The sequence below is a fragment of the Pseudomonas sp. BN417 genome, assembly GCF_029871205.1.
In the GTDB taxonomy this organism is placed as follows: Bacteria; Pseudomonadota; Gammaproteobacteria; order Pseudomonadales; family Pseudomonadaceae; genus Metapseudomonas.
Genome location: NZ_SSOJ01000151.1, coordinates 1 through 57,671 on the forward strand (window position 1 = coordinate 1; position 57,671 = coordinate 57,671).

Consider the following 57,671-nt stretch of genomic DNA (forward strand, 5'->3'; position numbering starts at 1 on the left):
TTTCCACCCTTGTATCTCGACTATCGCTCTGTGATGGGGCGATAGTTCCCGACTGATCATCGGGGGAGGGTCAGGAAGCCGTTTCCACCCTAAGGCCTCGAGCCAGCAACGTAGATAGTGCTCCTGCCCTCCACACTCACTCGAATAGCTCGAACGGTATCCAGAGCCCACCTCAGGTGAGAGCTCGCATTCACAAGGTCGTGCCGAGTGCAGTGATGATCCTTCTGGAGAGATTGAGGAGTTCGCATGTCCGGCATCGTTGGCATTGACATTGCCAAGCACAGTTTCGATATCGCCACCCAGCAGGCCAACGGCAAGTACCGCACCAAAGCCAAGCTGGCCAATAGCGCGGCGGGTTTTCAGGTACTGCAGGAGTGGCTGCTCAAATACAGCGAACCAGGGGCCTGGATCGTGATGGAGGCCACGGGGACCTACCACGAGGCGCTGGCCGAATACTTCCATGGCTTGGGCTACCGGGTTTGCGTGACCAATCCGGCGCAGATTGCCCTCTATGCCCGCAGCCAACTGCAACGGGTGAAGACGGACCAGGTCGATGCCAAGCTGATTGCCGACTATGGCGCCCGGCACGTGGACGAGTTGCGTGCCTGGCGGCCCGAACCGCCGGCCATCCGCCGCCTGCGGGCCCTGGTACGGCGCCTGCAGGACCTCCAGGAGATTGCCCAGATGGAGCGCAATCGCTTGGACGTCGCCGATGTCAGTGTGCAGGACTCGATTCGTTCGGTGCTGCAACACATCGAACAGCAGATCGCCGAAACCTTGAAGGCGATTCAGGCGCACATTGACGACGATCCCGATTTACGGGGTAAGCGCGACTTGCTGACCAGTATCGACGGCGTCGCGGACAAGACTGCGGCCCTGCTTCTGGCCGAGCTGGGAGACCCGCTGCAATTCAAGAATGCCCGGGCCATCACGGCGTTTGCCGGGCTGAATCCGCAGCTGCGGGAGTCCGGCACCCAAAAGGCCTACGCCTGCATTTCCCGGATGGGCTCCAGCCGACTCCGCGCGGGTCTCTACATGCCGGCCATCGTTGCGCTGACCCACAACCCGGCGATCAAAGCGCTGGGACAACGCCTGCGAAGTCGAGGCAAGGCCGGGAAGCAGATCGTCTGCGCCGCGATGCGCAAGCTGCTGCACATCGCTTATGGCGTCCTGAAATCGGGCCAGCCTTTCGATGCAAAACTGGCCCTTGCGCACTAGGTTCCAAGACGGTATCTACGGCCCCGGCCTCTCTCAGGGTTTCACCTTCCTCCCCGCCATATGCCGCAGGTAGCCGATCAGCTGCCCCAACTGCTCATCGCTGATCACCTCCCTGGAAAAGCCCGGCATCTTGCCCTGGGGCCAGCGGCGCAGGCTTTGCGGGTCGCGGATGTAACGCGAGAGAAAGTCGCCGGCGAGGTATTCCGTGGGGTTGTGGGGGATATTCAGGTCCGGGCCGAACTGGGCGTCACCGGCGCCATTGAGACGGTGGCAGGCCAGGCAGTTTTTCTGGAACTGGGCGAAGCCGGCGCGCACCTCGGCGTTGGCGTCGGCGGCCGGGCGCAACGCAGGGAAGCGTTCGGCCACCGAGGGCAGGTAGCGGATGCGAGCCACTTGGAAGGGCCACTGTTCCGGACTTATGTCGGCGGCCTTGGGGTCGGTCCAGACCAGGTAGAAAGGCCCGGCGCTGGGCTTGCCTTCGGCCAGCGGCGGCCAGGGTCTGGCGGGATCTTCTATGGCTAGCCAGGCGCGGGCTCCGTCCCGCGCCAGCAGTGGCTCGGCGGCCAGTTCAGCGGCGAAGCCGTCCAGGGCCACGGCCTGCAGGTGCTGCGCCGGCGACACCCCGTCCAGCAGCGCGGCCAGGGGCACGGCGCGGTAGTGCATGGTCCGCTTGTAGGAGACATCGTCCGGGATGGCCACCTCCTGTGCCTGTGGATGGGCGAGGAGGGTGGCGCTGTCCAGGGTACGGGTGCCGCCGGGCAACTCCAGGGTCAGCTCGGCGGCGTGCAGCGGGGTGAAGCAGAAGAGCAGGGCGAGTAGCGCTTTGCGCATCGATCAGTCCTTGTCCAGGGCGGTTTTCAGGTCCAGGTAACCGCCACCGTTGATCACCTGGCTATAGCCCAACTCCCGCAGGCTGTCCTGGGCGATGCCGGAACGGCGGCCGCTACGGCAGTAGAGCACTATGGGGGTGCCCTTGTCCGGGGCGACTTCGGCAATGCGTTCGCCGATTTCTTCGTAGCCGATGTTGCTGGCTCCGGGGATGGCGCCTTCGGCCACTTCCTCCGGCGTGCGCACGTCGATCAGTACGGCGTTGGGCTGTTGCATGGCTTGCACGGCTGCGGCCTGGTCGGTATCGCCGGCGGCCGCCGGTAGGCTGAGTGAGAGGGCGAGAACAGCGAGCAGAGTACGCATGGTGGCGGCTCCTACAAGGTGTTTCCTGGCAACCTAGCACAATTGCCCGAAGGGGGCGCGGGCCGTTAGGATCGCGGCTTTCCGTCATAACCAAAGCGTTTCAGGCGCCCCGATTCGAGCACCCGCGCTTTTAAGGAGAGGCCATGCTGGCCGAATTGTTCGCCGTCATGGCGCCGGTGCTGATAGTCGCCGGCATCGGCTATGGCTGGGCCCGTTCGGGACAGCCTTATCCCACCGAGTTCATTGCGCGCCTGGTGCTGAATATCGGCACCCCGAGCCTGGTGCTGTCCACCCTGAGCCGTACCGAGATCGACCGCCATGCCTTCGGCCAGCTAGCCATCGCCTGCCTGCTGGTGATGTTGGTGATGGGGCTGATCGGCAGCCTGCTGAGCCGGGTTTTCAGGCAGGACTGGCGCATCCTGGTGCCGGCCTACCTGTTTCCCAACTCCGGCAACATGGGCCTGCCCATCACTCTCTATGCCTTCGGCGAGAAAGGCCTGGCGCTGGCGGTGGCCTTCTTCCTGGTGCTCTCGGTGGGGCATTTCAGCCTCGGCCTGCTGCTTTCCGGCAGCGAGCGGTCGCCGAAGCGGCTCCTGGCCAACCCCATCATCATCAGCCTGGCTCTGGCCTTGCCGTTGGTGATCTGGGACCTCGAGCTGCCGCGCTGGCTGGCCAACACCATAAGTCTGCTGGGGGGCATGACTATCCCGCTGATGCTGCTGACCCTGGGCGTATCCCTGGCCAGCATCCGCGTGCATCACCTGGGGAACGGGATGCTGCTGGGTGCCCTGCGAATTCTCTGTGGCGCCGTAACGGGCTGGCTGGTGGGTTTGTTGTTGGGGCTGCCGCCGCTGGCCCAGGGCGTGCTGGTGATGCAGTCGGCGATGCCGGTGGCAGTGTTCAACTACCTGTTCGCCGTGCGCGCGGGGCGCTCGCCGGAAGCGGTGGCGAGCCTGGTGTTGTGCTCGACGCTGCTGTCCTTCGTGCTGATTCCATTGCTGTTGGCGTGGTGGCTACCCGCGCTGCGTTGACCGCTTCGGGCGGTGCGCAGCACAGGACGACCACTGGGTTGGAAGATGAAGATTCAGCTGACCAGACGGGTCAGGTTGGGAAGGATGAGAACCACTGCTGTGGCAAAGACGATCAGGCTCGCTTGCCGCATTTTCGGCTGCTTGAACATGGCCAACTGCCTTTTTTGTTGTTGGAGGTGCGTCGGAACGGGCTCCCTACGGCCGGCCCGCAACCAAGCTTTCCTCCGTGGCTAGGGACAAAAAGCCGCTCCGGCAAAACCCGGCAGCGGCCACTTGCATTTCAAACTCTAGGGCCCGGATCACAGTCCGCTTAGATCGCTTGGGAACTAGCATGGCTCCTGTAGTAATTCCTGGCTATTGAGCCCGTCTAGGCGCCCCGGAGTAGCCTCGAGGCCAGACACATCCCTTTCACTTTGGCCAGCAACTGGCCACCAACCGACCGTTCGTCTGAGCGCAGCGGTCAATGGGGCTGAGCATTTCCGTCATTGAGACCATGGCCTATAGCGATAAGGTAGCGCCACCCCCTAACAACTACGGGCACCCAGTGCCGCCTAGCTGCCTCAAGAGGACGCCATGACCGAAGCATTCATTTTCGACGCGGTGCGCACGCCCCGCGGCAAGGGCAAGAAGGATGGCGCGTTGCACAGCGTCAAGCCGGTCAACCTGATCGCCGGGCTGCTGCGTTCCCTGGCCGAGCGCAATGACCTGGACACCAGCCAGGTGGACGACATCGTCCTCGGCTGCGTGACGCCGGTGGGCGACCAGGGCGCCGACATCGCCAAGACCGCCGCGTTGGTGGCCGACTGGGACGAGACCGTTTCCGGCCAGCAGATCAACCGCTTCTGCGCCTCGGGCCTGGAGGCGGTGAACCTGGCGGCGATGAAGGTACGCTCCGGCTTCGAGGACCTGGTAGTGGCGGGCGGTGTGGAATCCATGTCCCGCGTGCCCATGGGCTCGGACGGCGGCGCCTGGGCCATGGACCCGGAAACCAACCTGCACACCAGCTTCGTGCCCCAAGGTATAGGCGCCGACCTGATCGCCACCCTGGAGGGCTTCAGCCGCACGGATGTCGACGCCTTCGCCCTGCGCTCCCAGCAGAAGGCCGCCCGCGCCAGCGCCAATGGCGCATTCAAGAAATCCCTGGTGCCGGTCACCGATCAGAACGGCATCGTCCTGCTCGACCATGACGAGTTCATCCGTGGCGAATCCACCCTGGAAGGCCTTGGCGCACTCAAGCCGAGCTTCGAGATGATGGGACAGATGGGCTTCGACGCCACCGCACTGCGCAAGTACAGCCAGGTGGAGCGTATTCTCCACGTGCACACGCCGGGCAACAGCTCGGGCATCGTCGACGGCGCTGCCGCCATGCTCATCGGCTCCGCCGCCAAGGGCAAGGAGCTGGGGCTGAAACCCCGCGCGCGCATCGTCGCCACGGCGGTCACCAGCACCGACCCGACCATCATGCTCACCGGCCCCGCGCCGGCGACCCGCAAGGCCCTGGCCAAGGCCGGCCTGAGCGTGGCCGACATCGACCTGTTCGAGGTCAACGAAGCCTTCGCCTCGGTGGTGATGAAGTTCATGAAGGACATGGGCGTGCCGGAAGAGAAGGTCAACGTCAACGGCGGCTCCATCGCCATGGGGCACCCGCTCGGCGCCACTGGCTGCGCCATCCTCGGCACCCTGCTGGACGAGCTGGAAGCGCGCAACCTGCGCTATGGCCTGGCCACCCTCTGCGTGGGCGGCGGCATGGGTATCGCGACGATCATCGAACGAATTTAACAGGAGCTATCAGGGGCTGCTGCGCTCGGCCAGGCTGTGTTGGAAATCGTCAGGGAATGCTCATTTACAGTCGTAAACTCCGCTTCCCCGCCGATTTCCGTCTTGCCTGACCTTCGCTCGCGACGTCCCTGAAGCGCTCCCCCTACAGCGGGAAAAAATAATGACAGACGCCATTCGTTACGAGAAAGGCCAGGACAATATCGTCGTCCTGACCATGGATATGCCCGGCCAGAGCGCCAACACCATGAACGCCGTGTACCGCGAGGCCATGGGCAAGGCCGTCGAACGTCTCGAGGCCGAGAAGGACAGCATCGCCGGCGTGATCATCACCTCGGCCAAGAAGACCTTCTTCGCCGGCGGCGACCTCAATGAGCTGATCAGGGTCACCAAGGCCGAGGCCAACGCCTTCTACCAGATGGTGCTGGGCATCAAGGGTCAGCTGCGTCGCCTGGAAACCCTCGGCAAGCCGGTGGTGGCCGCCATCAACGGCGCGGCCCTGGGCGGCGGCTGGGAGATCTGCCTGGCCTGCCATCACCGCATCGCCCTGAGCGACAACGCCGTTCAGCTCGGCCTGCCGGAAGTGACCCTCGGCCTGCTGCCCGGTGGCGGCGGCGTGGTGCGCATGGTGCGCCTGCTGGGCATCGAGAAAGCGCTGCCGTATTTGGCCGAAGGCCGCAAGGTGCGCCCGGATCAGGCGCTCAAGGCAGGGTTGATCCACGACATCGCCGAGAGTGCGGAAGAGATGCTGGCCAAGGCTCGCGCCTGGATCGCCGCCAATCCCAAGTCCGTGCAACCCTGGGACACCGCCGGCTACAAGATTCCCGGCGGTACCCCGTCCAGCCCCAGCGTGGCGCAGATGCTGGCCATCGCCCCGTCCGTGCTGCGCGACAAGACCAAGGGCTGTTTCCCTGCGCCGGAGAAGATCATGTGCGCCGCGGTCGAAGGCGCCCAGGTGGACTTCGATACCGCGCAACTGATCGAGGCGCGTTATTTCACCGAGCTCACCACCGGCCAGGTGGCGAAGAACATGATCGGCACCTTCTGGTTCCAGCTGAACGAGATCAATGCCGGCAGCTCGCGGCCCAAGGGCCCGGCCCCCTACGTGACGAAGAAGGTCGGCGTGCTCGGCGCCGGCATGATGGGCGCGGGTATCGCCTATGTCTCGGCCATTGCCGGCATCGAGGTGGTCCTCAAGGACGTCTCGGTGGACGCGGCGGAGAAGGGCAAGGCCTACACCCAGGGGCTGCTCGACCAACTGGTGAGCCGTGGCCATATGGCCGTCGAGAAGCGTGACACCATCCTCGCCCGCATCAAGGCCACCGCCAGCGATGCCGACTTCGAGGGCTGCGACCTGATCATCGAGGCCGTGTTCGAGAACCGCGAACTGAAGGCCAAAGTCAGCTCCGCTGCCGAAGCCGCCGCTCTGCCGGATGCGGTGATCGCCTCCAATACCTCGACCCTGCCCATCACCGGGTTGGCCAAGGCGGTGAGCAAGCCCGAGAAGTTCATCGGCCTGCACTTCTTCAGCCCGGTGGACCGCATGCCGCTGGTGGAGATCATCCGTGGCGAGCAAACCTCGGATGAAACCCTGGCCCGTGGCTTCGACTACGTGTTGCAGATCAGGAAGACGCCCATCGTGGTCAACGATAGCCGCGGCTTCTTCACCTCCCGCGTGTTCGGCACCTTCACCAACGAAGGTATCGCCATGCTGGGCGAGGGTGTGTCCGCCGCGATGATCGAGAACGAGACCCGCAAGGCCGGCATGCCGGTGGGGCCCTTGGCGATTTCCGACGAAGTCTCCATGAGCCTGATGAGCCACATCCGCCACCAGACCGCCGAGGACCTCAAGGCCGAAGGCAAGGCGATGCAGCAGCATCCGGCCTTCGCCGTGATCGACCTGATGCTCAACGAGTACAAGCGCCCCGGCAAAGCGGCCGGTGGCGGCTTCTACGAGTACCCCGCGGGCGGCAAGAAGCACCTCTGGCCGGAGCTGAAGGCGCGCTTCGAGAAGTCCGACCGGCAGATACCCCAGGAGGACGTGCGCGACCGCATCCTGTTCATCCAGGCCATCGAGAGCGTGCGCTGCGTGGAAGAGGGCGTGCTGCATTCCGTAGCCGATGCCAACATCGGTTCGATCTTCGGCATCGGCTTCGCCGCCTGGACCGGTGGGGCGCTGCAGTTCATCAACCAGTACGGCCTGGACGACTTCATCGCCCGCGCCCGTTACCTGGCCGAGCAGTACGGCGAACGCTTCGAGCCGCCGGCACTGTTGCTGGACAAGGCGGCGAAGGGCGAGCGCTTCTAGCCTTCAGACCGGCATAAAAAAACCGGCTCCTGGTGAGCCGGTTTTTATTGGCGCTCGTGGCCTGGGTTCATGCCTTGGCGAAGCGGCTTTCCAGGTAGCGGATGATGTCGTTGGACTCATACATCCAGCGGCTTTCGCCATTTTCCTCGATGCGCAGGCAAGGCACCTTGACCTTGCCGCCGCCAGCCAGCAGAGCCGCGCGGTGGGCTTCGTCGTTCTTTGCGTCGTGCAGGGCGATCGGCAGGTTCAGCCGGTGCATGGCGCGGCGGGTCTTCACGCAGAACGGGCAGGCATTGAACTGGTAGAGCGCGAGGCTGGCGCTTTCTTCGGCGACCCGGGCCTGTGCCTCGGGGCTGCGGCGCTGCTTGCGCGGGCGGGTGATGAAGTCGAGGAAGATGATCAGTTGGCCCAGGCCGACTCGTAATGCCTTGATGAACACTGTTGCGCGCCCTTGAATTGAAAAACGGGGCGGCAGTCTACCCGAACTTGCCCGATGCGACCGTCTTTCACGCCAGGTGGTCGCTGCAGCACACCAGCGAACTCATGTCGAACACGGCCGGAAGCTGGTACTCGCGCTCGGCCGGCGGGTTGCCGGACAGGCTCTTCAGGGTCCGTTCCGTGAGGATCCCGCGGCCGATGTTGTGGTTGCTCTCGATGTTCTTGGCAACGGCGCCAACTGAGCCATGGCCGAAGCCCAGCAGCGAAAAACCATTGGTCATGATCGCCAGGGCGGTGAGAAGAAAGAGTCGGGTCCGTTGTTGTTTCATGATGGTGCGTGCCTGTCCTGGATTTCAGCCTTGTTGTCTGCCACTGGGTTTCTTCTGGCCCGCCAGCATCACCGGGATGCTCTGGCTGAGCTGCTGGTAGAAGGTCATGGAAGCGTCCACGGGGCTCGCCCCGATGCGGCCGCGCTCGTAACCGAAGCTGACGGCGAGGACCACCATCACCACGACGAAATACAGGCCAAGACTGGCGAGGGCGCCGTTGCGTGCGTACTTGACTGTGGGGTTGCTCATGGCTGGGATTCCGCGACGGGGGCTTGGATGGGACGTAGATTCGCGGAAAGCTTTTCGATGAAAAAGACAGGGATGGGCATGGTAACTATCGACGGAACCAATAGTTCCGTCGGCCGCCGTCAAATTTTCTTGACGTGTCTTGGAAAGCGGCGCGCTAGAGCGGAGCGGGCTGCAGGCGAAGATTGGGCTGGGGGCGCCATCGAAGTTGACTATGGCGGCAGTAGGATCCGGCTATGGCGGCGGGGACCGGCGGTATTTCAATCACCTCGGCTCTGTGTTAAATAAATCGCACATTTAGGCCCGAGCACCTTCTCACGTTTCAGGAACCACTAGTCCATGCCGCTTCGCATCTGCATTCTGGAAACCGATATCCTCCGCCCCGAACTGGTCGATCAGTACAAAGGCTACGGCCTGATGTTCGAGCAACTGTTCGCCAAGCAGCCCATCGCGGCAGAGTTCAGCGTGTTCAATGTGGTGCAAGGGCATTACCCGCCTGAGGCCGAGAAGTTCGACGCCTACCTGGTGACCGGTAGCAAGGCCGACTCCTTTGGCAGCGACCCCTGGATCCAGACGCTCAAGACCTTCCTGCTGGAACGCTACGAGGCTGGCGACAAGCTGCTAGGCGTCTGCTTCGGCCACCAGCTGCTGGCCCTGCTGCTGGGCGGCAAGACCGAGCGCGCCAACCAGGGGTGGGGCGTGGGCACCCACAGCTATCAGTTGAACCAGAAACCGGAGTGGATGACCCCTGAGCTGGATGAGCTGACCCTGCTGATCAGCCATCAGGACCAGGTCACCGAGCTGCCGAAAAACGCCACCCTGTTGGCTTCCAGCGACTTCTGCCCGAACGCCGCCTACGCTATCGAAGACCAGGTGTTGTGCTTCCAGGGCCATCCCGAGTTCGTCCACGATTACTCCCGCGCCCTCCTGGATATGCGCCATGACTTCCTGGGCGACCAGGTCTACACCCAGGGCATCAGCAGCCTGGATCGCGACCACCATGGCGCCGCCGTGGCCGAATGGATGATGCGCTTCGTCGCGCGCGACCGCGCCGCCTGATCCGAGTGCTGCAAATGAAAAGCCCGCCATTTCAGGCGGGCTTTTTTGTGGGCGAGGTTCAGAGCCAGTCGTAGTACTTGAAGCTGGCGTAGAGGGCTGTGCAGCCCGTCGCCACCAATCCCAACACACCGAAATAGCCGTAGTGCCAGGTCAGCTCCGGCATGTTCTCGAAGTTCATGCCGTAGATCCCGGCTATCGCCGTGGGAAAGGCGAGAATGGCCGCCCAGGCGGCGAACTTGCGCTGTACGACGCTCTGCCGCGAGGATTCCAGCAGCAGGCCGACCTCGATGGCGTGGTCGGCCATCTCGCGCAGGCCGGTGAGGTCTTCCAGCAGGCGATTGACGTGGATGGCGATGTCGCGGAAGTAGGGCCGCATGTGCTTGTCGATGAAGGGGAAGTCCAGGCGCTGCAGTTCTTCGCATATTTCACCCATGGGGCCGATGTAGCGGCGCAGGCGCAGCAGGTCGCGGCGCAGGCACTGGATTCGTTCGACATCCTCTTGCGTCAGCGGGCGCTTGAGCACGTTCTGCTCGATCTCTTCCAACTCGGAATGAAAGCTGTCCATCAGCGGCCGGTAGTTCTCCATCACGAAACTGAGCAGGGCATAGAGGACGAAATCTTCGCCGTGCTCGAGGAGCAGGGGACGCGCTTCGCAGCGCTGGCGGACGCGGGAGTAGGGCGCCGATTCGCCATAGCGCGCGCTGATGATGTAGCCCTTGCCGGCGAACAGCTGGGTTTCGATGAACTGCAGTTCGCCGTTTACCTCGATGGGTGAATAGACCACCAGGAACAATGCATCGCCGAAGGTTTCCAGCTTGGGGCGGGTGTGGCGGGTCAGCGCATCTTCGAGGGCCAGTTCGTGCAGATCGAACTGCCGTTGCAGGTTGCTCAGCTCCTCCGTGCCTGGATCATGCAGGCCGATCCAGACGAAGTGGCCGGGCTTGCAGGCCCACTGGAGTCCTTCATCGAGGGTTATGTCGGTGACTCTCTTGCCTTTGGCGTATACAGCGGCGGCAACGACTCGACCCATGGTTCAGCTGTCCCTTCATTTGTTGGAAATATGGGGCGGAGCTTATCGCGCCCGGTCATTTGAGTCTTGCTGATGGCCAGGGTTCTGCAATGGCGCGGCTAGAGCTTCTGCTCTAGATTGTTCACGCCCCCGATCACAACGAGGACAACATCGATGGCCGAGACTTTCAGTTTTGCTGGAGGCAAATTCCTCTGCTCCTATCGGGTCTATCCCTCGGCTGTGCCCGGGCCGGTGCTGATCCTGCTGCCGGCCCTTGGAGTGGCCGCGCGCAAGTACGAGGCATTCGCCCTGGGCCTGGTAGCCGCCGGCAACCAGGTGCTGGTGGCCGACTGGCCTGGCCAGGGCGAAAGCGGCCCGCGGCCGAACCGCAAGCTGGACTATGGCTACCGGGAACTGGTGCAGGAATTCGTGCCGAAACTCCTGGCCGCCGCCCGGCAGCATTTCCCCCAAGGCCGGCTGGTGCTGCTGGGGCACAGCCTGGGCGGACATATCGCCACTCTCTACGCCGCAGCCAATCCGAACGCCGGTGTGGCGGTGGTGGGTGTGGCCTGCGGCAATATCCACTATCGCAACTGGCGGGGCCGGCACAGGTTGCTGACGCCCACCGTGTCCCTGGCTTTCAATCTGCTGACCGCGATCTTCGGCTATCTACCGGGCAGGGCCATAGGCTTTGGCGGCCATGAAGCGCGGAGCCTGATGCGCGATTGGGGACGGGTGGCCTGGAGCGGCAATTTCGACCACCTTGGGTTGCCTCTGGTGTCGGCGCCCGGCAATCCCACGCCTTCGCTCTTTATCGGCATCGCCGGCGACCCTTTCGCGCCCGAGGCCTCGACCCGGGGCCTGGCGGCCCTGATCCAGGGAGCGCCCACCGTGCGCCTGCTGCCTTCACCACGGCCCGCTTCGGAGAATGCCCACAGTGCTTGGTTACGCTCGCCGGCAACGGTGGTGGAGGCCATTGCCGGATGGTTGGCGCTGGCCACTGGTCGCTCCACCATCGGTCAGGCGGTCTGAACGCAGGCCGGGCAGCGCCCATAGCGGCCGCGAGGCGCGGACCATGAGGTGGGCGAGGCCTACGGCGTCGGACATGGAGCGTACGATGGCGCCGATCATGATGTAGGTGAGGCCCATGGCGTTGACCAGGGTGCCGATGATGGTCCCGACCACGATGCCGGTGACGTTCACGGCGAGCATGCTGGTGCCGAACCTGGTGATGACGCCGGTGGCACCTTGTAGTCCCACCTCTCGATGAAATGCCCCGCGATGCGGGGCATTTTCATGTAGCTCAGACCAGGTGCTGCTTGTCGATCTCGATGGCCGCGTCCAGGGTTTCCAGCAGGGCCTTGCGCACCTTGAGCTTGGTGTTTCGGTGGGCGGTCATGTTGATCTTCTTCAGCTGCAGGGCGGCGGCGCGGGCCGCGTCCTGCAGTTGCTCGGCGGGCACCACCTTGTCGAGGAAGCCGGCATCCAGCGCGCCTTGCGGGTCGAACATCTCGCCATTGATCACCGAGCGGTGGAAGGCGGATTTGCGCAGGCGGTCACGGGCCAACTCGATGCCGACGTGGTGCATGGTCATGCCGATCTGCACTTCGTTCAGGCCGATATTGAAGGAGCCCTCGACGCCGATGCGGTAATCCGCCGACAACAGGATGAACGCACCCTTGGCCACGGCATGGCCCGGGCAGGCGACGATCACGGGGTAGGGGTGGGCCAGCATGCGGCGAGCCAGGGTGGAACCGGCGGCGACCAGGGCGACGGCGTTCTGCGGGCCTGAGGTCATGACCTTGAGGTCGTACCCGCCGGAGAGGATGCCCGGCTGGCCGGTGATGATCACCACGGCGCGGTCCTGCTCGGCGCGATCCAGTGCGGCATTGAAGGCAGCGATCACATCCGGGGAGATGGCATTCACCTTGCCGTTGGCAAGGGTCAGGGTGGCGATGCCGTCTTCGAGTTGGTAGGAGATCAGCTCACTCATGGCAGGTTCCTTGTTAAGAAGTGGGCTGACGTTACTCAGCGCTACCGTGGAGGTAAAGGACTGAGACTGACTGATGAGTCAGGCGCGATGGGCCTTAAGGCCTGTCCGATTGGTGTTCGGCGCGTTCCTTTTGTCCGGCAATTGCGCTTTCCAGAGCCGGTTTGACCCGTCTAAACCCCCTTGACAGGGCAAGGGGAAGTTGGCAGTAGCCAGGAGAATTCATAAACGCATGAAAATTATGAAAAAAGTGTTTGCATTCCGGAAAACACTCCACTAAATTAGCGCACCTCGACGGGGCCAACGCCTCGAAGAGATTCCGGTGAGGTGTCCGAGCGGTTGAAGGAGCACGCCTGGAAAGTGTGTATACGGGAAACCGTATCGAGGGTTCGAATCCCTCCCTCACCGCCACTTTCCGATTCAAGCAAACCCCTGATATTCCTAGCGAAGTCAGGGGTTTTTGCTTTCTGGGATTCGGGTCTGGGGCAAATTTGGGGCAAAAGCGGCGCTTTCCAAACCGCTAGGTACCGCTCTCGTCCGCCCGGAATCCCATCATCTGCGAAACGATCCCGGCCATGCTCTGAGTGTCCGAGGGAATCCAGCGTCCGTAGTGCTTCTTCACCATGGTTGTATCGGCATGCCCTAGTTGGCGTGCAACCCACTCAAGGGGCACGTAGCTCGACACTGCCTGGCTGGCGAAGGTGTGGCGACATTGGTTCGGTCCCCGGTGGCGGATCCCGGCGCGTTGCAAATGCCCAGTAAACCAACGGCCTACACTGGAGGCATGCCAGGGTTCGCCGCTGACGCCATTGCGAAAGACGAAACGGACGTCCTCCTGTTTTGTCGTGACGTTGTCACGTTGCACAACTTCCACGGTGCCGCAGCTCGTTGCGGTCTGGTGAAGAGGGGCCAGGTTGAGGGAGTCAACAAGAGTGGGAGCATCCTTATGCAGAGACTCAGTCTCGGCTGCCGTTTGCACCTTCTTTCTCGTCCGAGATACGACAATCTTAAAGTTTACGAAGTGTTCACTTTTATGCACCTCGGATGCTCCTCCTCGTGTCCATTTAGGTGCAAAAAAGTGCACTCCAGATGCACTCTCTGATCCCAGTTTGCTGGCTTCCCCACATATGAAATCCCCAATTTACCCCCCTTTTTTAGGGGCGTGCTGAGGCGGATTGGGTACGTCTTCAGGGCGGAGATGCCTCACTGGGCTGGGGCGGCGCTGTTACGGCTAAGAAAATGGCGATCAGTAAAACATCGAAACTCGTTTTCCATGTTTGACCCCCTTCCTCGCTAGCCCAGAAGGCATGGGGCATTCCAGGGTTTCCAATGTTTTCTAGCTGCTATAGCAGGAAATGGACATCGAAACCTTCCGTACCGTGCAGAACGCCTTCGAATCGAGGGGGCGGGCTACGTATGCTGGAATGCGCCCGTGGTTCCTGAGCGGACAGCGCCATGAAAAAGCAGGAGGTATTTTATTTGTGCTACTTAAGGTTTTGAAAATAAAAGGAAAAATGAGTTTTGATGGGCGCCAGCTAACTGGCCTGCAGGCCTTGAAAACCGCTTTTCCCGGTGTTTTCTAGTGCGGCCAAAACTACGCTCGCACCGATTGCGGCAGAGCATTCCCTGCTCAGGCCTTTGCTGAGGTCCTAACTCCGCATCAGTCCTGGGTTTGATCCGCCCACCCCTTAGTTTCGGTGTTACACAGCTGCTATAAGAAGGAATATCAGCGGGAGTGAAATCACAAATCGGACTGCTGAGCTCATGAACGCCCCAGATGGTCGTGCCAGTACTGATCGACCAAGGCCCGTTTCTAGGTCAGTTTGAAGGGAGCGAAGTGGTGCGTCTCGAAGCTTTCTTGGATCTACCTGAAATTCGTACGCGGTGCGGGCGATAGAAAAGAAGCCGCCACGGCGTGAGCACGTCGCCGTGGCGGAAGGGAAACTGCTTTAGCAAGGAAAAAGCCGCTTCGATCCAATAACGCCCGGTCAGTGAAGACCTCAGTGACTTTCACGTCCCTTAGGACAAATTGAGCTTAGGTTGTATGTATACGTGCACGTTTGTAGGTGACAGGCGGATGACAGAGAGGGCCGCCTTGGCTGGCTATGAGCGGCTGATTTTGTGGCTGTATCGCTCGTGTGCCAACTTGCGGCGCATAACCAGGGTCTTGGATCGTTGTTCTCTCCGACTTTTTGCAGGGAAATGAAAGCCAGCCCCTCCTCTTCAGGAGGAGAAGTGGCAAGTGCGGTTTACCCTGTGGACTCAGTCAGGCGGTGGAAGTGTCGGAAGTTCTTTCGTGGCAATCGCCTGAGCTTCTTTGGCGCCGATACCCAGCGCCCTCAGAATAAGTTCAGCGGCGTCCGAGCCGGCATCTCTCCAGGTCTTGTGCCCTTCTAGCACGAGCAGCATCCCGGTCAATGCGACGCCACCGATCATAGCGACGACCGACGCCAACTGCTCCTGGCGGAAATCATAGCGATGCAGGGCCAGGCCACTGAGTACGTCCGGTACGGGCGGGCCGCTCCACATATCCTGCAACGTGGCACTGGTGGCGGCGTAACGCACAATGAACCGGCCCCAATAGGGCTCTTCATGGGTGCGGCGCATGTAGGAGCGAATCCCGTTGGAAAGACGTTGAGCGGGGTCCATGTCCGGATGCACGCTCTTGGCGATCCGAAGGTTCATTTCGCTGCTTAATTGGGCGGCAACGTTGTCGAACAAGGATTCGATTGTACTGAGGTTGTTGTAGATGGTGCCGCGGGATAGCCCGGCGACCTTCGCCAGCTCGCTGATATTCACCTCCTCGATACTTTTCCCGGCGAACAGTCGCAGGGCCGCGTCATGGATGCGTTTCTGAACTGGGCTCATGGATCAGGCACAGCCTCTCATCAAGATTCACGGCCCCAATTGAACACGCGTGTTCAATTGGGGTCAATGGAGTTTTTCTGCTATCCGGCCTGCAAGCATGCCACTTTTGGTAGCGAATCATCGGCCTGGACCGAAATGGCCAGGAAATACCAGGCGAAGTCAGTTCATCCGGAGAGGAGCAGCGGTGCAGTGCCAGCGGCCTGCACTACTTGTAAACCGCACGCCACATAGTAGCGATCTGACCCGGGCAGAGCCGACCCGGTACGACGGGCGAAAAGGTATCCAGACGAGAAGGGGAAATGGTCGCTGCTGACGCTACTTGGGGGCTCAGCTGAGACTCAATCGACGGGACCTGAAAATCGAACGCACTTTCTCGAAACGCATGTCGTTGTGTGCGTTTCGATAACCTACCAACTACCGCGAAAATGTCCGCGGCAGTTGGTGCTGATTGATAGGCGAAACCTCCTCATCTACCCCGTTGGGATAGTTACCTATCGGTTAAAGGAGAGCTTTCAGGAAGGCTTGTGGAAATCGCCGCCTTAAAAGTGGCTGTAGTTTCGATTAATACCGATATGTAAACTGAACTGACAATCCGTTCGCACTATTGTCGAATTTGGCGCTGTATTCCGGTTGAAGACCGGAGTTGTTCGACTGCTTTACTGACGCTGTGGAATCCCAGAGATAACCATAAGCGAAGTCTACTGTCAGATCAGCGTTCGGCGAATAAGCGGCGCCCAAGGTCACGGCTTTGCGGTTACCAACCGGAATGCGCACGCTACGATCGGCATTTCCAACTGGCGCGGGATCATAGGCGTAACCTGCGCGTAGCAACCATTGCGGGGTCAGTTGATAGGATGCGCCAACTGAGGTGGCCCAGGTGTCGTGCCAGTTCAATTTCTCGCCCATACGCCCCATGCCGACACTCTGACCGATGGCGGAAACATTGCCATTGATTGCCTCGAACTTGTCGAGCCGACTCCAACGCGTCCAGGTTGTACCCAGGTATCCGGTCCAGCGGTTATTGAAATGATGGGTGATGGACGTGTCCACTGACTCAGGCATATCAAGATCTATCTTGGCGTCATAATTTCCGTCCTGCGAGAGAAAGCTCGGGGAGCCAGAAACCTCGGTATGTCCTTTGAGGTGATAGCTAACCTTCGAGTGATAGGTGATCCCCCAACTAGTTGCGTCATTGAAGTCAACCAAGACACCGACGTTGTAGCCAATAGCCGTGTCATCGCCTTTCATGGTAACCAGTGTGTCCTGGCCGTTGTTCAGGCTGCCGGTGGCTAGGTAATTCTGAAGATTTGCATCGAAACGGTTCAGGGTCGGACCGCCACCAATGGATAAATAATCATTGATTCGATAGGCGATGGTGGGCTGCAGGGTTATCTCCCGGGTCTCGCTATAGGAGCCATGGTAACGGCCCTGAAAAGTGCTCTCGTAGTCATTGATGAGACCACTTGGAACATAGAGGCCAAGACCAATCGAAAGACGTTCATCAAGTGGCGTCGACATATAGGCGAAGGGCATGAGCCCTATCGGTACCGAGTCTCCCTTATTCGTTCCTGCAACACTGCTCTGCGCATCACTGATGTCGTTGCTCACCGAGATGAGCGCGACCCCGCCGCTGATCTCACTGCGCTGCAGTTTGGTCAGGCCAGCAGGATTTCCATAGATGGTGCTGGCGTCCAGCGCGGATGACGACCGTCCCGCGTAGGCAGTTCCCGCACTGCTGGCACTTTGTTCGTTAAGAGCGATGCCGTTGGCACTTGTGGTTGTTGAAAGGCTGAATATTGCGGCGGCAAAGGTGAGCCTGGTCCATAGGGGGAGTTCTTGGGCGATGGAAGTGTATTGAGTTGCACGGCTATTGAGTTTCATCTTTCATCTTTCATCTCTTGCTGCTTTTTTGTCGCACACAGACCAAACTTTTTTGGGCAATGCTTCGCTTTTCCGAGCACTTTTCAGTGTCAGTTGGAGTGGGCCTAAGTTGCGTAATGGGCCTTGGTCGGACAACTCCACGGCGGGGTTTTCAGGTTTACGGAGTTGAGTTGCTACCTACTTGAACCAGTCAACCTGGAAGCTCTAACGACCAAGAACGATAAAAAAGGCCGCCAGTCGTGGTGGCGGCCTAGGTCTCGGGCTTGTGGCCTTCAACTAAGTAACGTTGTTTAACGGACCCCGGCGTTGCGCAAGGCGGCAGGGGTGTAGTCGGCGGCAAGGGCTTTGCCCCCGAACTCGACACCCTTACTTTCCTCGTTCTTCATGCCTGAAACGATGTAGCGACCGTTCAGCAGGTCATACACGGTTTCCACGGCCAACCAGGGCACCTGGACGTTGTAATAGGGTTGTAGATGGCCTTCGCCGACCCTCCAGAGCGTGCCGCGCGCGTCGTAGTGGTCGGCCAGGACGATTTGCCAGGAGTCCTCATCAATGAAGAACACCCGCTTGGCATAGACATGTCGCTCGCCGGGCTTCAGGGTGGCCTCCACTTCCCAGACCCGATGCAGCTCGTAACGGGTGAACTCCGGGTTAAGGTGCCCGGCCTTGACGATGTCATCGTATTTCAGCTTGGGCGAGTCCAGCTTGAAGCTGTTGTAGGGGATGTACAGTTCACGCTTGCCGACCAGCTTCCAGTCGTAGCGGTCCTGTGCGCCGTTGTACATGTCGAAGTTGTCGCCGACGCGCAGGCCCTCGGAAGCGGGATAGGGGCCGTCGTAGGCCACCTGGGGGGCACGTCGCACGCGGCGTTGGCCCGCGTTGTAGAGCCAGGCCAGGCGCGGTTCCTTCACCTGGTCGAGGGTTTCGTGAACCAGCAATACACTACCGGCCAGGCGCGCGGGGGATACGACTTCCTCCTTGTAGTAGAACAGCACATTGCCCGGATTGGCCGGTTCGAAGTCCTTTAGCTGGTCGCGGTAGGTGAACTCCATCTTGAATGTCACCGGCGTGAAGGCGCCGCTCTTTTCCGGGGTTGCCTGCACGCTGATGCGTTTCATGCTGCCGCCCCGGTAGCGAGTGAGATGGTTCCAGACGACTTCCTGGCCATTCTGCGGGATGGGGAAGGGGTAGGCGGTCTGGAAGTTGGTCAGGCCATTGCCACCTGCCACGAGTTGGGTGTTCTGCGCATTGGACCGTGCTGCGGCGTAGACGGAGTCCGGGAGTGCGACGCTGCGGTGGCTGGGGTAGACCGGCAGCCGATACGAGTCGGGATAGCGCTTGAGCATGGCCAACTGGCCGGGGCTCAGCTTGTCCTTATATTGCTCGGCGTTCTGTGCCGTGATGGTGAAGAGCGGTTGTTCACCGGCGAAGGGGTCGTCGAGAAAGCCTTGGGGGTTCTGCTTGCCACTGTTCTTGCCGAGGCCGCCGGTCCAGGCCGGAATGCTGCCGTCGGCATTGCCCGCTTGCTCCGCGCCGAGCGGGGTCAGGGTCTTGCCAAGCTGGGCGGCTTGTTCCGGGGTGACGGCGGCCAGCGCCGCGCCGGCCAGCAGGGAGAGGCTCAGGGTCGTGCTTTGCATCAAGAGTTTCATGGACTGCTCTCCTGCTCAGAAGGACAAGCCGACGCTGAACGCGATGAAATCGCGATCGACGCTGGTGTTGTAATCGCCGCCGAAGAAGTCGGTGTATGACAGGCTGGCGTTGTAGGTGTTGCGGTACTCGGCATCCACGCCCAGGCTGATGGCCTTGCTGCCTTCGTTGAAGCCGGGCTCAGGACCATAGCCGTCAACATCGTGGGACCAGGCCAGGTTCGGCTTGAGCGTCACCGCCGGAATCAGGTTGGTGTATTCCCAGATCGCGCGTGCGCGATAGCCCCAGGAGGTGGTGGTGAGGAAGCCATCGTCGTTGCAGTTCTGCGGCGTGGCGGAGCTGGTGAGGCACAGGTTGTTGTCCGGGAGCAGCTCGCCCTGGCCGAACACCGCATCGCGGCCATAGCGCAGGCCGCCTCGGCCTTCCAGATCGCCGACATGGACCATGCCGATTTCGCCGACCAGGGTCAGGCGGTCGGCGCCCATGACTTGATCGAAGAAGTGCACGGCCGTGATCTGCGCCTGAGTCACGGGTTTGCGTTGATAACCCTGCACCAGCGCATTGTTGGTCGCCTGATAAGCCCCCGAGGAGAGCAGCGGCGAGACGGCGGCGACGCCCGTGCCGGCGAGGACCTGATCGTTGCCGTTGAGTTGCAGCGGCAGGTTGGGCCGGTAGCTGATTTCCCCGGACAAGGCGGTGCCGGTCGGCAGGGTGGTGGCGAAGCTCAGGCCATAGAGGCGGATATCCTCCGGGTAAGTCACCTGATACTGCGAGGTGCCAAGGCGATAGGCGCCGATCAACTGCTGGCCAACGGCCGATCCGGCGACGCCGGCACAGACCGCAGGGTCGAGGATGCCGACGTTGGCGCAGAGCTGCGGGACGAAGGACAGGTCGGCGACGTTCGGACTGGAGATCGAACTGACGTAGGGCTGACGGCTGTGATAGTTGAGGAAGTAGGCGCCGAATTCGGTATCCAGGCTGGGCACGAACCAGCGAAGGGCGGCGCCCCATTGGCCGCCATCGCGCGCATCGTCATCGCCAGCGCGCGGCACCTCGATGCCTTCCGCGCCCAGGCTGATGCCGAAGGGGCTAAGGGCGGCCTGGGCCAGCGGGTTGGCACTGAGATTCGGGCCGACGGTGAGGGGCTGGCAGCCATCGGCGACGAAATCGCTTTGCGAGAAGAAGGTGCCGCAGTTGTCCACCACCGTCTGCTGCCAGTCCAATTGGTAGAAGGCTTCGGCCGTCAGGTTCTCGGTCAGGTTCTGCGACAGGTAGAACATATTGACCGGGATCAGGCCTTCCTTGATCTCGGCACCGGGGCGGCGGAAGGCGGACACGTCCACCGGGTTGATGACGTTGATTCCGCCCTGGATAAAGGTGCTCTCGCCCCAACTGACCACCTGCTTGCCCAAGCGCACGATGCCGGGCAGCTCACCGATCACATAGTTGTGATAGACGTAGGCATCCAGCAGCTCGGCGCCGGAAGACTTGGCGCCTTCCTTGCGGCCGCTGTCGTCGATGTCCTTGAACAGGCGGCTCTCGTCCTTCAACTCGAAGTCGTACCAGTACTTGCCTCGCACGAACACGCCGGTCTCGCCGTACTTCAATTCGAGGTCGTGGATGCCCTTAAATATCTTCGAGAAGGTCTCCCCCTTCTTGAAGTTCAGTCGGCCGTCGTCCGTGACGCTGGCATCGCCCTTGCCGCCGTTGGTGGCGCCGATCAGCTCGGGATCGGCGCCACGCAGTGCCCAGCTGGCGCCGACGCTGAGCGAGGAGTCGAATTGCCCTTCGATCTCACCCAGGTTGAAGTTCAGGCCGAACGCTGGCGTGGCCAGGCTGCCGGCCAGCGCAGTGGCCAGCGGTAGGCGGGCGCGCCGCCAGGTAAATCGCGTGTTGCTCATGTTCGCTACCTCTTGTTGTTGTTTTGCACGCTGACTGACAGGGATTTGCGGTACTGACTCCGGTGCTAAAGGAGGAGCTGACGGGTTTGCATAGGCGCTGCGTCGACTTTGGTATTGCTACTGAGTAGGGGAATGACCGAGCGTGGAGGTCGATGCGGTTGATGGCAGCCACTCGACTTGAAAGCTGTACCGCCCCAGACGAGAGGCCAAGGTTTCCTGGTTGGCGCAGCCTCGGATGCAGGCGACCAGTCCACGGCGACTGTCTTGAACGACCTCCACCGCAACGTCCGACAGCGCCAGGTGTTCGACTTCCTGAAGGACCACCCTGACGACTTCCTGCTGCTGCAAGGCAGGCTTGAAAATCTTGCCCACGGCAGTCAGTGGCAGGGCATCGAGTAATTCGATGCGTTTGGGAACGGCGGCCCGCTCGCTGATGTTGCGATTGGCGAACTCCTGCAGTTCTTCCACAGTGCAAGCCTGCCCCTGGTGCAGTTGGACATAGGCCACAGGAACCTCGCCTGAGTAGGCGTCCGGGCTGCCCACTGCCGCGGCCATGGCGACCGCGGGATGGGCCTGCAGGGCCTCCTCGATTTGCTTGGGATCGATGTTGTGGCCGCCGCGGATGATCAGTTCCTTCTTGCGCCCGGTCAGCCAGAAGTAGCCCTGCTCGTCCTGGCGCCCCAGATCACCCGTGTTCAGCCAGCGCCGACCGTTGATTTCGATCCAGACGCCGCGGTTATGGCTCTCCTCCAGATACCCGTCGAACAGGTTCGGACCGCTGATCGTTATCAGGCCGATCTCATCCGCGTTGGCGTCGCGCAGGTAGGCTCCGACATCATCCAGCACGACCGCACGCATATCCTGGTAGGCGATTCGTATCCCGATCGAGCCAACGTGGCGTTCGCCATGGGGAGGATTGACCGAGGAAGCACAGGCGCCTTCCGTAAGGCCGTAGCCTTCGAGGATCTTCACCCCGGTCCGCTGCTCGAACTCGCGGAAGAGCTCGACCGGCATCGGTGCGGCGCCACACAATGCATAGCGCAGGCTGGACAGATCGCGGCCCGACAACTCGGTCTGCAGGAGCGCGGCATAAACGGTGGGAACGGCGGAGAAGAAGTTGATGCCGAAGTGCTCCACCATCTCTCCGAATCGGGCGATCGCACCCTCGCCGCGGTAGCCTTGCGGTGTGCCGAGGATCACATGGTCGCCCTGGGTCCAGGGCATCAGACCCGTTACCAGTTGTCCGTTGACGTGGAACAGCGGCAATCCGCAGAAAATGACCTGGCTGCTGTTGCGTGGTGCCAGGTGGGCAGCCATGGCCCAGGCGTTGAACACCTCAGAACCATGAGTGCGGGTGGCGATCTTGGGCAGCCCGGTCGTGCCGCCGGTGCAGAAGAAAGAGGAACGCTCCTCGGGACGGATTTGCCGGCCGCTCTTGAGGTGTGTGCCGGGCTGCGCGTCCATCAACGCGCGCAACTCATGAATCGCGGCACCCCTGTGCAGTTCACGTTCCTCCTCTGCCAGGGAGCGGAGGGTTTCGCCTTGAGCTTTGCCGACATAAGGCTCCATGCCGACCCAGACGATGTGGCGGACCTCCGGCAGTCGATCCAGTTGCGAGGCCAGCTTGGACCACAAGTCGCTGCCCGGCGTCGGCGCCAGGGTCACGACCACGGATGCCTTGGCGGCCTGCAGCAAGCTGGCGATCTGCCCGGCCTCCAGCAGCGGATTGATCGCCATGACGATTCCCGCCGCCTCCCCACCCCAGATGGTGAAGTGCGTCTCCGGCAGGTTGGGCAGGATGAAGGCGATCACTTCGCCGGGCGTAATGCCCAGGTCATGGAAGGCATTCGCTGCGCGGGTGATATCCGCGAAGAGCTCGGAATAGCTCCAGTCGTGGGTTTTCCTGAAGTATGTGGCATCGGCGAAGAAGCTCAGCGCGGGCGCATCCGGGGTGCGCTCGGCGGTGCGTCTCAGTGCTTCATAAGTACTGGAAGCCAGATCACGCTCCGATAAGGGGACCAGCTCGAGCTCCTTGATGTCGTTCAGGCACTGCACGGTCATCAGGCTTCCTCCACGACTCGGTTACATTGCACACCCAGGTCGATCACGCCATCCGCGCTGCGAATGCGCGCTTCGACCACGTCGCCAGGCTTGAGGTATTGCGGCCGGCTCTCCTGGGCCTTGAGGAACATTTGCCATTTGGTGGCTTCCGGCAGCAGGGCCGCGATACGTTGTTTGGCGGGGGAGGGGATCGACAGGGCACAACCCGCCGGAGTGCCTGTGGCGATCAGGTCACCGGGGGCGAGATCTTGCACGGAGGAGAGTTCGGTCAGGGTTTCAGCGGGGCCGTAGACCAGGTTGGCCGTGCTATCGCTCTGACGCACCTGGCCATTGACCGTCAGACGCAGTTGCAGGTCCTTCAGGTAATGCATGTCCTTGGCATCCAGCAGGCAAAGATAGGGGCCGACCGGGCCGAAGGTGCGGAAGCTCTTGCCCTTGTAGAACTGCATCTGGGGAATCTGGATGTCGCGGGCCGAGTAGTCGTTGACGATGACGACACCGGCGATGAACTCATGCAGGTTGGCGTCGGTAACGGCGACGGCGCTGTTGATCGCGCGCTTCATCACCAGCCCAAGTTCGATCTCGTAGTCCAGGAATCGCACGTTGCGCGGCTTGATCAGGTCGCTGTCCGCCGCCACCAGGCAACTCGTCGCCTTGGTGAAAATCATGTTGTACTTCTTCGCGTCAGGGTCCATGCCCGACTCGATCATGTGCTGACGGTAGTTGGCGCCCTGGCAGACGAACTGCTGGTTACGGGACAGCGGCGACAGGAGTTTCACCTCGCCCTCATCCAACTCCGTGCCTCTCACTTGAGCGAGCTCGTCGATGCTGTTCTGGCGAATGAAGTCACCGGTGGTTTCAAAGGTACCCGGGACGACCGTGATACGGCCCCGTCGTATCACGCCCCAGTGGATACCGTTCTGATATTCAAAGCGGACTACATGTACAGCAGACATTGAAGGCACTCCTGGAGCAGCGTCTGTTCCGCGCTCGGTGGCGCGAGGACTTTGGTGTTGTTCTGAATTTGGGCCGGCAAGGCTGTAGACCAGCGAGCCACCAGCGATCAAAGCGCCGGCTTTGAGCACATCCCGTCGGCCATACTTGGTTGAATTGCCTGACATGGCGGCAGCTCTACCCGAACATCCGCATGAGGGTTATCAGTTTGCGCAGCGACAGGTCATCGAGGTCAGGACGCTCGAAGATCAGGTGAGCAAGACGTTGAGCCTTGACCGTGGGGGCGGAATGACGCGCAGGTTGTTGTGTCGTCGGCCTGGGCATTTCAGTTCTGCTGCTCATTGTTGTTCTTGTCCGGTTTTTTGGAGCAAAGCCGATCCCGCACCCCTGAAATGCCGGGGGTGTTGTTGGATTGGCCCAGTTACGAAATCAGTCGAGCAGGGGGAGTGCCGGCAACTCCTTTGTCGCCAACTCACGAGCCTCCTCTGGCGGCACACCCAACGCTCGGAGGACGAACTCAGCCGTGTCAGTACCTGATTCGCGCCACGTCTTGTGCCCTTCCAGCACCAGGAAAATAGAGCCCAGGACGCTGCTCGAAATCAGTGTCATGACTGAGAGCAATTGCTCCTGCTGAAACCTGTATCGCCCACTGGAGAGTCCACTCAGGAGGTCTGTAGTCGCTTGGCTGGCGAACATTTCGCGCAGCGACGCATTGCTCATGGCGAACTTATGGATGAATGCCCCCCACTGGGAGTCCTCGTGAGCGCGACGAATGAAAAATCGGATGCCGTTGGCAAGGCGTTGAGCCGGGTCGGACAGGGTGTCGAAGCTCTTCTTGACACGTTCATGCATCTCCCCTGCGAGGTGGCCGGCGACCGTCTCGAACAGGCTCTCCATGCTCTCAACGTTGCTGTAGATGGTTCCGCGCGCGACTCCTGCCTCTTGCGCAAGGTCGAGGATGTTCACTTGGGAGGTGCCTTTTGCAGCGAACAGGCGAAAGGCAGCCTGATGAATGCGGCGCTGTGTCGGATTCAGGGATTCCACGCTTTTTCTCCAAGATTGCTCATGGCTAGATTGAACACGCGTGTTCTGTTGTCGTCAACATGGTTTTTGAAGGGATAGCCTGGACTTCCATGTTGAGAATGTTCTAAGGGCTTCAAGGCGAGGCTTTATGAGCTAATCAGCCGAGATGGGGAAGGTCTATGAGCTCATGCATATTGACTTAATTGAACACGCGTGTTCATCTCTTGGTTCGAGATGCCTATTTTCTCGAGTTCGCAGAAAGAATCGGGATGTCGCGCACATGCCGTTGATGGTCACCGGCGGCGTGCGCCGAAAGGAGGTCGCGGAGCGAGTGGTGGGCGGTTCGGTGGCGGTGGTTGGGCTCGCCACTGCGCTGGCTATCGAACCGACCCTGCCCAGCCAGTGGAAGGAGGGGCAAGACGCCGAAGTGGAGCCCATCGTCGTCCGCTGGAAGAACAGGGCGTTGGCATCGCTTGCTGTCGCATCGGTGGTCAAGAAGCAACTCGGGTTACTGAGCCAGGGGAAACGAGCAAGGCCAAGGACTTCGCCGCTCATGGCGTTGATCGGCAACCAGCTGAAGTCCCGTCGTCAGGCGAAACGCTACAGACAATGGATTGGCCAAGCCTAGTGAGCACTCGAAACACCCGGATCCATCTGTTTCAACCCGTCGGGAGTTGCTGCGTTCTCAAGCAATCAACCCAGGGAGCCGGCCCTCTCCGGCTTGTGAGCCCAGCGGGCGGACAGCAATCGCCGGATGGAGGGAGGCGAACCTGAAAGAGGACGCACTGGCGCCGAGAAGTCGTCCTGGCGTAGTGCCTCGAAACCCCAACACCAGTGGCAACCTGAATGAAAAAAATACTTCTAAAAACAATATTGTTCGCTTTACCAAAGGTACTTGGCTTCACTGCCCGCAAACATCCGCAATTTCACGCGCGGCTCAAGCAGAAGAACTGCACCGTCTATATCGGCCTTCAGGACGGCAGCATCGGCCGCTTCCTCGAAATCCGCGGCGGTAAAGTGTTCTCGCGCGTTGGCAAGGCGGCAGAGGCGGATGTCAGCATGCTGTTCAAGGACCTGCCAACGGCCCTGAAATTCCTCTCGCCCAATCCGGACATGGGCGAGATCGTCCACGCCGCCAAGAACTTCAAGGTCGTCGCCAAAGGGCCGGACCCCCTGGTGGTGTGGTTCACCCAGACGCTCAACCTCAGCCAGACGGTCGGGTTGGAGATGGGCCTGCCGATGCGCGACGGCACCCGGCGCTACACCACCTGCACCAACGGCGGCCCGCTGTTCATTTATGTGAAGGGCGGGCGCATCCAGCGCGTCACGCCGCTGGAGCTGGATGAGAAGGATGCGCCGAGCTGGGAGTTGCAGGCGCGCGGCAAGACCTTCCGGCCCAAACGCCGCGCTCTGGTAGCGCCCCATGCCCTGTCGCTCAAATCCCTGGTTTATTCGGACAAGCGCATTCTGCAACCGATGAAGCGGGTCGATTTCGACCCGGACGGCGAGCGCAACCCGCATAACCGCGGCAAGTCGGGCTATGTGCCCATCAGCTGGGACGAAGCGCTGAGCATCGTCGCCAAGGAAATCAACCGGCAAAAGCGCGTCCACGGGCCGGGCTCGATCACCTTCCCAATGTCATCCCACCACCAGTGGGGCAATGTCGGCTATTACCTCAGCTCGCTGATGCGTTTCGCCAACCTGATCGGTTTCACCCGCGTTGCCGCCAACCCTGACAGCTGGGAGGGCTGGTACTGGGGCGCCATGCACCATTTCGGCAATTCCATGCGTGTCGGCGTGCCGGCCGGCTATGGCGCCGTCGAGGACTGCCTGAAGGAAGCCGAGATGATGGTCTTCTGGTCCTGCGATCCGGAGAGCACCAACGGCGCCTATGCCGGCTTCGAGGGCACGACCCGCCGGCTTTGGGCCAAGGAACTGGGCATCGAGTTCGTCCATATCGATCCGCATAACAACCCCACCGCGCAATTGCTCGGCGGGCGCTGGATTCCGATCCGCCCGCAGACCGATGCCGCCCTGGCCACGGCCATCATGTACGTGTGGGCTGTCGAAGGCTTGTACGACGCGGATTACGTTGCGACCCGCACCACCGGCTTCGACGAATGGAAGCGCTACCTGCTGGGCGAGGCCGACGGCATCGCCAAAACCCCAGAGTGGCAGGAAGGCGAAACCGGTGTACCGGCCAAGGACGTGCGCGCCCTGGCCCGCAAGTGGGGTAACCGCAAAGTCTATCTGGCGACCGGCATGACCGGGGCCGGATTCGGCGGCGCCGGTCGCGGCGCGACCGGGCAGCAGTGGGCGCGCTGCATGATCATGATGATGGCCATGCAGGGCTGGGGAAAACCGGGCGTCAATTTCGGTTGCCTGCAGATCGGCTCGCCGGTGGACCATCATTTCTACTTCCCCGGCTATGCCGATGGCGGGATATCCGGCGAACTGATGTGGACCGGCAACGCCGTAAACAACTATCAGCGCATGCCCCACATCCTGACCATGAACCCGGTCAAGCAGCTGGTGCCGCGGCAGCAATTGCCCGACGCCATCATCAACGGCCATGCTACCGGCTATCTGTGGGACGGCATGTCGCAGGAGGCGCAGTTCGCCCCCTTCACCTATCCGATGGCGGGCTATTCGCCCATCCACATGATCTACCGCTACGGCGGTTCGTCGTTCAGCACCGTGACGAAATCCGGCCGCTGGGTCGAGGCCTACCGTCACGACAGCATCGAGTTCGTCGTGAACCAGTCCATCTGGATGGAGGGCGAGGCCCAGTTCGCCGACATCATTCTGCCGGCCTGCACCCAGCTCGAGCGCTGGGACATCGGCGAATGGTGCAATTCCGGCGGTTACGCCCACCACGGCTACACCCTGGTCAATCACCGCCTGGTGACGCTGCAGCACAAATGCATCGAACCGCTCGGCGAGTCTCGTTCGGACTACGACATTTTCGCGGCCATCCTCGAGCGCCTGGGCTTGGGCGGGGTGTTCACCGAAGGTTGCAGCGAGCTCGATTGGGTCAAGCGGGTGTTCGACTCATCCGACCTGCCGGATCACATCTCCTGGCGCGAGTTCTGCCGCAAGGGCTATTACGTCGTGCCGCCGGAAAGGCCCGAACTGCGTCCGCCGGTCGACATGCGCTGGTTCGCCGAAGGCCGTCCCAAGGACCTGCCGGAGCCGTTTCCGCTGCCGTCGCAGTGGGCCGAAGAGTTTGGCAAGGGTTTGCAGACGCCCAGCGGCAAGCTGGAGTTCGTTCCCGAAACTCTCAAACGCCACACCAAGGACAATCCCGAGCGGCCGGCGCTCAACCGCTATATCCCGTCCTGGGAAGGCCTGGGAACGACCGAGCTGGTCGGCAAGTATCCGCTGCAGATGATCGCGACCCATTCGCGCTACAGCTTCCACACCTCCAGCGACGGCAAGAACGGCGTGACCAGTCGGGTGGCAGACCATCGCGCCCGAATCGACGGCCACGATTTCTGGCTGCTGCGAATCAGCCCTGCCGATGCAGAGGCGCGCGGCATTGCGCAGCGCGACTTGGTCAAGATCTACAACGACCGCGGGGCGGTGATTTGTGCCGCTGACGTGTCGGCCCTGGTGGTGCCGGGGGTGGTCAAGTCCTACGAGGCCAGCGCCGAGTTCCAAATGGTGAACGTTGCCGGCGAGACCGTCGAAATCGGCGGCTGCCTGAACATCCTCACCCCGGATCGGCCGCAAACGAAGGGGACCAGCAGCATGAGCCCGAACTCATGCCTGGTTCAGATCGAAAAATGGCAAGGCGCCGACGCGTTCAAGCGCAGCCGTGTCGAAGCAGGAGTCGCCCATGAGTAAGTGGAATCTGATCATCAACGTGGGGCGTTGCGAGAACTGCTACAACTGCGTGCTCGCCGAGCGGGACGAGCACGTTGGCAACGACTATCCGGGCTATGCGGCCCCGGCCTCCCTCGCCGACGAGGCACCGATCCGCATCCTGCGGCGCGTGCAGGGGGCGGCGCCGATGGTCGAGACGACCTACCTGCCGGTGATGTGCAACCACTGCGACGATGCGCCGTGCATGAAGGTCGGCGGCGACGCGATCAGCAAGCGTGCTGACGGCATCGTCGTGATCGATCCGGTGAAGGCCAAGGGGCGCAAGGACATCGTCCGCTCCTGTCCCTACAGGGCCATCGTCTGGAACGAGGAACAGCAGCTGCCGCAGACCTGGATCTTCGACGCTCATCTGCTCGACGACGACTGGAAAGGCCCGCGTTGCCAGCAGGTGTGCCCAACGGACGTGTTCGAGGCGGTGAAGCTGGACGACGTGGCAATGCAGCAGAAGGCACGCCAGGAAGGCTTGCAAGTTCTGCTGCCCAAATTGAAGGCCAAACCCAGAGTCTATTACCGGGGCCTGGAGCGCTGGGACACCTGCTTCATCGGCGGCAGCCTCAGCGCCAGCGTTGACGGCGTGGTCGATTGCGTCGCCGGTGCCGAAGTCACGCTTCTGCAGAACGGGAAACCCATCGTGGTCACCCACAGCGATGCCTTTGGCGACTTCCGCTTTGGTGGCCTGGCCAAGAAAAGCGGCGGCTATCGCATTGAAGTCCGCCACGGCCTGGGCGAGGCGCAGCGCGACTGCGACATCGACGAAAGCCTCTATCTCGGCGAGATCCGGCTGGTGAGCAGCCATCAGGAATGCATTGAGGAGCAAGCCGTATGAATCACACCCAGGAACTGAGCGTGCCGCCGGAATATCCGGAAAGCGCGGCGCCCGCCCACGTCAAGAAGCTGGTCCGGCCGAAGGCCTGGCAGAAGGCTACGCAGCTGGCCTTCCTTCGTTTCGAAAAGAAGGATCTCGTCGAGGCTGAGCGCTTCTGGAACGATTTCGGCCTGGTGACGGCGTCGCGCACCGCGGAGCAACTGGTACTGCGCGGTGCCGGGACGGCGCCGGCCATCCTGGTCGCTACCAAGGCCGAGACCTCGCGCTTCGTCGGCTCGGTCTTCGTGGTTCCGGCTGACACCGATTTCGCGCGGCTGGAACGCGAAAGCAATGCCAGGCCGCTGTCGCCCGAGCGCATTCCTGGCGGCGGGCGCGGCGTCACACTCAATGACCCGGACGGCACTGAACTGTGGTTGATCACCGACTGGGATTCGGTGCCGGCGTTGCCGACCCGGCCGCCGATCCATCGGGATATGAACGTACTAGGCGAGATCCAGCGGGTGAATCGTACGGTTCGTTCGCCCATCGAGCCGGCGCTGGTCGGTCGCCTGGGGCACGTTGTCTATCAGACCAGCAACTTCGAGGTGATGTCCGAGTGGTACATGCGCCACCTCGGCCTCATTCCGACGGACGTTCAGTACCTGGAGGACGGCTCCCCGCTGGTCACTTTCTTCCGCCTGGACCTGGGCGACCAGCCGGCGGATCACCATACCTTCGTCATGGCGAGCGCTCTCCAGCCGCGTTACGAACACAGCGCCTGGGAAGTGATCGACCTCGACGCCTTGGGACAGGGGCAGCAAGTCATGCATGCCCGTGGCCACAAGCACTTCTGGGGCATCGGCCGGCACCTGCTCGGCAGCCAGCTCTTCGACTACTGGAAAGATGCGGACGGCTTCGACTTCGAGCACTACACCGACGGCGACGTATTCACCGCCGACCACGAGACGCGCTACGTGCCGTTCTCGACGGGCAGCATCTGGGCCTGGGGGGACGACGCGCCCAAGAAGATCTTCCCGGCCAAGTCTCTGGGCCTCGTCTGGCGGGCATTGAAGCTTATCCGCCAGGGGCGCCTGACCCTGGCCAAGCTACGCATCATCGGCAAGACGCTCGATACCCCAGCGCGTCCCTGGCTCTGAATTCGACACACAAGGACTTGATCCATGGCTATCGCCCTTATCCGCTTCATCCCTGCCAAGGCACCTGCCGACACCGATCCCCGCTGGGGTGTCGTCTTCGGCGAAAAGGTTGCACCGCTGGACGGCAGCTACCCGACCACCGCCGACCTCATCCAGAACGGGCGCGAGGCCGCTCGTCAGCTCACGCCGGCCCAGGCAACGCTCGAACTGGGCAGCGTCCGCGTCCTGCCGCCGGTCACCTCGAACCAGCAATTCATCTGCCAGGGCGTCAATTACGAGAGCCATGTGCGGGAGTCTGGCCTTGATCCGAAGAACTTCCCGTTCAATACGATCTTCACCAAAGCGCCCTCTTGCATCAGCGGCCCGTACGACGACGTAGTGCGTCCCTCCCATGTGAAACTGCTGGACTACGAGATTGAACTGGGGCTGGTCCTCGGGCGCGATCTGGTTCCCGGTGAGGTTGTCACGCCGGACAAGCTTCACGAGGTCCTGGCCGGCGTGACCATCGTCAACGACGTCTCGGCCCGCGATGTCCAACTGCCTCAGGGCCAGTTCTACAAGGGCAAGAGCTACCAGACTTTTGGTCCGGTCGGCCCGGTGCTGCTCCTGCTCGAACCCCTGGAGTGGCAGCGCTGGCGCGAGCTGAAGATGACCCTGACGGTCAACGGAATCGCCCGGCAGCAAGCCTACTGCGGCGAAATGCTGTTCAAGCCGCATCAGACGCTGACTGAACTGGCGTCGCTGCATGGCATGCACGCCGGTGACCTGGTGGCGACCGGGACACCGGCCGGCTGCGCCGCAAAGGCACCCGGCAAGCTGGTCATGTTCATTCTCAAGCATTTCATGTCCGATGCCGGGAAATGGAAGGCCTTCATCGCCAAGGCCAAGAAGAATCCGCTCTACCTGCAACCCAGCGATGTCATGGCTCTGAGCATTAGTACCGACGACGGCGCGCTGGATCTCGGCCAGCAGCGCACGCGGGTGGTGTCGGCATGACAGTGGCCGAACGGCTGCTTTGCCTGCGCCCGGCCGCCTCCAATCCAGTGTGATGGATAGCATTCTGCAGGATGGCTTCGGTCGCAGCATCGATTACCTTCGCATGTCGGTGACTGATCGCTGCGACTTCCGCTGTGTTTACTGCATGGCCGAGGAGATGACTTTCCTGCCGCGTCAGCAGGTACTCGGCCTGGAGGAGTTGTATCGCTTGGCGGCGCTGTTCGTGCGTAACGGGGTGAAAAAGATCCGCCTCACCGGCGGCGAGCCGCTGGTGCGCAAGGGCATCGTCCAGCTGTGCGCGCAGATCGCCGCCTTGCCGGGGCTGCGCGAACTGGTGATGACCAGCAACGGCTCGCAGCTGGTCAAGCTGGCGCAGCCGCTGGTCGATGCCGGGGTCCAGCGCCTCAATATCAGCCTGGACAGCCTTGATGCACAACGCTTTCGGGCGATTACCCGTACCGGCGACTTGGCCCAGGTGCTGGCCGGCATCGACGCGGCGAGCGCCGCCGGCTTTGCCCGGATCAAGCTCAATGCCGTGGTGATGCAGGGGCGCAATGCCGACGAGGTGCTCGACCTGGTCGAATATGCGGTGAACCGCGGTCTGGACATCAGCTTTATCGAGGAGATGCCGCTGGGCGAGGTGGGCCGCTCGCGTGGCGAAAGCTACTGCTCCAGCGACTGGGTGCGCGAGCGTATCGCCGAGCGCTACAGCCTGCTCGATAGTGCCGAGCAGAGTGGCGGGCCGGCGCGCTATGTGCGCGTCAGGGATTTCCCTGCAAGCCGTATCGGCTTTATCTCACCGCACAGCCACAACTTCTGCGGCACCTGCAACCGCGTGCGCCTGACCGTAGAAGGGCGCCTGTTGCTGTGCCTCGGGCACGAGAACTCCATCGACCTGCGCGCCCTGCTGCGCCGCCATCCGCAAAGCGATGCGCCCTTGTTGCAGGCGCTCCACGCCGGCCTGGCGCGCAAGCCGTTGCGCCACGAATTCAGCGTTGGCGGCGAGGTGAAGGTGCTACGCTTCATGAACGCCAGCGGTGGTTGACCCTTTTGAACAAAATGCAGCAAGCGCAGCTACCTCCCAAGAAACTGTCGTCCATTCGTTCTGCCATACCAAAGGGGCAAGCATGTTCAAACCAGGCCATCTGCATCTCACCACTCCACTCGACAGGCCGCACCTACCGAAGTTCGACATCGACGTGTTCTACGAGGTCCGCCGCGACCCGGTCGAAGGCGTACTGATGCATTTCAAGGTGGTCGGCACCATCGGTGGGCGCGAGTTCTGCGAAGAATTCGATCTGCATCGCGATACCGCCTTCAACTTTGCCAGCCCGATAACCAAGGCATTGGTCAAACACGGCCTGCCACTCAACGCCGGCCCGATCATGCCCGAGCACACTGACTACGACGCCATGTTCGAGGATATCCGCCAGCAGCTCGGCGCGCGGACGGGTGAGCCCGTCGATTTCGATCACCTCGACAAGGATGGCTTGTGAGGCCGCGGTAGCGCGCAGGTGCAGCCATGCTTGACGGTTTTTTACCTGCTCGCCCAGAAGCAGGTGCCCATCATGGGAGAATGGATGCATTCCAGCGCGCCCAGCCGACTTCATGCCAATAGGCTCGGCAGCGCTCGCCCTTTGATGACCTAGCACATGGCTCCGGTCGTGCAGGGCACACCGTGTCCGGATCAATGCCAGCTTCCGCGAAAATGAAGGCGAATTCATGGTGGCCTTCGCACAAGTGATCAAGTATCAGCTTGGCCAATCTCGAGCGCATGGCCTGACTGACTGGAGTGATGCGCAGCAGCGTGTTGCCCCATTGGGGGTCATCGGCGGCGTGCTGCACATTGGTAATCGAATCATTTGGTGTTCCCAGCAACTGAACCAGCCGAGAGAGACCGTGTGGACCCGCATCTGAAGACTTCGAAGGCAGCTCACACCGACGCTGCGCCACTGCGCCTCGACGTCGTGTCGGGGCTTACAGCTGCGGCGGTCGTACTGCCCAAAGCAATGGCCTACGCGACGGTCGCGGGTCTACCTGTTGCCGTCGGTCTGTATACGGCCTTCGTCCCGATGCTGATTTACGCACTCTTAGGAACATCGCGAGTACTCAGCGTCAGCTCGACTGCTACGCTGGCGATCCTGGTTGGTGCACAGATCGGCATGGCCGTACCGGACGGCGACCCGGGGAAGCTGATCACGGCAACTGCAACGCTGACTGTACTGGTTGGCATGATGCTGCTCCTGGCCCGACTGATAGGTCTGGGGTTTCTCGCGAACTTCATTTCCTCCCCTGTATTGAGCGGCTTCAAAGCGGGGGTCGGTCTTGTCATCGTGCTGGACCAGGTGCCAAAGCTCTTGGGTATCTCCATCAGCAAACAAAGTTTTTTTGTCGACTTGCTCAGCATTGTGCATCAGGTGCCAGAGAGTTCCTTGATCACCTTTGTGGTATCTGCAGCGGCGCTCCTGATGCTCATTGCAATTGAGCGCTTGTGGGGACACTCGCCTGCACCGTTGATTGTGGTTGGTGGCAGCATTGTTGCCTCATGGTACTTCGGTCTGCAGGCTCAGGGAGTTTCGACGGTTGGTGTGATTACACAAGGGTTACCATCATTGGTGTTGCCCGATCTTGCCTTGATCGAGAAGATGTTGCCGGGCGCACTTGGGATTGCCCTGATGAGTTTTACCGAAACGATTGCGGCAGGGCGCGCCTTTGTCCGGCCAGGCGATCCACCCATAAATGCTAATCGCGAGCTGATCGCCACCGGTCTCGGTAATCTTGCAGGTGCACTACTCGGCGCAATGCCGGCAGGTGGTGGCACCTCTCAGACGGCTGTTGTACGCGCCACCGGAGGGCATTCTCAGGTGGTCTCGATCGTCACAGCCGGCGTGGCTTTCGCCACTATGCTGCTACTCTCCGGGCTACTCGAGTTTCTACCTCACGCCACACTGGCGGCCATCGTCATCTACTTCTCGGTCGGGCTGATCCAGCCGCGAGAGCTCCTGGCCATTCGCAAGGTGCGCCCCATGGAATTCTACTGGGCGCTCGTAGCCGTGCTCGGAGTATTGCTACTTGGCACGTTGCAGGGGATCACAGTGGCGATCGTCGTATCTTTGGTCAGCCTGGCTTACCAGATCGCCCGTCCGCACGTGTATGTCCTTGGGCGCAAGCGAGGGACCGACGTGTTACGCCCCTTGTCAGGGGAGCACCACGATGACGAGACTTTCGAGGGGCTGCTGATGGTGCGGTCGGAGGGAAACCTCTTCTTCCTCAACGCGGATTATGTGAAGGAGCAAATCATTGCGCTGGAGGCGCAGTACAAGCCGCGTGTGGTCGTCTGGGACATGAGTGCAGTGCCCGATATCGAGTACTCGGCACTGCAGGTGCTGATGGAGGGCGAGAAACACCTGACCGAGCTAGGCACCAGTCTCTGGCTGGCGGGGTTGAATCCCGGCGTACTTGAGATGGTGCGACGTGCTGGCTTCGACGAGAAGCTTGGGCGTGCGCGTATGCTGTTCAACGCACACGCAGCGATCGAGCTCTATCAGGCACGGGAGGCAACCCTGGTGGGCTCGGCGCAGTAGCCCATTGAATGGCGCGGCGTTCGCGTTAGAAGCGAGCCTCGTGCAGACGGTGTCAATCGTGGCGGGGTGATCGGGAATGGCTACAAGGTCTTTGAAGATGCCACGGCTGCACCGAGAAGCCAGATCATGCTTTCGTTGTGCCCTTCAGCGATGGTCGCCGCTCCGCGTACGGCCGCGAGCTTGGTAAGCAACGCTTCAACGTCTGTGTCAGAACGCTATCAGGGCAGTTGGTCGACTATTTTCGTTTGGAAAGACTGATAAATCTGATTGACCACCGCGATGAAGACCCCCGTGGATAATCCGCACATGAGGATGCCGGTCAAGCCCTCCATCAACCCGAACAATCGCCAGGGTTTTGCCAGCACCACGTCACCGTAACCAATCGTCGCATAGGTCACGCCAGAGAAGTAAAACGCCGTTTCGAGATCGGGCAGGCAACCCTGCCATACATAGAATGCCCCCCAGACCGAGATTGCGATCAGATGCAGCAGAACCATATAGCAGGCAACCCATACCAGCCGCGTGCTGATGGCCTCGATTCGCGTCATGAGAACATTTCCCCTGTGGTCCAGAAATCTAAGCATTATGGCCAGGCCGATTGCATGCACGACCACCGTAATGGCCGCCAGCACCCATACGAAAAAGATGCTTGAGTGCATCAAGTGCTCCTTGTAGGTGTCACCCGACTGGCCGAGATCCTGTCTTGCAGTCGTATGTGTCGTACGTGGCCTGATGCCATCCGGCACTCCCCGTTGTTTCTCGGGCTGCGTCCCTGTTTGGCTGGCGTGTAAGGCCGCCGACGTTGATCGGAAGGGTTCAAGACGAAGCGGGTAACGGCAGGCCGGCGATCTTCCTGGCCCTGGCGGGGGTGGTGCCCAGAGCCTTGAGGACCATCTCTGCGACCTGCACATCGTGCCCCGTCACCGCGCGACCCTCGACGACCGAACGCATCGCGCCGGTTGTGCAAGACACCACGATGTCCATGGCGATGCCTTCGTCATTGAACGTGAAGGCACCCTCGCGCCGGCCTTCACGCAGGTCGTCAAGTACATGGGTGGCCAGTCGCGAGCGAATGGCCTGGTCGAAATGGATAATGCGCAGCAGTGCATTGGCCCATTGGTGGTCGTCGGCGGCGCGGCGGATGAACATGCGCACCCCTATCGAAAGCCGCTGGGCACCGCTTTTTACGTTGGTGCTGAGGGCGGTGATAGCGTCGGAGAACTCGGTTGCCAGGGTAATTCCCACCGCCTCCAGCACTTCGTCGCGGGTGCGGAAGTAGTTGTAGATGGTGCCGTTGGATACCTCTGCTTCGGCGGCAACTTCGAGCAGGGCAATTTCGCCCACCTCCTTGCGTGCGATAAGGCGCAGCGCCGCATCCACCAGGCTGCGACGCGTGCGCTCGCGCTTCTTGTGCCCTCGCGTGAGAGGCTGGTTCTCGTCCAGGTCTGATGGTGGAGTGGGGATGGGCATACTCAGGCTCGCATTCGAAGGGGCTCGCCGATGGTAAAGGAAACACTGTCGGCGGTGGAGTCGCCGCTGGCCATCAGGTCCATGCAGGTTTGAACCAGCTTCGCGGCCTGTTTGCTGGGGGCGTGGTGCATGACATGGCGGTCGGGGCGTACCACGACAAGCGTGCCCTTGGGCGCCAGCGGCAGGATGGCATGGTTGAGATCTTCGATGAATGCGTAGTTTCCACCAGGGCGCTGGCCGCATGCTCCGATCTGCAGGAAGTTACCCCCTAGCTTGACCCAGGATGCGACCTGGGCAGCGGATAGCAGCGAGAGTGGATCGACACCGAATCCAACCAGGGTGAGATGGTCACCCAGAGCCTCGTCGCTCAAGTGTACCTGCTGTTTGGCGCTGCGCACCCAGGCTTGAGGAAACAGGCCGCCGCGAACCAGCTTGTCGCCGCGGTGATAGGGCGCAAAAAGGCCGTGCCTGAAGATGTTTTTCGGCTTGATCTCCAGCTCCTCGAAGTACTTTCGGGTAAATGGCGTCAAGGTAAGCGTGCGCATCAGCCCATGAATCAGGAAGGCTGCCAGTTTGTTCCTGGGCATCACCAAGCGGCCCATCAGCTTGGCCATGTCGATCATGGCTTTCGCGTGGGGGCGGCGCTCCTCGTCATAGGTGTCCAGCACCGAGGGCGAGGCTTGACCGCGCAGGACCCAGGCGAGTTTCCAGGCGAGGTTGGCAACATCCCGAAGCCCGGCGACGAGCCCTTGGCCGACGAAGGGAGGCGTGATGTGGGCGGCATCCCCCACGAGGAAGATTCGTCCTTTGCTGAATCTGTTGCAGCAGCGTGCGTGGAATCGATACACGGCCTTGCGCTCGATCTGCAGCTCCCGCGAATCGACCCACGGGGCGACCAGCCTGGCGATGTTTTCCGGGCATTCCATCTGCTCGCGTGTTTCGCCTGGGTGCAGCATGAACTCCCAGCGCTCCCGGCCGCCCGGGGCGGGCATATGCGGAGCGGGGCGCTCGGGGTCGCAGAGGAACTCGACATGATCGATGGCCGATTGGCGCCGGTTGCCTGCGTCGACGATCAGCCAGACTTCGGCATAGGTCTCGCCTTCGAAGTCCTGGCCGATCAGGCTTCTGACCCTGGAGCTGGCACCATCGGCACCTACCAGGTATCGCGCGCGAACGAAGTGTCTCTTGCCTTTCTGGTCCTTAACCGAAGCGACCACGCAATCCGGCTCTTCGGACAGGCTCTCGAGTTCGAGCCCGCCCATGCTGGTCACTGATTCGAGCTGTGAGACCCGGTCGCGCATCGCATGCTCGAGGTCGGGTTGGTAAAAGGTCACCAGCTTGGGATGGCCGTCGATGCAACCCGCCGTATTGGCCCGCGCGAACTGCCCGAGCACCGGAGAGTGCATGCGTACCTCGGGAATCACGATCTTCTCGAAAGCGTCTTCGGCCAGTCCGGCAAGCTGCAGGATGCGGAGCGCTTCGTTATCCAGGGCAATGGCTCGGGGCATCAGCAGGACCTCATGGGTCTTGTCCAGAACCAGTGTGCTTACGCCATAGCGACCCAACAGTGCGGCGAGTGTCGCCCCTGCGGGGCCGTAGCCCACTACCAGTACATCGACTACGTCCGGCGGCAGTGCGGAGCATTTCTTGTTGTTCATATCGAGCCCTTGTTGTGATTGAAATCGTGAGACGCGAGGTCTCATCGTCAGGCAGGGTCAAGGTATGTAAAATTGAAATATTTTTCAATATTGGTGTTTTTGTCATGTTTGTGCGGGATCATTCCCCCGCCAGGGCGAGGCCGCGCAGGCTCTGCCTAAAACGGTCCGATGACAGATGTCGTGCGCGATTGCCCACCTGCCGCTTGGCAGGTTTCCGACCGGCGAGGCTTGGCTTGCGTATCGATAAGCGTTGTTATCGGAGCAACGGAGCAGGTCCCAGCTGCCGAGGCACAACGGTGTTTTTGTCTTAGATTTCAGGAATCAAGCGTGGCGCGTCCGCAGCTCCAACCGAGTCCAGTCCAGATCCGCTTCGTCGACTTCGAACTCGACGAGGCCAACGCCTGTTTATTGCGCCATGGAAAGGCCGTGGCGCTGGCGCCCACACCCTTCATGCTGCTGTGTGTGCTTGCCCGCCAGCCGGGCTCCCTGTTGAGCAAGGATGCCTTGCTTGATGCGGTGTGGGGCCACCGGCATGTCAGCGATTCGGTGCTGAAGACCGCCATCAGCGAACTGCGCACAGCGCTGGGTGACGATCCCAAACAGCCTCGCTTCATCGAGACCGTGTCGCGGCGCGGCTATCGCTTCATCGCCGCGCTGTCGCCTGGCGCTACGTTGCTGCCTGAACCCACTGTGGCTCCGGTGGCCGGCGGGCAGCCGTCGCCACCATTCGTCGGTCGCGCCGATGCGGTCGCAAGGCTGCAACGGGAGTGGGAGCGGGCGTACGGCGGCCAGCGCGCAGTGGTCTGGCTCGCTGGCGAACCGGGGATTGGCAAGACCACGTTGATTGAGCATTTCGTCTCCGGCCTTGGCGGCGTCGCCTGCGCGCGCGGCCATTGCGTTGAGCACTACGGCGCCGGCGAGCCCTACCTGCCGGTGCTGGAGGCGCTGGCCGATCTGTGCCGCAGTGACCCCGCGCTGCCAGCGCTGCTGCGCACAGTCGCACCGACCTGGCTGCTGCAACTGCCGTGGCTGAGCACTGCCGAGGAGCGAGACGGATTGCGACGCGAGCTTGCCGGCGTTGGTCCGGAACGCATGCTGCGGGAAATGGGCGAACTGCTGGACCGCTACACGGAGCAGCGGCCGCTGTTGCTGGTGACCGAAGACCTGCACTGGAGCGATCGGGCGACTGTTCAGCTCATCGATTACATCGCGCGGCGACGTGGCCGCGCACGGCTGATGTGGCTGGCAAGCTTCCGCGTCGCCGAGGTGGTGGCGCTCGATCATCCGCTCAGTTCATTGCGCCACGAACTGCGCCTGCAACGGCTGTGCGAGGAAGTGGTGCTCGATCCCTTCTCGGAGATCGAGGTCGCCGACTATGTCGCGCAGCGTTCGGCCTCGCTGGCGCGCGATGAAGCCTTCGTGCGTGCCCTGCACGAACGCACCGACGGTGTGCCGCTGTTCGTGTCGTCCGTCATCAGTGAAGTCATGGACCAAGCGGGCGACGACGTCACCATCGAGGCTCGACTGGCGAATCTGGCGGTCCCCGAGAATCTGGCGGCCATCATCGATCACTACATTGCCAAACTTGGGCAGGAGCAGCGTGCGCTGCTCTCGGCAGCAGCGGTGTGCGGTGCAGAGTTCCGTGTTGAGACGGTTTCGCTGGTCCTCGAGAGCGACCTCGCTTCGCTGTCCCACGCCTGTGAGGAGCTGGTGCGCGAGCAGGTGTGGCTCATGCGGTCGCGCGCTGGCGAAGGTGAAGAGGCGGAGGAGCTGCCCTACTCGTTTCGGCATGCGCTCTTCCGTCAGGTGCTGTACGACCGCACACCGCGCTCATTGCGCACCCACCTGCATCGCCAGGTAGGCGCTGCCCTCGAACACGAGCGAACTGCCGGGGTGCCGGTTGCTGCCTCGGAACTGGCGATGCACTTCGACCGGGCCCGGCAGCCAATGATTGCGCTGCGCTACTACGCCGAGGCAGCGGAAACCGCGCTGCTGCACTTCAGCCCGGCGTCGTGCGTCGGTCTCACCGAGCGTGCGTTGGTCCTGCTGCAGCAGGCCCCAGAGGGGCCGGAGCGCGATGCACTGGAGATCACCCTGGCTACGCTGCAGGGCGTGTCGGCCTTCCATACGCTCGGTGTCGGCAGCGAGGCCAGGAATGCATTTGAACGCGCATACACGCTGCTGGCGAACGCTCCCGAACATCCGATGCGCGGTCGCCTGCTGCACGGGTTTGGCTATCTGCTGGGGCTGCGCGGTGACTATGGGCTGGCGTTGGCAGTGGCGGAGCGCGCCGAAGCCCTTTCGTTCGAGGCGAACGATCCAGCGCTCTCACTGGTCGCGTGCATCGTGCAGGGCGAGGTGCATCACCTCCAGGGGCGAACGCAGACGACCCGCAGCTGGCTGGAGCGCGCGCTCGCGCTCGCCGAGCCGCTCGATATAGGGGCGAACGAGATTTTCGCGACCGATCCCCAGGTCATGCTGCACGGCATGCTGGCCATCGAGCTGGTGCGTTCCGGCCTGCTCGAGCAGGGCCGTGCCCATATGCAGCGGGCGCGGACTCGTGCGCAGGCGCTGTGCCAGCCCATGACGAGGATGGTCGCCGCCTGGCAGGAAGTGTTGATCGAGGTGCGGATGGGCAACCACGCGCGCGTGGCAGCGTTGGCCGACGAGATGCAGGTGCTGGTCGATGAGTATTCGCTGGCACTGGGGCGTACGGCTTGCCGCTGGTGGCGTGGCTGGGCCGACGCACGCAACGGCGCGCCGCGCGACGGCTACCGCTGCATCCGCGAGGCCTACGAGGAACACACTGGGCTCGGTATGCGCTCTGGTGCCAGCGAGGTACTCGGCTACGCCACCGAGACCCTGCTGTTGGCCGGTGATTTCGACGGTGCGATGGCCGAGTTGCAGGAGGCATTGAGGGTAGGGGAGGAACTGGGCGAGCGCGTGTACCTGCCTCAGCTGTTGCTGCTGGAGGCCGCAATCGCGCGGGAACAGGGCCGACCCGATGCCGGCGCCAATGCGGTGCGGCGCGCGGTCGAGGAGGCGCGCGCCCAGGAGGCACCGTGGCTGGAGCTGCGCGCTCTGGTCGAGCTGTGCGAACACCACGACGCCGTGCCCGCTGAGCGGCAGGTGCTGGCGGCGCTGCTCGGCCAACTGCCCGAAACTCAAGGCACTGAGCTGGCGCAGCGCGCGTGCACGCTGCTGCGGGCTGAAAGGTCGGATTGAAACGATGAGGGCGCCCCCTTCATGACGACCGAAGTCTGACCTTTCGCTTACGACTCGACCCGGGGGGGCGGCTTACGCTGTCGTCGAACTTCCTTGATCCCCAGGTCCGCAATGACCCTCAAACCTGAATGCAAGTACCCGAGCCGCCGCTCGTTTGTGGTGAAGCTGCGTAGCGACGCCACTCCGGGGTGCCTCATGGGACGCCTCGAAAACCTCGTCACCGGGCGTCAGCGCGAGTTTTCGTCCGACGAAGAACTGCTGGTATCGATTGCCGCCGACCTCGTGTCGGCGGCTTGCGAGGGCGCAGCGGATGTGGCCGGCGAGTGACGTCTCACACCTCAATGAACCCTCCATATGGCGACCGAACTGCGACGCTTCGCTGACAACTTTGCGCGCACCGGGCCCTACGCTGCTGCAACCTCGAATCTGCACGAGTCCAATCCGATGCCGCGACTTCCAACTCACTATCCGTTGATCCGCTACGCCGGGCGGACGCCCCTGCAACATGCCGAACGCCTGGTCGGCGTCTTCGTCGGCGCGGCGCTGGCCGCTTCTATCGCCCTGGCCTTGACCGGCTGCTCCACGGAGGTCGCCAAGCCGTCTGTGGAGTTGCCGGCCAAGTTTGCCGCAAGCACGGCCTCGCAGATGGAGCCTGAAGCCGCATGGTGGGAGGCTTTCAACGACCCGGTGCTGACGGACCTGGTGCGACGCGCGATGCGCGAGAACCGTGACATCAAGATCGCCGCCGAGCGCGTGCGCGCCGCTCGCGCGGGTGAAACGATCAGCCGTTCCTGGCTGTTCCCGAGTGTCGGCCTGTCTGCCTTCGGTACTGACCGCAGCACGGGCTACGACACCGCCAAGAAGAAGGGCTATCCAGACGCCGAGGCTGTCGGCGCGGGCCTGGACGTCTCCTGGGAGCTTGACCTGAGCGGACGCCTGCGCGCTGGCGCGGCCGCAGCGGACGCCGAGGCGCTGGCTGCGGAGCACGGCGTACGCGGCGTGCGCCTGCTGGTGATGAGCGACGTCGCCAGCAACTACTTCACGCTGGTCGGTGCGCAGCGGCAGGTCGATACCCTGCGTGCCATGTCGGCGATGCAGGACGAGACGCTGCGCCTGGTCACCGCGCGCCATCGTGTCGGGCTGGCGACCGAATTCGACGTCGAGCGCGCGCAGACCGATGCCGAATCTGCACGCGCGCAGATTCCGCCCATGGAAACCGTAGCGGCTGTGGCACGCCATCGCATCGCGGTGCTGATTGGTGACCAGGCCTTCAATGCCGGCTCCATCGTGACTTCCCGTGACGATCAGGTTGTGCCCCAGGCGCGGCCGGGCCAGCCTGCCGAGTTGCTGCAGCGCAGGCCCGACGTGCTGGCACTGATGGCGCAGCTCGACGCGGCCAATGCGCGCCGCCAACAGGCCGCCGCCGAGTGGTTCCCGCGGCTGTTCCTCGGTGCCTCCTTCGGGCGCCAGAACCTGGAGCTGAATGGCCTGGATCTCGGAGCCGCGCGATTCACCAACGTCGCCGGCCTACTGGCGATGCCGATCTTCAACGCCGGGCGCACGCGCGCGATCAACGAGGTCGCCGAGAGCGGCCAGCGCGAAGCGCTGCTGCATGCCGAAGACGGCATCGCACGTGCGCTCGAGGACGTGGAGAACGCGCTGATCAGTCTTTCCCATGAGCGCCGCCGCTCGCAGTCGCTGCAGTTGGCGGCCGCCGCTGCGGACTCCGCGTTGGACCATTCGCAGTCGCTTTACAACCGTGGGCAGATCGACCTGCTGCCGTTGTTGGACGCACACCGTGCGCGCCTCACGTCGCGCCTCTCCGCTAACGAAAGCAAGACGCGGCTGCTGCTCGACAGCGTGCAGCTCTACAAGTCGCTGGGCGGGGGCTGGCAGGTGTTCGATGAAACTGCCCACCCCACTGCGACCACCGATACCGAGCATCCGCCCCTTTCCTGAGAACCTGTCGTCTTCAAAGAGGAATCGCCTTGAAGAACTCCAATACTGCGGCTTGCGCCCTTGCCGTAGCCTTCTTGCTGTCCGCGTGTAGCCCGGACCAGCCGACTGTGCAGGCGCTACGACCGGTACGGGTCGTTGAAATCAGCTACGACAATGCCCGTGAAATCAATCGCTACGTGGGCACCGTGCAATCACGGCATCAAGTCGACCAGGCCTTCCGCGTGGGCGGCAAGGTAGTCCAGCGTAAGGTCGACGTAGGTCAGACCGTGCGCGAAGGCGACGTGCTGGCAGTACTCGATGACAGCGATTACCGCCTCGCCGAGGAAGCCTCGCGGCAGCAGTGGGCAGCTGCCGTCGAGCAGGCGCGCCAGGCCGAGTCGGACCGTCAGCGCCTGACCGCGCTGAAGACTGACGGCTCGGTCAGTGCGGCCGACGATGAGCGCGCGCACACGACTGCGCAGACTACCGTTGCGACCGCCGAGGCGGAGGCACGAAAGCTCGAGCTTGCGCGCAACCGGCTCAAGTACACCGTGCTGCGTGCCTCGCGCAGCGGCGTCGTTACGTCCGTGCGCTTCGAGGTGGGGCAGGTCGTGGCGGAGGGTCAACCGGTTGTCTCGATTGCGAATCCAGGCGAGCCGGAAATCGTCGTCGATGTGCCCGAGGATCATCTGTCCGCCTTCAAGGCGGCGCAATTCAAGGCAACGCTGGCCAGTGCGCCGAACGAGGCCTTCGATGTCGCACTGCGTGAGCTCTCTCCGCAAGCGGCGGCGCAAACGCGCACCTATCGCGCGCGGCTGAAGCCTGTGAGTGCGCGGTCGCTGCCGCTGGGTGCCACCGCCACCCTGGTCGCGGAGCGTGAGATGGCAGGGGTTCCGGTGGCGGCGGTGCCGGCCACGGCGCTGACGCAAGACCGCGGCCAGCCGGCGTTGTGGGTGGTCAAGTCCGAGGACTTGAAGCCTGTGGGCACCGTCAGGCTGGAGCCTGTGGCGGTTATGGGGTATCGCAATGACGAGGTGCTTGTCTCCGGGGTTTCTCCCCGAGCGCTGGTCATTACCGCCGGGGTGCAGAAAATGGCGCCTGGGCTGAGGGTCGCGTTACCGGGTTTCGGGGACGCTAAAACCAATCCCCAGCAGCAGGCCGCACGATGAGCAACTTCAACCTTACCGATTGGGCGTTGCGCAATCGCGCCATCGTCCTGTTCATGCTCATCCTCGTCGCGGTAGCCGGCGCCTTCAGCTTTACCAGGCTTGGTCAGCTCGAGGACCCGAACTTCTCCGTGCCCTCGATGACGGCCATCGTCATCTGGCCGGGCGCCACCGCCCAGCAGTTGCAGGACCAGGTCCTCAACCGCATGGAGAAGAAGTTCGAGCAGATCGACAACTTCGAGAAGGTGGTCACCTACGCGCGGCAAGGCTATGCGGGCATGACGCTCACCGTGCGCGGCGGCACCTCCAAGCCCGACCAGTTGGAGGCCTGGTACCAGGCGCGCAAGAAGCTCAACGACCTGAGCCTCGAGCTGCCCGACGGCGTGATCGGCCCGATCGTCAACGACGAGTACGGCGACGTGTACGGCCTGATGTACGCCGTCAAGGGCGACGGCATCGGCCAGGCCGACCTGTCCGATGCGGCCGAGGACATCAAGCGCCGCATGCTGAAGGTGTCGATGGTCAAAAAGATCGATGTCATCGGCAAGCAAGCTGAGCGTATCTATGTCGAGTTCTCCCACGAGCGCCTGGCTGCGCTGGGCATCACCCCGCTGGCCATTGCCGAGAGCCTCAAGAGCCAGAACGTCATGCTGCCCGCGGGGCAGATCGACACCCGCAACGACCGCGTCATGGTGCGCGTAAGCGGCCAGTTCGACAGCGAAGACGCCATCCGCAATGTGCCCATCTCCGCAGGCGGCCGGTTGATCAAACTCGGCGACATCGCGACCGTCACGCGCGGTTTCGAAGACCCGCCGACCTACACTGTGCGCCACAACGGTCAGCCGGTGCTGATGCTCGGCATCACCATGACCGGCGACGGCAATATCGTGGACCTTGGCCAGGCGATGGATCAGGCAGTCGCCAAGATCCAGTTGGAACTGCCATACGGTGTGGAGCTGGAACTCGTGGCCGACCAGCCCACCACGGTGAAAGACGCGATCCATGACTTTGTCCACGCGCTGGCCGAAGCGCTGATCATCGTGATTGTGGTCAGCCTGGTCAGCCTGGGCTGGCGCGCTGGCCTGGTGGTCGCGACTACGGTGCCGCTGGTGCTGGGCGGCGTGGCATTGGTGATGTTGGCGATGGGCTGGAATCTCGAGCGCATCTCGCTCGGCTCGCTGATCATCGCGCTGGGCCTGCTGGTGGACGACGCGATCATCGCCATCGAGATGATGGTGGCGAAGATGGAAACCGGCTGGGACCGCGTGCGGGCGGCGGCCTTCTCCTACTCGGCTACCGCCATGCCGCGCCTGACCGGCGCGCTGATTACCGTCGTGGGCTTCCTGCCGATCGGCCTCTCGCAGTCCACCACTGGCGAATACGCGGGTGGCATCTTCTGGATTGTCGGCGCCGCCGTACTGTTCTCGTGGATCTGCTCCGGCATTTTCACGCCCTACCTCGCGGTCAAGATGCTGCCCAACGACCTGGGCAAGCACCAGCATGGTGCTGATCCGTACGACTCGAAGTTCTACCGCCGGCTACGCGGCCTGATCGACGCCGCCATCGAGCGCCGCTGGGTAGTGATCGGTGCGACATTTGGCGCGCTGGCGCTGGCTCTGGCCTGCATGAAACTGGTGCCGCAGCAGTTCTTCCCCAACAGCTCGCGACCCGAGTTGGTTATCGACCTGCGTGTCAAGGAGGGTGCCTCGTTCGCCGCGACCACCGAGCAGGTCAAGCGCATGGAGGAGCTCCTGGCAAAGGACGAGGACGTGCGTTTCTTCACCGCCTACACCGGCGCTGGCGCACCGCGCTTCTATCTCTCGCTCAACCCCGAGCTGCCGAATCCGGGCTATGCCCAGTTCGTCGTGATGACCAAGGACCTGGAGGCGCGCGAGCGAGTCCGTGGGCGGCTGATGACCCTGGCCGACCAGCAGTTCCCGCAGGCGTGGTTGCGCGTGACCCGCCTGGAGCTGGGGCCGCCCGTCGGCTACCCGGTGCAATTCCGCGTCGTCGGTCCCGACACCCAGGTGGTGCGCCAGATTGCCCGCGAGGTGGAGGCGGTGGTCGCGTCCAGCCCGAAGGTGCGCGACGTTCAACTGGACTGGAACGACCCGGTGCGCACGCTGAAGGTGGAGCTGGACCAGGACAAGGCGAGCGCGCTGGGCCTCACACCGGCTGACGTATCGCTGGTGACCCAGTCCGTGATGAACGGCGCGACCTTGTCGCAGCTGCGCGAGGACGAGGAGCTGATCGACATCGTGGCCCGTGCCGTGCCTGAGGAGCGCCTGAGCCTCGACACACTGAAGGACATCAACCTCTACACCCGCCAGGGCACCGTGGTGCCGCTGTCGCAGGTGGCGCAGGTGCGCAACGAGCTGGAAGAGCCGGTGCTGTGGCGCCGTAACCGCGACATGGCGATTACCGTGCGCGCCGACGTGAAGGATGGCGAGCAGGGTGTGTCGGTGACGCAGGAGATCCTGCCGCTGCTGAAGGACATCGAGGCGAAGCTGCCCTCGGGCTATCGCATCGACGTGGGCGGAGCGGTGGAGGAGAGTGACAAGGCCAACCAGGCGCTGTTGGCGGTGGCCCCGCTGATGCTGGTCACCATTCTGTTGCTGCTGATGCTGCAGCTGAAGGACTTCTCCCGCATGTGGATGGTGGTGCTGACCGCGCCGCTGGGCCTGATCGGCGTGGTGCCGGCGCTGCTGGTGTTCCAGTCGCCGCTGGGCTTCGTCGCGATCCTGGGCATCATCGCCCTCGGCGGCATGATCATGCGCAACTCGGTGATCCTGATCGACCAGGTGCAGATCGAGATCTCGCAGGGCCGCGACCCGTGGAATGCGGTGCTGGATGCCGCCATTCACCGGGCTCGCCCGGTGATGCTGACGGCACTGGCCACTGTGCTGGCGATGATCCCGCTGACCCGCAGCGTGTTCTGGGGGCCGATGGCCATCGCGATCATGGGCGGCCTCACCGTGGCGACACTGCTGACGATCTTCTTCGTTCCGGCGCTGTATGCCGCATGGTTCAAAGTGCGCCGTCATGCGGCTGCTGGTGACCAGCAGGTGACGGCCGATGCCGCGCTCAGTTCCTGAGTGACGTGCGCGGTGGTTTAGCGCTTAGTCCTCAGCAACGAAGGTTGATCGTACTCGATCAGCCTTCGTCGAATCGGGAAGCCACGCCAGGCTTAACGACACCGTGAGGCTCCCGCTGAGGACAGGCGAGAAGCTGCGTGATAAATCGAGCAGCATCTCGCGAGACTTCAGCCATAGCTCAACTTGGAGCGCCACTCTTTCCAACCCCCAGCTGTCGCCAGTATTGACGACAGCTGATTAGCACGGCGCGCTTCTGGACTAGCGCCGCCATTCATGGAACTCCCAATATCATGCTGAAAACCTTCGGGATTGCCCTTGTCGCCTTACTTGCCGCTGTTGCTGTTGCGCTGTGGACCCTGCTTGGCCGGTTCGAACCCTCCATCAAATCCGCCATCGAGACCGAGGGGGCCCTGGCTACGCAGACGCAGGTGCTCGTGGGTAGCGTGGAACTCTCGCCCTTCACTGGCGTGGGAGCGCTCGATGGGCTTACCGTGGGCAACCCCACTGGATTCTCTTCGCCCTACGCCCTAGTGGTGGACCGTATCGCCCTGCAGGTGGAACGCGGCTCGCTTCTCGGTGGCGGCCCAATCATTGTCGATTCCGCCACCGTCATCGCCCCGCAGATTACTTACACGGCGAAAAGTCCCACCGCCATTAGCAACCTGGAGACCATCAAGAACAAGGCACAGGCCTATTCCGTCACACCGGTCGCCATCCGGGCCGGCAGCAATGCACGTAAGCTCATCATTCGGGAACTCACTGTGATGGGCGGCTCGATTTCACTTGATATTCCCCTGCCCGGAGGCCCGATAACGGTGCGGCTGCCGCCGCTGCATCTCGCCAACATCGGCGCGACCACGGACGGCGCAGCCCCGTCCGCCATCATCCGCGCCCTGTGCGAGGCGCTCGCGGACGAAGCCAAGAAGGCGGTCACCGCTACCATCGCCCACAAGGTCAAATCCGTTGTCGACATGATCAAGCCGCCCGCACGTGGGTTGCCAAAGTCCATGCCGTCCCCTCCATCCCCTCCGCCACTGCCTTCCACACTGCCCCAGCTGTCCCCGCCGACTCAGTCGACTCTGTCGTCCCCGCCGACCCAGCTGGACCTGCCCCCCGTGCCGACTCTGCCGTCCCCGCCGAACCTGCCGCCCCTGCCAACCCTGCCAGTCCATCCCGGCGTGAAGGACTTGCCGCCTCCGCCGGGCTTTTAGGGCATGTCCGGGCCTGGGAATAACGTCATTCCATGTTCGTCTAAGTTGGGACTTGAAAGTCGCGATATCGCTTACATATTTCTCGTCGTCAGGGGCAGGAGCTGGGAATTTCCTGGCTCCTGTTTAAGATCATGTCCGTCAGCCTGAAGGAGGTTTGTCATGTACGAGTCCCTTCTTAATCTGTCGAGCGATCCTGTCGCCGAGTTCGAGCGGCTGCAGCGCGAACTGCAACAAGTCCTGGGGCCAGGTCTAGGACGTCCGGGCAGCATTCGCGCGCTGGCCAGTGGTGCTTTCCCGGCAATCAATGTGGGAAGCACGCCGTCCAGCATGGAAATCTATGCCTTCGTTCCCGGTGTTGATCCGAGCAGCCTTGATCTGCAGATCCATCGAGGTCTGCTATCGATATCCGGCGAGCGCCAGCCGGTGCGGATCGCGGAGGAGGGCAACTGCTCCGTGTACGCCAACGAGCGTTACGCCGGACGCTTCAAGCGTACAGTGAGCCTCAACGATGAGGTCGATACCGACAAGGTCGAGGCTCGCTACTGCGACGGCGTGCTGCGCATCTCGCTACCACGGCGGGAGACTTCGCAGCCCAGGCGCATAGCCATTCAATAGCAGCATCGGTTCAGCAGGAGGAATCACCATGAACGACAAGCAAGCGGTCGTGCGCGGCGAGACTGAAATCCAAACGCTGCTGCCGCGTGTCGATGTATTCGAAGATGACAATGGAATCCAATTGTTTGCGGACCTTCCGGGCGTGCCCAAGGAGCGTCTTGTGGTCAATGTGGAAGGTGACACGCTGTTGCTGGAAGGGGAAATCATGCCGGAGATGTCCGAACACCTGGAGGCCGTCTACGCAGAGGTCCAGCTTTCGCGGTTTCGGCGAGCCTTCACCTTGAGCTCCGAGTTGGATACGACACAGATCGACGCTGAGCTACGGGACGGTGTGCTGAATTTGCGTGTTCCCAAGCATGCGCATGCCCAGCCGCGCAAGATCGTCGTGAAAAGCGAGTAGGGCCTGGAGTGTGCGGAGGTCGATCCCATGGACAAGCTAGCTGAAATCAAGCATGGCCTGGAGGAAACTTGGCATTCGCTGGGCGAGGGCTGGCGTCAGCTTCGCGATCGAGCCAGTGAGGCCCTGACGCGATTTACGCCCATTAACCGGAGCAGGAACTCGCTGAAAGATTCCGCCTTGCCACCGCCACTTGCCTCGAACTGGGGATTGCTGGCCGGCGATCTCTACGAGGATGGCGAACAGATCGTTGTCCGCCTGGAGGTGCCAGGAATGCTGAAGGAAGATCTGGATCTTGAGGTGCGGGGAGATGCTCTGATCATCCGCGGTGAAAAGCGGATTGAGCAGGAACAGGGCAATGGGCTCTATCGTGTCCGCCAGTGCACCTTCGGCAGTTTCCGGCGCAGCTTCCAGCTTCCAACGCCGGTCATTGCCGAAAAGGCCAGAGCCAGATGCAGCAACGGCGTGCTGCGTGTCGAACTGCCCAAAGAAGAGCGCGTGCGTGGCCGCCGCATCGAGGTGCGCTCGGGCTAAACTGCGGGCCTTCCTGCCGGTTACAGGAAAGGCAAATTACCTCGCCACCAAGGCAGCCCGCCCGCGACAAGCTCGCGGGCGGGTAATTCTTCAACCTAGGAAGAAAAAGGGGCCAGAGTTCACCGCATCAGATGACGGCAGCGTGATGAGGCAGTGGCGGTGGACGAATATACGGTCAAATCCGGTGCTTTGGGAGATGTCGATCTACACCAGATCTTGGCTAGTTCGCGAGGAAGCTCAGGATGCTTGCCCAAGAGGCGAATCAGGACAGTAGCCTAATCGTTGGGCTTGGAACGGTTCTGTTCCCAGTTTTTCAGGGTCGTTGACTTGGCGTGAATGGCTTGGGCAAAGACACTCTGCGAGATCTGCAGAGTTTTCCGCCGTGCGACGATCTCTGCGCCTGTAGCGGGTTCGAATTGCCCGTACTCGACCTAGCGGGGCGCACGGTCCGATTGCGTTCATGTGCTGCGGTCAGGTCGTCGATGCCTTCGATCAGTTCGGAAAAGATAACTCGTTTGGTCATGGGGGCTCTCACCTTAACTTCGTGTTCGAGAAGTATCTCTGGGTGTCTGCTCAGATCTGCTTCTCTCGATGCCATTGATCGTCATGCAATCTCTTCTGCTTGCGAGTGGTCGGTTAGCCGCGTCAGGTTCTCTCCTGGACTTACCCGGTAGATAAACCTGGTCAAATGCTCGGCCGGGTCACTTTCGCGCCTTACCAAATAGGTGGTTAGCATTGCAGGGCGGCCGGCCAGGGGCCGGGCTACCACGCCGGGGTTGTTGAGTTCGGTGATCCGCGCCAGGCTGGAAAAGCCCAGCCCATATCCGGCAGCCACCAGCGCCATCATCAGGTCCAGCGTCGGCACGCGGTCGGCGATGGTCAGCCGCGTGTCCACGGTGCCCAACACTTGCTGCAGCTGTTGCCAGAACCCTTCGCAGACCTGGGGATCGCAGAGTACCAGCGGATAGCGGACCACCTCGTCGAGCGGCACGTGGCGGTAGGTCAACAAGGGATGGCGGGCAGGTATCGCCACCACCAGAGGGTCGAACCAGACTGGTTCGGCCATCAGACCCTCGCCGACCTCCGCCGATTGAGCCAAGCCGATATCGAACAGGTCGTCGTTAAGCCCTCTGACCTGCTAGGTCAAGGTGACTTCCGACAGGCAGATCTCGACCTCTGGCTCCTCCTCGCGGCACTGGGCGAGGAGGGCGGCCAAACGTGACTGCGGGATGCCATCGGACAGCGCTACGCGAATGCGCCCGCGGTATCCAGCCGCGGCGCTCTTGACACTGGCCTTCGCCTGGTCGACCACCGCTAGCACCCGGTGTGCCTCTTCCAGCAATACCTTGCCGGCCCAGGTAAGGCGCGTGCGTCGCGTCGTCCGCTCGAATAGCTGTACGCCCAATCGATACTCCAGTTCCTTGATTATCCTGGAGAGGGGCGACTGTTCGATATGGAGACGCGCGGCCGCACGCGCAAAGTGCAGTTCCTCTGCGACGGCGATGAAACAGCGAAGGTGGCGCAGTTCCACGGCCCTTCCTCCCTTGGGTGATTCAGTTGTAGGGCTCGGCCTGCACATCGCAAGTCCAGCTGCGCTGGCGACGCAGATTGACGATCTGCAGCATGGCGCCCAGGGAGGCCACGGCGCCCGCTGAGGCGGCCAGGGTCCAGGTAGGCATCTGCAACAGCAGTACGAAACCGCCGGCTGCGGCGCCGATCGCGCTGCCCAGGTAGAGCGCCGATTCGTTCAGCGCGATGGCCAGGTTGCCGTCGCCTTGTGCCTGGCGCGCCAAGATCAGCTCATTGTTCTGCGGCACCTGCAAGGCCCAACCAACGGCGCCCCAGACGGCGATGGGCAACATGACCAGCCAGGTTCCGAGCGCGGCTGCCAGCGGCAGCGCGAGCAGCGAAACGGAGAGGATCAGCATGATGGCGAAGGTCAGGACCGGCCCCTTGATACGGTCCACCATCGGGCCGACCAGGAAGCTGCCCAGCACGCCGCCGATGCCCCAGACCCACAGGTAGGGGGTGACCGAGCGCACCGCGCCATAGACCGGATCAGCCAGCAGCGGGGCGATGAAGGTGTACATGCCGAGGCTGGCGATGGCGGCCAGCAAGGACACCAGCAGGATCACCAGCACATGGCCGTCGCCGAGGATCGCCAGTTTCTGGCCCAGTGTCGTGGCGGTGGCCGCCGGCAGTGCCGGGAGCTTCAGCAGCAGGCCAAGGAAGGCCACCAGGCCGAGCAGGGTGACCAGCCACAGGGCCGCTTGCCAGCCCATCTGCTCGGCGACCAGCAGGCTGAGCGGCACGCCCAGCACCACGCCGCTGGCCATGCCGCCCATGATGATCGCGATGGCCTTGCCGCGGCGCTCCGGGGTGGACACCGCGGCCGAGGCGCCGATGCCCATGGCCAGGTAGACGCCGGCGCCGATGCCGGCAACGGCACGCCAGACCATCAGTGTGGTGAAGTCCTGGGCCAGCGCGCTGGCGGCGTTGGCGATGACGAAAAGGCCCAGCGCCAGCAGCAGGCCGGTGCGCTGGCGATGTGCCGGGGTAAGGGCGACGAAGATCGGCGAGCCCAGGCCGTAGGCCAGGGTGAAGGCCGTCACCAGTTGGGCGGCCACCGCGACGGATACCGCGAATGATGCCTCGATCATCGGGATCAGCCCGGCGGTGACGTAGGAGGCCATGCCGAGGGCGAAGGCCCCCAGCGCTATGAGGTAGATGGGGGATTGGTTGGATGTGTGCATGCTAAGGCTCGCTTGTGCTCCAGCGGAGCGCGTTGAGGGGACGACAGAAGGATGCGGCCCCGAGCCGGAGCCGCATCCGATTGAGGATTAGAGTTCGAGGCTGACGTCGTACTCGTTCAGCCAGGTGTTGAGACCGACCGCCAGTTCCATGCCCATGCGCTCATACATGGGCGAGACGCTGCCGAGCGGCTTGTCCAGGGTCTGCCGGATCCGGCCGCTGTCGAGCAGCGGTGTGACCGGCGCATTGCGATCTGCCTGGATGGCGGCCAGGGCGTCACGCAGGGCTTGCTCGTAGGCCGGGTCCTGGGTCGAGGGGTAAGGGCTCTTGACCCGCTCGCTGATCGACGCCGGCAGCAGGTCGCGGGTCGCGGCGCGCAGGATGCTTTTCTCCCGCCCGTCGAAGGCCTTCATCGCCCAAGGGATGTTGAAGGCGTACTCCACCAGGCGGTGGTCGCAGAATGGCACCCGCACCTCGAGGCCGACGGCCATGCTCATTCGGTCCTTGCGATCCAGCAGGGTCTGCACGAAGCGTGTCAGGTTGACGTAGCTCATCTGCCGCATGCGCTGGTCAACCGTGCTTTCGCCTGGCAGTACAGGTGCCTCGGCGATGGCCTGGCTGTAGCTGTCGCGTAGGAAACTCTGCATGTCCAACTGGGCCAGCAGGCCCGGGTCGAACAGGGTCTTGCCGTCGAAGTACTTGCCGGTCACCGAAGTCAGCCAGGGGAAGGTGTCGGCCTGGATTGCCTCTGGGTCGTGGAACCAGCGGTAGCCACCAAACACCTCGTCCGCACTCTCGCCGGACAAGGCCACCGTCGAGTGCTTGCGAACCTCCTGGAACAGGCGGTAGAGCGACGGCCACATGTCGCCCCAGAATGCGGGCGGCAGGTCGAGGGCGCGAACGATCTGCGCGCGAAGTACCGGGTCGGCCAGCTCGTGACTGTCGAGGACGATTTCTTGATGGCTGGAGCGGATCTTCTCCACCAGGTCGCGGACGAAGGGTGCATCCGGCGTGCCGCGCACGGCATCACCGGTGAAGCCGACACCGTGATCGACGAAGTCGACGGAGAAGGAGCGGATGTTCTCCTTGCCGGCGGCCAGCAGTTTCTTCGACGCCAGGGCGGTGATGATCGAGGAGTCGAGGCCACCGGAGAGCAGGCTGCACAGCGGCACGTCTGCGACGATCTGGCGGTCGACGATGTCTTCCAGCAGGTCGCGGGTATGGCGGATGGTCTCGTCGAGCGAGTGAGTGTGCTCGTGGGCCTCCAGCTTCCAGTACTGGCGACGGTGGAGGCCTTGCCGGTTGATTCGCACAATCTCGCCCGGCATCACCTCGTGCATGCCGGCGAAAACGGCATACCCGGGTGTCTTCACCATTTCCAGGATCTCGCGCAGGCCATCGGCGCGCACCTTGCGCGGCACCAGGGGATTGGCGAGTAGTGCCTTGGGCTCGGAGCCGAAGACCACCCCGTCCGCGGTGGGGAAGTAGTACAGCGGCTTGACGCCCATGCGGTCGCGGATCAGCAGCAGTTCCTGCGAGCGCAGGTCCCAGATCGCGAAGGCATACATGCCGTTGAGTCGCTCGACAAAGGATTCGCCCCATTCCACATAGGCTCGCAGCACTACCTCGGTGTCGCTGCGGGTCTTGAACTGGTGCCCGCGCCGCTGTAGTTCGGTACGCAGTTCGCGGAAGTTGTAAACCTCGCCGCTGTAGGTAATGGCAGCGACCTCGCGCAGACCACCGTGCATGGCTGTCATCGGTTGGCGACCACCTTCCAGGTCGATGATCGATAGCCGGCGATGGCCCAGGCCGACCGGTCCGTCGATCCACAGCCCACCAGCGTCCGGCCCACGCAGGGCCATGGTGTCGGTCATGCGCTGCAGGGTGTCGCGTTGTGCTTCCATGTTCTGGCTGTAGGACAGCCATCCAGCGATTCCACACATAGTCTCTCTCCTTGTGAATGGGGTTATCCGAGGCTTTCCAGATCGCTGTCCTCGGCCAGCAGCACGCGCGTCTCGCCATGGACGTAGCACGCCGGTGGTGGGGTTTGGGCGTGGGTGTCGAGCTCGTTGAGCAGGCGTTGCAGGGACATGGCCGTATCGAGGCCAGCGAAGCTCTGGCGCGGCGGTTCCTTCAGCGCTACTGCGCGTACCACCTGCAGGCACAGCCGCGAGAGCTTGTGCAGGGTTTCCAGCCCAGGTATGTCGGGGGTGGTGGTGAACTCGTGCAGCAGTTCCTCGGCGCCGTTGGCTCCGCGTGTCCAGATCCGCAACTGGTCGTGATCCCAGTGCGGTGTGTCGAACACCAGTCGCGCGTTGATTAGCCGGGCGTTTCGGTCAATGAAGCTGAAGTCCACCGTGCGCTGGCGGACGATGTTGACGAAGCTGCTGTAGCCGGTGATCGGCGCTTCCCCCAGGCTGGCGGTGAGTTGCACGGTGTCGAGCACCTCTTCGCCGGAGATCGAGAAGTCCGAGCGCACACCGAGTGCGCCGTGCAGCCTGAGTTGGCCTGCGCGCGGGTAGATCCAGCCGACGAGATCCAGCGCATGGATTACCTCGCTGGTCACGCCACAGGTGGGGCGGTAGTCGTTGATACGGTCTTTGCCCCAATGGAAGTTGGCGCGCACCAGTTGCCAATCGTGCCGCTCGATCCACTCACGCAATTGCCGGGTGGCATCCGAGTAGCGTTCCACCAGATCCAGCGCGAAGCCGCTGACTTGTTCCAGCGCAGTGGCGAGTTCGGACAGGTCGTCCTGCAGAGTGACCAGGGGCTTCTCGCAGATCACGAAGCCCTGGAAGCCGGCTAGCTGCTTGAGCACCGGCGCATGGCTGTGGTCGTTGACGCTGACCACGACTATGTCCGGCGCGAACTCCTCGAGCGCTCGGCAGACGCTGTCGAAGTAGGGCAGTTCGGTAGGCTTCTGCCTGCGTCCGACATAGGCCAGCGTTTGCGGCATACCGGTGCTGGTGGCGATGTGCTCGAACGCGCGACGGTAGCGATTGCCGGCATAGCCCAGGCCGATGATCAGGATCTTCATGCCGAGACCTCCTGACGGAACATCAAGCGCTCGTCGCTGGCTGCGAAGCCTAGGTCTTGGTACAACGTTCCAGCAGCGTCCGTGCTTTGCAGGACCACGGACCTGACGCCGTGGTTGGCGAACCAGCGCAGCAGATGCTGCACCAACTGCCGGGCAATACCCCGATGGCGCCACTGTGGCTCCACCACCACCGACTGCACCCAGCCAGACAAGCCGTTGAGGCAGCCGGGGGCCGGGGCACGCTGGTCGATGATGGCGGTCGCGCAGCCCAGCACCTGGCCGGACTCCTTGTGCTCGGCGGCGACGATCTGCACGCAGTCGCTCTCGCCCAGGCGGCTGCCCAGCCAACTGCGATACGCTGCGCGCCACTGCGCCGTATCCTCCGGGGTTTTGCTGGAGTAGCTGGCCGAGGTACCGTCCAGCAGGTGGGCGCGCAGTTCGACCAGACTGGCCAGGTCAGCCAGCGTTGCCGGGCGCACGATGAGGAAGGACTGATCCATCTCAGGCCACCTCCGTGCTGAATGCCTGGGAGGCCAGGGGGATGGAGAAGTGCTCGAAGGTCTCGCGCAGCGAAACTGCCAGGTGTTCGATCTGTGCGTCGCTGTGGTTTGGCGTGGCATTGACCCGGAAACGCTCGGTACCCACCGGCACCGACGGGTAGTTGATCGGTTGCAGGTACACATCGTGGGTGTGCAGCAGGCGTTCAGCCGCGGCCTTGCATCTCCGTGCCTCGCCCACCAGTACCGGCAACACATGGGTCTGGGAGCACGGCATCACTGGCACGTCATGCTGCTTGAGACGCTCGCGCAGCTTCGCTGTTTGGGTATGCAAGCGGTCACGTTCAGAGCTACTAGCCTTGAGGTGCTCGATGCTGGCCAGGCAGCCCGCGGTGACTGCTGGGGGCAGTGGGGTGGTGAAGATGAAACCGGTGGCAAAGGAGCGCACCGCGTCGACGATCACGTGGGTCGAGGCGATGTAGCCACCGATCACGCCGATGGCCTTGGCCATGGTGCCCTGGATGATGTCTATCTGGTCGGCGAGGCCGAGTTCGGCGGCGATGCCCGCGCCGCGTGGGCCATACATGCCCACGGCATGCACCTCGTCGAGGTAGGTGAGGGCGTTGTAGCGCTTGGCGACCTCGACGATCTCGGCGATGGGGGCGATGTCGCCGTCCATCGAGTAGACCGACTCGAACACCACGATCTTCGGCTGACCCT

The 57,671-nt window shown here is 62.4% G+C and carries 47 protein-coding genes, 1 tRNA gene and 3 pseudogenes (1 of these 51 running past the window's edge); 26 read left to right on the forward strand and 25 right to left on the reverse strand.

Translation table 11 applies throughout. The annotated features are described in order from the left end of the window. Positions 1-246 precede the first annotated feature (246 nt). Positions 247-1,218, forward strand: coding sequence for an IS110 family transposase (locus E8F11_RS23450; RefSeq protein ID WP_280287409.1), 972 nt, complete (start codon positions 247-249; stop codon positions 1,216-1,218). A gap of 33 nt (positions 1,219-1,251) precedes the next feature. Here the strand turns inward: E8F11_RS23450 and E8F11_RS23455 are convergent, their stop codons facing one another. Further along, entirely contained in the window at positions 1,252-2,049 is a 798-nt protein-coding gene (locus E8F11_RS23455; protein WP_280291296.1) for a cytochrome c, read from the reverse strand. A gap of 3 nt (positions 2,050-2,052) precedes the next feature. After that, a complete protein-coding gene (locus E8F11_RS23460; protein ID WP_280291297.1) occupies positions 2,053-2,409 on the reverse strand; it encodes a rhodanese-like domain-containing protein in 357 nt (118 codons plus the stop codon). 143 nt (positions 2,410-2,552) lie between these two features. Here E8F11_RS23460 and E8F11_RS23465 point away from each other — a divergent pair, with 143 nt between their 5' ends. From E8F11_RS23465 to E8F11_RS23475, 3 genes are all read left to right on the forward strand, one after another. Then, positions 2,553-3,440, forward strand: a complete 888-nt coding sequence (locus E8F11_RS23465; protein ID WP_280291298.1) for an AEC family transporter — start codon at positions 2,553-2,555, stop codon at positions 3,438-3,440. Between the two features lie 573 nt (positions 3,441-4,013). Next, complete coding sequence (locus tag E8F11_RS23470; RefSeq protein ID WP_280291299.1) at positions 4,014-5,219, forward strand: acetyl-CoA C-acetyltransferase; 1,206 nt, start codon at positions 4,014-4,016, stop codon at positions 5,217-5,219. Positions 5,220-5,379: 160 nt separating this feature from the next. After that, positions 5,380-7,524, forward strand: a complete 2,145-nt coding sequence (locus E8F11_RS23475; protein WP_280291300.1) for a 3-hydroxyacyl-CoA dehydrogenase NAD-binding domain-containing protein — start codon at positions 5,380-5,382, stop codon at positions 7,522-7,524. Positions 7,525-7,591: 67 nt separating this feature from the next. Here the strand turns inward: E8F11_RS23475 and E8F11_RS23480 are convergent, their stop codons facing one another. From E8F11_RS23480 to E8F11_RS23490, 3 genes are all read right to left on the reverse strand, one after another. Beyond that, a complete protein-coding gene (locus E8F11_RS23480; RefSeq protein WP_280291301.1) occupies positions 7,592-7,963 on the reverse strand; it encodes a glutathione S-transferase N-terminal domain-containing protein in 372 nt (123 codons plus the stop codon). A gap of 67 nt (positions 7,964-8,030) precedes the next feature. After that, on the reverse strand, positions 8,031-8,291 hold the full coding sequence (locus E8F11_RS23485; protein WP_280291302.1) for a hypothetical protein: 261 nt from the start codon (positions 8,289-8,291) through the stop codon (positions 8,031-8,033). A gap of 24 nt (positions 8,292-8,315) precedes the next feature. After that, on the reverse strand, positions 8,316-8,540 hold the full coding sequence (locus E8F11_RS23490; RefSeq protein WP_280291303.1) for a hypothetical protein: 225 nt from the start codon (positions 8,538-8,540) through the stop codon (positions 8,316-8,318). A 336-nt stretch (positions 8,541-8,876) separates the two neighbouring features. On the opposite strand from E8F11_RS23490, the gene E8F11_RS23495 reads away from it, so the two are divergent. Beyond that, a complete protein-coding gene (locus E8F11_RS23495; protein WP_280291304.1) occupies positions 8,877-9,596 on the forward strand; it encodes an amidotransferase in 720 nt (239 codons plus the stop codon). Positions 9,597-9,654: 58 nt separating this feature from the next. Here the strand turns inward: E8F11_RS23495 and E8F11_RS23500 are convergent, their stop codons facing one another. Next, positions 9,655-10,626: a magnesium and cobalt transport protein CorA gene (locus tag E8F11_RS23500; RefSeq protein WP_280291305.1), complete on the reverse strand. Its 972-nt coding sequence runs from the start codon at positions 10,624-10,626 to the stop codon at positions 9,655-9,657. A 153-nt stretch (positions 10,627-10,779) separates the two neighbouring features. On the opposite strand from E8F11_RS23500, the gene E8F11_RS23505 reads away from it, so the two are divergent. Further along, positions 10,780-11,637 (forward strand): alpha/beta fold hydrolase, encoded by an 858-nt coding sequence (locus E8F11_RS23505; protein WP_280291306.1) that lies wholly within the window; start codon positions 10,780-10,782, stop codon positions 11,635-11,637. Here the strand turns inward: E8F11_RS23505 and E8F11_RS23510 are convergent. Both E8F11_RS23510 and E8F11_RS23515 read right to left on the reverse strand, forming a co-directional pair. After that, positions 11,551-11,865, reverse strand: a complete 315-nt coding sequence (locus tag E8F11_RS23510) for a hypothetical protein (RefSeq protein ID WP_280291307.1) — start codon at positions 11,863-11,865, stop codon at positions 11,551-11,553. The two genes, E8F11_RS23505 and E8F11_RS23510, sit on opposite strands and share 87 nt — an antisense overlap. Positions 11,866-11,908: 43 nt before the next feature. After that, complete coding sequence (locus E8F11_RS23515; protein WP_280291308.1) at positions 11,909-12,598, reverse strand: crotonase/enoyl-CoA hydratase family protein; 690 nt, start codon at positions 12,596-12,598, stop codon at positions 11,909-11,911. A 318-nt stretch (positions 12,599-12,916) separates the two neighbouring features. Between E8F11_RS23515 and E8F11_RS23520 the strand changes: the two genes are divergently transcribed. Continuing rightward, a tRNA-Ser gene (locus E8F11_RS23520) sits at positions 12,917-13,006 on the forward strand. Between the two features lie 109 nt (positions 13,007-13,115). Here the strand turns inward: E8F11_RS23520 and E8F11_RS23525 are convergent. Further along, positions 13,116-13,469, reverse strand: a pseudogene (locus E8F11_RS23525) (tyrosine-type recombinase/integrase); the annotation flags it as partial. 481 nt (positions 13,470-13,950) lie between these two features. On the opposite strand from E8F11_RS23525, the gene E8F11_RS23530 reads away from it, so the two are divergent. Continuing rightward, on the forward strand, positions 13,951-14,178 hold the full coding sequence (locus E8F11_RS23530) for a hypothetical protein (RefSeq protein ID WP_280291309.1): 228 nt from the start codon (positions 13,951-13,953) through the stop codon (positions 14,176-14,178). 679 nt (positions 14,179-14,857) lie between these two features. Here the strand turns inward: E8F11_RS23530 and E8F11_RS23535 are convergent. From E8F11_RS23535 to E8F11_RS23565, 7 genes are all read right to left on the reverse strand, one after another. Continuing rightward, complete coding sequence (locus E8F11_RS23535) at positions 14,858-15,463, reverse strand: TetR/AcrR family transcriptional regulator (RefSeq protein WP_280291310.1); 606 nt, start codon at positions 15,461-15,463, stop codon at positions 14,858-14,860. 561 nt (positions 15,464-16,024) lie between these two features. Beyond that, positions 16,025-17,344 carry an outer membrane protein transport protein gene (locus tag E8F11_RS23540; RefSeq protein WP_280291311.1) on the reverse strand — a complete coding sequence of 440 codons (1,320 nt, stop codon included), beginning with the start codon at positions 17,342-17,344 and terminating at the stop codon, positions 16,025-16,027. Positions 17,345-17,634: 290 nt separating this feature from the next. Beyond that, positions 17,635-18,993: a DUF1329 domain-containing protein gene (locus E8F11_RS23545; protein WP_280291313.1), complete on the reverse strand. Its 1,359-nt coding sequence runs from the start codon at positions 18,991-18,993 to the stop codon at positions 17,635-17,637. A 15-nt stretch (positions 18,994-19,008) separates the two neighbouring features. Continuing rightward, the gene (locus E8F11_RS23550; protein ID WP_280291314.1) at positions 19,009-20,892 is read right to left on the reverse strand and encodes a DUF1302 domain-containing protein; all 1,884 of its coding nucleotides are present in this window, start codon (positions 20,890-20,892) and stop codon (positions 19,009-19,011) included. 117 nt (positions 20,893-21,009) lie between these two features. Continuing rightward, the gene (locus E8F11_RS23555) at positions 21,010-22,953 is read right to left on the reverse strand and encodes an acyl-CoA synthetase (protein WP_280291317.1); all 1,944 of its coding nucleotides are present in this window, start codon (positions 22,951-22,953) and stop codon (positions 21,010-21,012) included. Further along, complete coding sequence (locus tag E8F11_RS23560) at positions 22,953-23,909, reverse strand: fumarylacetoacetate hydrolase family protein (protein ID WP_280291318.1); 957 nt, start codon at positions 23,907-23,909, stop codon at positions 22,953-22,955. The genes E8F11_RS23555 and E8F11_RS23560 overlap by 1 nt, the downstream gene beginning before the upstream one ends. A 427-nt stretch (positions 23,910-24,336) precedes the next feature. Then, positions 24,337-24,951 carry a TetR/AcrR family transcriptional regulator gene (locus E8F11_RS23565; RefSeq protein ID WP_280291319.1) on the reverse strand — a complete coding sequence of 205 codons (615 nt, stop codon included), beginning with the start codon at positions 24,949-24,951 and terminating at the stop codon, positions 24,337-24,339. A 259-nt stretch (positions 24,952-25,210) separates the two neighbouring features. Here E8F11_RS23565 and E8F11_RS23570 point away from each other — a divergent pair, with 259 nt between their 5' ends. The 9 genes from E8F11_RS23570 (at position 25,211) to E8F11_RS23610 (ending at position 35,357) form a co-directional block, all read left to right on the forward strand. Then, the gene (locus E8F11_RS23570; protein WP_280291320.1) at positions 25,211-25,558 is read left to right on the forward strand and encodes a hypothetical protein; all 348 of its coding nucleotides are present in this window, start codon (positions 25,211-25,213) and stop codon (positions 25,556-25,558) included. Between the two features lie 245 nt (positions 25,559-25,803). Then, entirely contained in the window at positions 25,804-28,776 is a 2,973-nt protein-coding gene (locus E8F11_RS23575; protein WP_280291322.1) for a molybdopterin-dependent oxidoreductase, read from the forward strand. Then, the gene (locus tag E8F11_RS23580; RefSeq protein WP_280291323.1) at positions 28,769-29,641 is read left to right on the forward strand and encodes a 4Fe-4S dicluster domain-containing protein; all 873 of its coding nucleotides are present in this window, start codon (positions 28,769-28,771) and stop codon (positions 29,639-29,641) included. The genes E8F11_RS23575 and E8F11_RS23580 overlap by 8 nt, the downstream gene beginning before the upstream one ends. Next, on the forward strand, positions 29,638-30,777 hold the full coding sequence (locus E8F11_RS23585; protein ID WP_280291325.1) for a VOC family protein: 1,140 nt from the start codon (positions 29,638-29,640) through the stop codon (positions 30,775-30,777). The genes E8F11_RS23580 and E8F11_RS23585 overlap by 4 nt, the downstream gene beginning before the upstream one ends. Positions 30,778-30,801: 24 nt before the next feature. Beyond that, positions 30,802-31,773, forward strand: coding sequence for a fumarylacetoacetate hydrolase family protein (locus E8F11_RS23590; protein WP_280291326.1), 972 nt, complete (start codon positions 30,802-30,804; stop codon positions 31,771-31,773). Positions 31,774-31,825: 52 nt separating this feature from the next. Beyond that, on the forward strand, positions 31,826-32,818 hold the full coding sequence (gene moaA, locus E8F11_RS23595) for a GTP 3',8-cyclase MoaA (RefSeq protein WP_280291327.1): 993 nt from the start codon (positions 31,826-31,828) through the stop codon (positions 32,816-32,818). Between the two features lie 82 nt (positions 32,819-32,900). Then, the gene (locus tag E8F11_RS23600) at positions 32,901-33,269 is read left to right on the forward strand and encodes a DUF5064 family protein (RefSeq protein ID WP_280291328.1); all 369 of its coding nucleotides are present in this window, start codon (positions 32,901-32,903) and stop codon (positions 33,267-33,269) included. Between the two features lie 226 nt (positions 33,270-33,495). Next, positions 33,496-33,690, forward strand: a complete 195-nt coding sequence (locus E8F11_RS23605; protein ID WP_280291330.1) for a hypothetical protein — start codon at positions 33,496-33,498, stop codon at positions 33,688-33,690. Continuing rightward, on the forward strand, positions 33,675-35,357 hold the full coding sequence (locus tag E8F11_RS23610; RefSeq protein ID WP_280291331.1) for a SulP family inorganic anion transporter: 1,683 nt from the start codon (positions 33,675-33,677) through the stop codon (positions 35,355-35,357). The genes E8F11_RS23605 and E8F11_RS23610 overlap by 16 nt, the downstream gene beginning before the upstream one ends. A gap of 218 nt (positions 35,358-35,575) precedes the next feature. On the opposite strand, the gene E8F11_RS23615 is transcribed toward E8F11_RS23610, so the two are convergent. From E8F11_RS23615 to E8F11_RS23625, 3 genes are all read right to left on the reverse strand, one after another. Beyond that, positions 35,576-36,016: a potassium channel family protein gene (locus E8F11_RS23615; protein ID WP_280291332.1), complete on the reverse strand. Its 441-nt coding sequence runs from the start codon at positions 36,014-36,016 to the stop codon at positions 35,576-35,578. Positions 36,017-36,173: 157 nt separating this feature from the next. Then, the gene (locus tag E8F11_RS23620) at positions 36,174-36,827 is read right to left on the reverse strand and encodes a TetR/AcrR family transcriptional regulator (protein WP_280291333.1); all 654 of its coding nucleotides are present in this window, start codon (positions 36,825-36,827) and stop codon (positions 36,174-36,176) included. A 2-nt stretch (positions 36,828-36,829) separates the two neighbouring features. After that, entirely contained in the window at positions 36,830-38,485 is a 1,656-nt protein-coding gene (locus E8F11_RS23625; RefSeq protein WP_280291334.1) for a bifunctional 3-(3-hydroxy-phenyl)propionate/3-hydroxycinnamic acid hydroxylase, read from the reverse strand. Positions 38,486-38,812: 327 nt separating this feature from the next. On the opposite strand from E8F11_RS23625, the gene E8F11_RS23630 reads away from it, so the two are divergent. The 9 genes from E8F11_RS23630 (at position 38,813) to E8F11_RS23670 (ending at position 50,666) form a co-directional block, all read left to right on the forward strand. Next, positions 38,813-41,710, forward strand: coding sequence for an AAA family ATPase (locus E8F11_RS23630; RefSeq protein ID WP_280291336.1), 2,898 nt, complete (start codon positions 38,813-38,815; stop codon positions 41,708-41,710). A gap of 111 nt (positions 41,711-41,821) precedes the next feature. After that, entirely contained in the window at positions 41,822-42,037 is a 216-nt protein-coding gene (locus E8F11_RS23635) for a hypothetical protein (RefSeq protein ID WP_280291338.1), read from the forward strand. A gap of 117 nt (positions 42,038-42,154) precedes the next feature. Next, positions 42,155-43,669 carry a TolC family protein gene (locus tag E8F11_RS23640; RefSeq protein WP_280291412.1) on the forward strand — a complete coding sequence of 505 codons (1,515 nt, stop codon included), beginning with the start codon at positions 42,155-42,157 and terminating at the stop codon, positions 43,667-43,669. 29 nt (positions 43,670-43,698) lie between these two features. Next, on the forward strand, positions 43,699-44,817 hold the full coding sequence (locus E8F11_RS23645; protein ID WP_280291340.1) for an efflux RND transporter periplasmic adaptor subunit: 1,119 nt from the start codon (positions 43,699-43,701) through the stop codon (positions 44,815-44,817). Next, positions 44,814-47,909: an efflux RND transporter permease subunit gene (locus tag E8F11_RS23650; RefSeq protein WP_280291341.1), complete on the forward strand. Its 3,096-nt coding sequence runs from the start codon at positions 44,814-44,816 to the stop codon at positions 47,907-47,909. Before E8F11_RS23645 ends, E8F11_RS23650 begins: the two co-directional genes overlap by 4 nt. A gap of 290 nt (positions 47,910-48,199) precedes the next feature. Then, on the forward strand, positions 48,200-49,120 hold the full coding sequence (locus E8F11_RS23655; protein ID WP_280291342.1) for a hypothetical protein: 921 nt from the start codon (positions 48,200-48,202) through the stop codon (positions 49,118-49,120). 159 nt (positions 49,121-49,279) lie between these two features. Beyond that, positions 49,280-49,735 (forward strand): Hsp20/alpha crystallin family protein, encoded by a 456-nt coding sequence (locus E8F11_RS23660; protein WP_280291343.1) that lies wholly within the window; start codon positions 49,280-49,282, stop codon positions 49,733-49,735. A gap of 28 nt (positions 49,736-49,763) precedes the next feature. Then, positions 49,764-50,135 (forward strand): Hsp20/alpha crystallin family protein, encoded by a 372-nt coding sequence (locus E8F11_RS23665; RefSeq protein WP_280291344.1) that lies wholly within the window; start codon positions 49,764-49,766, stop codon positions 50,133-50,135. 27 nt (positions 50,136-50,162) lie between these two features. Continuing rightward, positions 50,163-50,666, forward strand: coding sequence for an Hsp20/alpha crystallin family protein (locus tag E8F11_RS23670; RefSeq protein WP_280291347.1), 504 nt, complete (start codon positions 50,163-50,165; stop codon positions 50,664-50,666). A 604-nt stretch (positions 50,667-51,270) separates the two neighbouring features. On the opposite strand, the pseudogene E8F11_RS23675 reads toward E8F11_RS23670, so the two are convergent. The 6 genes and pseudogenes from E8F11_RS23675 to hemA all read right to left on the reverse strand — a co-directional run. Beyond that, positions 51,271-52,197: pseudogene (locus E8F11_RS23675) on the reverse strand (LysR family transcriptional regulator). 22 nt (positions 52,198-52,219) lie between these two features. After that, the gene (locus E8F11_RS23680) at positions 52,220-53,419 is read right to left on the reverse strand and encodes an MFS transporter (RefSeq protein ID WP_280291348.1); all 1,200 of its coding nucleotides are present in this window, start codon (positions 53,417-53,419) and stop codon (positions 52,220-52,222) included. A gap of 87 nt (positions 53,420-53,506) precedes the next feature. Continuing rightward, positions 53,507-55,360 (reverse strand): asparagine synthase (glutamine-hydrolyzing), encoded by a 1,854-nt coding sequence (asnB, locus tag E8F11_RS23685; protein WP_280291349.1) that lies wholly within the window; start codon positions 55,358-55,360, stop codon positions 53,507-53,509. Between the two features lie 23 nt (positions 55,361-55,383). Next, complete coding sequence (locus E8F11_RS23690; protein ID WP_280291350.1) at positions 55,384-56,454, reverse strand: Gfo/Idh/MocA family oxidoreductase; 1,071 nt, start codon at positions 56,452-56,454, stop codon at positions 55,384-55,386. Further along, on the reverse strand, positions 56,451-56,954 hold the full coding sequence (locus E8F11_RS23695; RefSeq protein WP_280291351.1) for a GNAT family N-acetyltransferase: 504 nt from the start codon (positions 56,952-56,954) through the stop codon (positions 56,451-56,453). The genes E8F11_RS23690 and E8F11_RS23695 overlap by 4 nt, the downstream gene beginning before the upstream one ends. Position 56,955: 1 nt before the next feature. Next, positions 56,956-57,671: pseudogene (gene hemA, locus E8F11_RS23700) on the reverse strand (5-aminolevulinate synthase) (it continues 515 nt past the right edge of the window).

Coding starts and splice junctions, on each gene's coding strand:
- E8F11_RS23450 (WP_280287409.1), top strand. CDS start 247: ATGTCCGGCATCGTTGGCATTGACATTGCCAAGCACAGTTTCGATATC.
- E8F11_RS23455 (WP_280291296.1), bottom strand. CDS start 2,049: ATGCGCAAAGCGCTACTCGCCCTGCTCTTCTGCTTCACCCCGCTGCAC.
- E8F11_RS23460 (WP_280291297.1), bottom strand. CDS start 2,409: ATGCGTACTCTGCTCGCTGTTCTCGCCCTCTCACTCAGCCTACCGGCG.
- E8F11_RS23465 (WP_280291298.1), top strand. CDS start 2,553: ATGCTGGCCGAATTGTTCGCCGTCATGGCGCCGGTGCTGATAGTCGCC.
- E8F11_RS23470 (WP_280291299.1), top strand. CDS start 4,014: ATGACCGAAGCATTCATTTTCGACGCGGTGCGCACGCCCCGCGGCAAG.
- E8F11_RS23475 (WP_280291300.1), top strand. CDS start 5,380: ATGACAGACGCCATTCGTTACGAGAAAGGCCAGGACAATATCGTCGTC.
- E8F11_RS23485 (WP_280291302.1), bottom strand. CDS start 8,291: ATGAAACAACAACGGACCCGACTCTTTCTTCTCACCGCCCTGGCGATC.
- E8F11_RS23490 (WP_280291303.1), bottom strand. CDS start 8,540: ATGAGCAACCCCACAGTCAAGTACGCACGCAACGGCGCCCTCGCCAGT.
- E8F11_RS23495 (WP_280291304.1), top strand. CDS start 8,877: ATGCCGCTTCGCATCTGCATTCTGGAAACCGATATCCTCCGCCCCGAA.
- E8F11_RS23500 (WP_280291305.1), bottom strand. CDS start 10,626: ATGGGTCGAGTCGTTGCCGCCGCTGTATACGCCAAAGGCAAGAGAGTC.
- E8F11_RS23505 (WP_280291306.1), top strand. CDS start 10,780: ATGGCCGAGACTTTCAGTTTTGCTGGAGGCAAATTCCTCTGCTCCTAT.
- E8F11_RS23515 (WP_280291308.1), bottom strand. CDS start 12,598: ATGAGTGAGCTGATCTCCTACCAACTCGAAGACGGCATCGCCACCCTG.
- E8F11_RS23530 (WP_280291309.1), top strand. CDS start 13,951: ATGGACATCGAAACCTTCCGTACCGTGCAGAACGCCTTCGAATCGAGG.
- E8F11_RS23535 (WP_280291310.1), bottom strand. CDS start 15,463: ATGAGCCCAGTTCAGAAACGCATCCATGACGCGGCCCTGCGACTGTTC.
- E8F11_RS23540 (WP_280291311.1), bottom strand. CDS start 17,344: ATGAAACTCAATAGCCGTGCAACTCAATACACTTCCATCGCCCAAGAA.
- E8F11_RS23545 (WP_280291313.1), bottom strand. CDS start 18,993: ATGAAACTCTTGATGCAAAGCACGACCCTGAGCCTCTCCCTGCTGGCC.
- E8F11_RS23550 (WP_280291314.1), bottom strand. CDS start 20,892: ATGAGCAACACGCGATTTACCTGGCGGCGCGCCCGCCTACCGCTGGCC.
- E8F11_RS23555 (WP_280291317.1), bottom strand. CDS start 22,953: ATGACCGTGCAGTGCCTGAACGACATCAAGGAGCTCGAGCTGGTCCCC.
- E8F11_RS23560 (WP_280291318.1), bottom strand. CDS start 23,909: ATGTCTGCTGTACATGTAGTCCGCTTTGAATATCAGAACGGTATCCAC.
- E8F11_RS23570 (WP_280291320.1), top strand. CDS start 25,211: ATGCCGTTGATGGTCACCGGCGGCGTGCGCCGAAAGGAGGTCGCGGAG.
- E8F11_RS23580 (WP_280291323.1), top strand. CDS start 28,769: ATGAGTAAGTGGAATCTGATCATCAACGTGGGGCGTTGCGAGAACTGC.
- E8F11_RS23585 (WP_280291325.1), top strand. CDS start 29,638: ATGAATCACACCCAGGAACTGAGCGTGCCGCCGGAATATCCGGAAAGC.
- E8F11_RS23590 (WP_280291326.1), top strand. CDS start 30,802: ATGGCTATCGCCCTTATCCGCTTCATCCCTGCCAAGGCACCTGCCGAC.
- moaA (WP_280291327.1), top strand. CDS start 31,826: ATGGATAGCATTCTGCAGGATGGCTTCGGTCGCAGCATCGATTACCTT.
- E8F11_RS23600 (WP_280291328.1), top strand. CDS start 32,901: ATGTTCAAACCAGGCCATCTGCATCTCACCACTCCACTCGACAGGCCG.
- E8F11_RS23605 (WP_280291330.1), top strand. CDS start 33,496: ATGGTGGCCTTCGCACAAGTGATCAAGTATCAGCTTGGCCAATCTCGA.
- E8F11_RS23615 (WP_280291332.1), bottom strand. CDS start 36,016: ATGCACTCAAGCATCTTTTTCGTATGGGTGCTGGCGGCCATTACGGTG.
- E8F11_RS23620 (WP_280291333.1), bottom strand. CDS start 36,827: ATGCCCATCCCCACTCCACCATCAGACCTGGACGAGAACCAGCCTCTC.
- E8F11_RS23625 (WP_280291334.1), bottom strand. CDS start 38,485: ATGAACAACAAGAAATGCTCCGCACTGCCGCCGGACGTAGTCGATGTA.
- E8F11_RS23635 (WP_280291338.1), top strand. CDS start 41,822: ATGACCCTCAAACCTGAATGCAAGTACCCGAGCCGCCGCTCGTTTGTG.
- E8F11_RS23640 (WP_280291412.1), top strand. CDS start 42,155: ATGCCGCGACTTCCAACTCACTATCCGTTGATCCGCTACGCCGGGCGG.
- E8F11_RS23650 (WP_280291341.1), top strand. CDS start 44,814: ATGAGCAACTTCAACCTTACCGATTGGGCGTTGCGCAATCGCGCCATC.
- E8F11_RS23655 (WP_280291342.1), top strand. CDS start 48,200: ATGCTGAAAACCTTCGGGATTGCCCTTGTCGCCTTACTTGCCGCTGTT.
- E8F11_RS23660 (WP_280291343.1), top strand. CDS start 49,280: ATGTACGAGTCCCTTCTTAATCTGTCGAGCGATCCTGTCGCCGAGTTC.
- E8F11_RS23665 (WP_280291344.1), top strand. CDS start 49,764: ATGAACGACAAGCAAGCGGTCGTGCGCGGCGAGACTGAAATCCAAACG.
- E8F11_RS23670 (WP_280291347.1), top strand. CDS start 50,163: ATGGACAAGCTAGCTGAAATCAAGCATGGCCTGGAGGAAACTTGGCAT.
- E8F11_RS23680 (WP_280291348.1), bottom strand. CDS start 53,419: ATGCACACATCCAACCAATCCCCCATCTACCTCATAGCGCTGGGGGCC.
- asnB (WP_280291349.1), bottom strand. CDS start 55,360: ATGTGTGGAATCGCTGGATGGCTGTCCTACAGCCAGAACATGGAAGCA.
- E8F11_RS23690 (WP_280291350.1), bottom strand. CDS start 56,454: ATGAAGATCCTGATCATCGGCCTGGGCTATGCCGGCAATCGCTACCGT.
- E8F11_RS23695 (WP_280291351.1), bottom strand. CDS start 56,954: ATGGATCAGTCCTTCCTCATCGTGCGCCCGGCAACGCTGGCTGACCTG.